General features: G+C 61.2%; 77 protein-coding genes (1 of these 77 cut by a window edge). 24 read left to right on the forward strand and 53 right to left on the reverse strand.

What is annotated here, in order from left to right:
• Nucleotides 1-116: 116 nt before the first annotated feature.
• From A5747_RS12590 to A5747_RS12645, 10 genes are all read left to right on the forward strand, one after another.
• Nucleotides 117-1,058: a sulfotransferase family protein gene (locus tag A5747_RS12590; RefSeq protein WP_076124629.1), complete on the forward strand. Its 942-nt coding sequence runs from the start codon at nt 117-119 to the stop codon at nt 1,056-1,058.
• Nucleotides 1,058-1,375 carry a hypothetical protein gene (locus A5747_RS12595; RefSeq protein WP_142245552.1) on the forward strand — a complete coding sequence of 106 codons (318 nt, stop codon included), beginning with the start codon at nt 1,058-1,060 and terminating at the stop codon, nt 1,373-1,375. Before A5747_RS12590 ends, A5747_RS12595 begins: the two co-directional genes overlap by 1 nt.
• On the forward strand, nt 1,372-1,620 hold the full coding sequence (locus A5747_RS12600) for a hypothetical protein (protein WP_142245553.1): 249 nt from the start codon (nt 1,372-1,374) through the stop codon (nt 1,618-1,620). The genes A5747_RS12595 and A5747_RS12600 overlap by 4 nt, the downstream gene beginning before the upstream one ends.
• A 74-nt stretch (nt 1,621-1,694) precedes the next feature.
• Complete coding sequence (locus A5747_RS12605; protein WP_076124637.1) at nt 1,695-2,069, forward strand: Lsr2 family protein; 375 nt, start codon at nt 1,695-1,697, stop codon at nt 2,067-2,069.
• A complete protein-coding gene (locus A5747_RS25075; protein ID WP_158070265.1) occupies nt 2,066-2,227 on the forward strand; it encodes a hypothetical protein in 162 nt (53 codons plus the stop codon). The genes A5747_RS12605 and A5747_RS25075 overlap by 4 nt, the downstream gene beginning before the upstream one ends.
• Nucleotides 2,227-2,517 (forward strand): hypothetical protein, encoded by a 291-nt coding sequence (locus A5747_RS12610; protein ID WP_076124639.1) that lies wholly within the window; start codon nt 2,227-2,229, stop codon nt 2,515-2,517. The genes A5747_RS25075 and A5747_RS12610 overlap by 1 nt, the downstream gene beginning before the upstream one ends.
• Before the next feature lie 341 nt (nt 2,518-2,858).
• Complete coding sequence (locus tag A5747_RS12620) at nt 2,859-3,263, forward strand: DUF732 domain-containing protein (protein WP_076124644.1); 405 nt, start codon at nt 2,859-2,861, stop codon at nt 3,261-3,263.
• A 1,029-nt stretch (nt 3,264-4,292) separates the two neighbouring features.
• On the forward strand, nt 4,293-4,580 hold the full coding sequence (locus A5747_RS12635) for a hypothetical protein (RefSeq protein ID WP_076124652.1): 288 nt from the start codon (nt 4,293-4,295) through the stop codon (nt 4,578-4,580).
• Nucleotides 4,581-4,621: 41 nt separating this feature from the next.
• A complete protein-coding gene (locus A5747_RS12640) occupies nt 4,622-5,110 on the forward strand; it encodes a hypothetical protein (RefSeq protein WP_076124654.1) in 489 nt (162 codons plus the stop codon).
• Nucleotides 5,111-5,267: 157 nt separating this feature from the next.
• A complete protein-coding gene (locus A5747_RS12645) occupies nt 5,268-5,480 on the forward strand; it encodes a hypothetical protein (protein WP_076124656.1) in 213 nt (70 codons plus the stop codon).
• 11 nt (nt 5,481-5,491) lie between these two features.
• On the opposite strand, the gene A5747_RS12650 is transcribed toward A5747_RS12645, so the two are convergent.
• The 32 genes from A5747_RS12650 to A5747_RS12810 all read right to left on the reverse strand — a co-directional run bounded on the left by A5747_RS12650 (nt 5,492) and on the right by A5747_RS12810 (nt 35,834).
• Nucleotides 5,492-5,749, reverse strand: a complete 258-nt coding sequence (locus tag A5747_RS12650; RefSeq protein WP_076124658.1) for a hypothetical protein — start codon at nt 5,747-5,749, stop codon at nt 5,492-5,494.
• Nucleotides 5,740-6,159, reverse strand: a complete 420-nt coding sequence (locus A5747_RS12655) for a hypothetical protein (RefSeq protein ID WP_076124661.1) — start codon at nt 6,157-6,159, stop codon at nt 5,740-5,742. Before A5747_RS12655 ends, A5747_RS12650 begins: the two co-directional genes overlap by 10 nt.
• On the reverse strand, nt 6,156-6,407 hold the full coding sequence (locus A5747_RS12660) for a hypothetical protein (RefSeq protein WP_076124663.1): 252 nt from the start codon (nt 6,405-6,407) through the stop codon (nt 6,156-6,158). Before A5747_RS12660 ends, A5747_RS12655 begins: the two co-directional genes overlap by 4 nt.
• Entirely contained in the window at nt 6,404-6,832 is a 429-nt protein-coding gene (locus A5747_RS12665) for a hypothetical protein (protein ID WP_076124666.1), read from the reverse strand. Before A5747_RS12665 ends, A5747_RS12660 begins: the two co-directional genes overlap by 4 nt.
• A 13-nt stretch (nt 6,833-6,845) precedes the next feature.
• Complete coding sequence (locus A5747_RS12670; RefSeq protein WP_076124668.1) at nt 6,846-7,595, reverse strand: hypothetical protein; 750 nt, start codon at nt 7,593-7,595, stop codon at nt 6,846-6,848.
• Between the two features lie 90 nt (nt 7,596-7,685).
• Nucleotides 7,686-8,561: a cutinase family protein gene (locus tag A5747_RS12675; RefSeq protein WP_076124670.1), complete on the reverse strand. Its 876-nt coding sequence runs from the start codon at nt 8,559-8,561 to the stop codon at nt 7,686-7,688.
• Nucleotides 8,558-8,887, reverse strand: a complete 330-nt coding sequence (locus tag A5747_RS12680) for a hypothetical protein (RefSeq protein WP_076124673.1) — start codon at nt 8,885-8,887, stop codon at nt 8,558-8,560. The genes A5747_RS12675 and A5747_RS12680 overlap by 4 nt, the downstream gene beginning before the upstream one ends.
• A gap of 14 nt (nt 8,888-8,901) precedes the next feature.
• Nucleotides 8,902-10,635 carry a C39 family peptidase gene (locus tag A5747_RS25475; RefSeq protein ID WP_233148032.1) on the reverse strand — a complete coding sequence of 578 codons (1,734 nt, stop codon included), beginning with the start codon at nt 10,633-10,635 and terminating at the stop codon, nt 8,902-8,904.
• The gene (locus tag A5747_RS12695) at nt 10,610-11,560 is read right to left on the reverse strand and encodes a hypothetical protein (protein ID WP_076124675.1); all 951 of its coding nucleotides are present in this window, start codon (nt 11,558-11,560) and stop codon (nt 10,610-10,612) included. The genes A5747_RS25475 and A5747_RS12695 overlap by 26 nt, the downstream gene beginning before the upstream one ends.
• A gap of 12 nt (nt 11,561-11,572) precedes the next feature.
• The gene (locus A5747_RS12700; RefSeq protein WP_076124677.1) at nt 11,573-12,010 is read right to left on the reverse strand and encodes a hypothetical protein; all 438 of its coding nucleotides are present in this window, start codon (nt 12,008-12,010) and stop codon (nt 11,573-11,575) included.
• 32 nt (nt 12,011-12,042) lie between these two features.
• The gene (locus tag A5747_RS12705; protein ID WP_076124679.1) at nt 12,043-12,474 is read right to left on the reverse strand and encodes a hypothetical protein; all 432 of its coding nucleotides are present in this window, start codon (nt 12,472-12,474) and stop codon (nt 12,043-12,045) included.
• Between the two features lie 18 nt (nt 12,475-12,492).
• Nucleotides 12,493-13,389 (reverse strand): hypothetical protein, encoded by an 897-nt coding sequence (locus A5747_RS12710; RefSeq protein WP_076124681.1) that lies wholly within the window; start codon nt 13,387-13,389, stop codon nt 12,493-12,495.
• Nucleotides 13,390-13,562: 173 nt separating this feature from the next.
• Entirely contained in the window at nt 13,563-15,137 is a 1,575-nt protein-coding gene (locus tag A5747_RS12715; protein ID WP_142245555.1) for a hypothetical protein, read from the reverse strand.
• Nucleotides 15,134-15,661, reverse strand: coding sequence for a hypothetical protein (locus tag A5747_RS12720; protein ID WP_083700382.1), 528 nt, complete (start codon nt 15,659-15,661; stop codon nt 15,134-15,136). Before A5747_RS12720 ends, A5747_RS12715 begins: the two co-directional genes overlap by 4 nt.
• Nucleotides 15,662-15,663: 2 nt before the next feature.
• Nucleotides 15,664-17,385 (reverse strand): hypothetical protein, encoded by a 1,722-nt coding sequence (locus A5747_RS12725; protein ID WP_076124685.1) that lies wholly within the window; start codon nt 17,383-17,385, stop codon nt 15,664-15,666.
• Entirely contained in the window at nt 17,382-18,272 is an 891-nt protein-coding gene (locus A5747_RS12730; RefSeq protein ID WP_076124687.1) for a hypothetical protein, read from the reverse strand. Before A5747_RS12730 ends, A5747_RS12725 begins: the two co-directional genes overlap by 4 nt.
• Nucleotides 18,273-18,374: 102 nt before the next feature.
• Nucleotides 18,375-24,113: a transglycosylase family protein gene (locus tag A5747_RS25675; protein ID WP_076124689.1), complete on the reverse strand. Its 5,739-nt coding sequence runs from the start codon at nt 24,111-24,113 to the stop codon at nt 18,375-18,377.
• A 45-nt stretch (nt 24,114-24,158) separates the two neighbouring features.
• Nucleotides 24,159-24,440, reverse strand: a complete 282-nt coding sequence (locus A5747_RS12740; RefSeq protein ID WP_076124691.1) for a hypothetical protein — start codon at nt 24,438-24,440, stop codon at nt 24,159-24,161.
• A 176-nt stretch (nt 24,441-24,616) separates the two neighbouring features.
• Nucleotides 24,617-24,856 carry a hypothetical protein gene (locus A5747_RS12745; protein WP_233148033.1) on the reverse strand — a complete coding sequence of 80 codons (240 nt, stop codon included), beginning with the start codon at nt 24,854-24,856 and terminating at the stop codon, nt 24,617-24,619.
• Between the two features lie 136 nt (nt 24,857-24,992).
• Nucleotides 24,993-25,913, reverse strand: a complete 921-nt coding sequence (locus A5747_RS12750; protein WP_076124696.1) for an Ig-like domain-containing protein — start codon at nt 25,911-25,913, stop codon at nt 24,993-24,995.
• A gap of 42 nt (nt 25,914-25,955) precedes the next feature.
• The gene (locus A5747_RS12755; protein WP_076124699.1) at nt 25,956-26,429 is read right to left on the reverse strand and encodes a hypothetical protein; all 474 of its coding nucleotides are present in this window, start codon (nt 26,427-26,429) and stop codon (nt 25,956-25,958) included.
• On the reverse strand, nt 26,426-26,962 hold the full coding sequence (locus A5747_RS12760; protein ID WP_076124701.1) for a hypothetical protein: 537 nt from the start codon (nt 26,960-26,962) through the stop codon (nt 26,426-26,428). Before A5747_RS12760 ends, A5747_RS12755 begins: the two co-directional genes overlap by 4 nt.
• Nucleotides 26,955-27,299, reverse strand: a complete 345-nt coding sequence (locus A5747_RS12765; RefSeq protein WP_198938181.1) for a hypothetical protein — start codon at nt 27,297-27,299, stop codon at nt 26,955-26,957. The genes A5747_RS12760 and A5747_RS12765 overlap by 8 nt, the downstream gene beginning before the upstream one ends.
• Nucleotides 27,300-27,303: 4 nt before the next feature.
• Complete coding sequence (locus tag A5747_RS12770) at nt 27,304-27,789, reverse strand: hypothetical protein (protein WP_076124707.1); 486 nt, start codon at nt 27,787-27,789, stop codon at nt 27,304-27,306.
• A gap of 2 nt (nt 27,790-27,791) precedes the next feature.
• The gene (locus tag A5747_RS12775) at nt 27,792-28,967 is read right to left on the reverse strand and encodes a P22 phage major capsid protein family protein (protein ID WP_076124709.1); all 1,176 of its coding nucleotides are present in this window, start codon (nt 28,965-28,967) and stop codon (nt 27,792-27,794) included.
• Nucleotides 28,968-29,007: 40 nt separating this feature from the next.
• Nucleotides 29,008-29,580 carry a DUF4355 domain-containing protein gene (locus A5747_RS12780; protein ID WP_158070266.1) on the reverse strand — a complete coding sequence of 191 codons (573 nt, stop codon included), beginning with the start codon at nt 29,578-29,580 and terminating at the stop codon, nt 29,008-29,010.
• 60 nt (nt 29,581-29,640) lie between these two features.
• Nucleotides 29,641-29,898, reverse strand: a complete 258-nt coding sequence (locus tag A5747_RS12785) for a hypothetical protein (RefSeq protein WP_076124713.1) — start codon at nt 29,896-29,898, stop codon at nt 29,641-29,643.
• A gap of 9 nt (nt 29,899-29,907) precedes the next feature.
• Nucleotides 29,908-30,897, reverse strand: a complete 990-nt coding sequence (locus A5747_RS12790; protein WP_076124715.1) for a hypothetical protein — start codon at nt 30,895-30,897, stop codon at nt 29,908-29,910.
• Nucleotides 30,894-32,318 (reverse strand): phage portal protein, encoded by a 1,425-nt coding sequence (locus tag A5747_RS12795; protein ID WP_076124717.1) that lies wholly within the window; start codon nt 32,316-32,318, stop codon nt 30,894-30,896. Before A5747_RS12795 ends, A5747_RS12790 begins: the two co-directional genes overlap by 4 nt.
• Nucleotides 32,318-33,817 (reverse strand): terminase large subunit, encoded by a 1,500-nt coding sequence (locus A5747_RS12800; RefSeq protein ID WP_076124718.1) that lies wholly within the window; start codon nt 33,815-33,817, stop codon nt 32,318-32,320. Before A5747_RS12800 ends, A5747_RS12795 begins: the two co-directional genes overlap by 1 nt.
• 54 nt (nt 33,818-33,871) lie before the next feature.
• On the reverse strand, nt 33,872-34,222 hold the full coding sequence (locus A5747_RS12805) for a hypothetical protein (protein WP_076124720.1): 351 nt from the start codon (nt 34,220-34,222) through the stop codon (nt 33,872-33,874).
• 22 nt (nt 34,223-34,244) lie between these two features.
• Nucleotides 34,245-35,834, reverse strand: coding sequence for a hypothetical protein (locus A5747_RS12810; RefSeq protein ID WP_076124722.1), 1,590 nt, complete (start codon nt 35,832-35,834; stop codon nt 34,245-34,247).
• A gap of 418 nt (nt 35,835-36,252) precedes the next feature.
• Here A5747_RS12810 and A5747_RS12815 point away from each other — a divergent pair, with 418 nt between their 5' ends.
• The 14 genes from A5747_RS12815 to A5747_RS25080 all read left to right on the forward strand — a co-directional run bounded on the left by A5747_RS12815 (nt 36,253) and on the right by A5747_RS25080 (nt 42,003).
• A complete protein-coding gene (locus A5747_RS12815; protein WP_076124724.1) occupies nt 36,253-36,462 on the forward strand; it encodes a hypothetical protein in 210 nt (69 codons plus the stop codon).
• A gap of 124 nt (nt 36,463-36,586) precedes the next feature.
• Nucleotides 36,587-36,835 (forward strand): hypothetical protein, encoded by a 249-nt coding sequence (locus A5747_RS12820; protein ID WP_076124726.1) that lies wholly within the window; start codon nt 36,587-36,589, stop codon nt 36,833-36,835.
• 144 nt (nt 36,836-36,979) lie between these two features.
• Nucleotides 36,980-37,210 carry a hypothetical protein gene (locus A5747_RS12825; protein WP_076124728.1) on the forward strand — a complete coding sequence of 77 codons (231 nt, stop codon included), beginning with the start codon at nt 36,980-36,982 and terminating at the stop codon, nt 37,208-37,210.
• A 1-nt stretch (nt 37,211) separates the two neighbouring features.
• A complete protein-coding gene (locus A5747_RS25650; protein ID WP_255376715.1) occupies nt 37,212-37,343 on the forward strand; it encodes a hypothetical protein in 132 nt (43 codons plus the stop codon).
• A gap of 346 nt (nt 37,344-37,689) precedes the next feature.
• Complete coding sequence (locus A5747_RS12835) at nt 37,690-37,908, forward strand: hypothetical protein (protein WP_076124733.1); 219 nt, start codon at nt 37,690-37,692, stop codon at nt 37,906-37,908.
• A 258-nt stretch (nt 37,909-38,166) separates the two neighbouring features.
• Complete coding sequence (locus tag A5747_RS12840) at nt 38,167-38,580, forward strand: hypothetical protein (RefSeq protein ID WP_076124735.1); 414 nt, start codon at nt 38,167-38,169, stop codon at nt 38,578-38,580.
• A 59-nt stretch (nt 38,581-38,639) separates the two neighbouring features.
• The gene (locus A5747_RS12845; protein WP_076124737.1) at nt 38,640-39,011 is read left to right on the forward strand and encodes a hypothetical protein; all 372 of its coding nucleotides are present in this window, start codon (nt 38,640-38,642) and stop codon (nt 39,009-39,011) included.
• Nucleotides 39,012-39,024: 13 nt separating this feature from the next.
• On the forward strand, nt 39,025-39,456 hold the full coding sequence (locus A5747_RS12850; RefSeq protein ID WP_076124739.1) for a hypothetical protein: 432 nt from the start codon (nt 39,025-39,027) through the stop codon (nt 39,454-39,456).
• On the forward strand, nt 39,453-40,103 hold the full coding sequence (locus tag A5747_RS12855) for a hypothetical protein (RefSeq protein WP_142245557.1): 651 nt from the start codon (nt 39,453-39,455) through the stop codon (nt 40,101-40,103). Before A5747_RS12850 ends, A5747_RS12855 begins: the two co-directional genes overlap by 4 nt.
• Entirely contained in the window at nt 40,103-40,417 is a 315-nt protein-coding gene (locus A5747_RS24835; RefSeq protein WP_142245558.1) for a hypothetical protein, read from the forward strand. Before A5747_RS12855 ends, A5747_RS24835 begins: the two co-directional genes overlap by 1 nt.
• Before the next feature lie 186 nt (nt 40,418-40,603).
• On the forward strand, nt 40,604-40,867 hold the full coding sequence (locus A5747_RS24840; RefSeq protein ID WP_142245559.1) for a hypothetical protein: 264 nt from the start codon (nt 40,604-40,606) through the stop codon (nt 40,865-40,867).
• Nucleotides 40,864-41,091, forward strand: a complete 228-nt coding sequence (locus A5747_RS12860) for a hypothetical protein (protein WP_076124743.1) — start codon at nt 40,864-40,866, stop codon at nt 41,089-41,091. Before A5747_RS24840 ends, A5747_RS12860 begins: the two co-directional genes overlap by 4 nt.
• A gap of 36 nt (nt 41,092-41,127) precedes the next feature.
• Nucleotides 41,128-41,361: a hypothetical protein gene (locus tag A5747_RS12865; RefSeq protein ID WP_076124745.1), complete on the forward strand. Its 234-nt coding sequence runs from the start codon at nt 41,128-41,130 to the stop codon at nt 41,359-41,361.
• A gap of 474 nt (nt 41,362-41,835) precedes the next feature.
• Entirely contained in the window at nt 41,836-42,003 is a 168-nt protein-coding gene (locus A5747_RS25080; RefSeq protein WP_158070267.1) for a hypothetical protein, read from the forward strand.
• 674 nt (nt 42,004-42,677) lie between these two features.
• Here the strand turns inward: A5747_RS25080 and A5747_RS25085 are convergent.
• From A5747_RS25085 to A5747_RS12960, 21 genes are all read right to left on the reverse strand, one after another.
• A complete protein-coding gene (locus A5747_RS25085; RefSeq protein ID WP_158070268.1) occupies nt 42,678-42,851 on the reverse strand; it encodes a hypothetical protein in 174 nt (57 codons plus the stop codon).
• Nucleotides 42,844-43,029 (reverse strand): hypothetical protein, encoded by a 186-nt coding sequence (locus A5747_RS12870; protein WP_142245560.1) that lies wholly within the window; start codon nt 43,027-43,029, stop codon nt 42,844-42,846. Before A5747_RS12870 ends, A5747_RS25085 begins: the two co-directional genes overlap by 8 nt.
• A gap of 767 nt (nt 43,030-43,796) precedes the next feature.
• Nucleotides 43,797-44,042, reverse strand: a complete 246-nt coding sequence (locus A5747_RS12875) for a hypothetical protein (protein WP_233148034.1) — start codon at nt 44,040-44,042, stop codon at nt 43,797-43,799.
• 79 nt (nt 44,043-44,121) lie between these two features.
• Nucleotides 44,122-44,385, reverse strand: a complete 264-nt coding sequence (locus A5747_RS12880; RefSeq protein WP_142245561.1) for a hypothetical protein — start codon at nt 44,383-44,385, stop codon at nt 44,122-44,124.
• Complete coding sequence (locus A5747_RS25270) at nt 44,382-44,645, reverse strand: hypothetical protein (protein WP_198938182.1); 264 nt, start codon at nt 44,643-44,645, stop codon at nt 44,382-44,384. Before A5747_RS25270 ends, A5747_RS12880 begins: the two co-directional genes overlap by 4 nt.
• A gap of 74 nt (nt 44,646-44,719) precedes the next feature.
• Entirely contained in the window at nt 44,720-45,076 is a 357-nt protein-coding gene (locus A5747_RS25090) for a hypothetical protein (protein ID WP_158070269.1), read from the reverse strand.
• On the reverse strand, nt 45,077-45,325 hold the full coding sequence (locus A5747_RS12890; RefSeq protein WP_076124754.1) for a hypothetical protein: 249 nt from the start codon (nt 45,323-45,325) through the stop codon (nt 45,077-45,079).
• On the reverse strand, nt 45,325-45,588 hold the full coding sequence (locus tag A5747_RS12895; RefSeq protein WP_076124756.1) for a hypothetical protein: 264 nt from the start codon (nt 45,586-45,588) through the stop codon (nt 45,325-45,327). Before A5747_RS12895 ends, A5747_RS12890 begins: the two co-directional genes overlap by 1 nt.
• Before the next feature lie 121 nt (nt 45,589-45,709).
• On the reverse strand, nt 45,710-46,048 hold the full coding sequence (locus A5747_RS12900) for a hypothetical protein (protein ID WP_142245562.1): 339 nt from the start codon (nt 46,046-46,048) through the stop codon (nt 45,710-45,712).
• Complete coding sequence (locus A5747_RS12905) at nt 46,048-46,842, reverse strand: hypothetical protein (RefSeq protein ID WP_076124760.1); 795 nt, start codon at nt 46,840-46,842, stop codon at nt 46,048-46,050. Before A5747_RS12905 ends, A5747_RS12900 begins: the two co-directional genes overlap by 1 nt.
• Before the next feature lie 12 nt (nt 46,843-46,854).
• Nucleotides 46,855-47,373: a DUF6378 domain-containing protein gene (locus tag A5747_RS25275; protein WP_076124762.1), complete on the reverse strand. Its 519-nt coding sequence runs from the start codon at nt 47,371-47,373 to the stop codon at nt 46,855-46,857.
• Nucleotides 47,370-47,852, reverse strand: coding sequence for a hypothetical protein (locus tag A5747_RS12915; RefSeq protein WP_076124764.1), 483 nt, complete (start codon nt 47,850-47,852; stop codon nt 47,370-47,372). Before A5747_RS12915 ends, A5747_RS25275 begins: the two co-directional genes overlap by 4 nt.
• Before the next feature lie 21 nt (nt 47,853-47,873).
• Nucleotides 47,874-48,101 carry a hypothetical protein gene (locus A5747_RS12920; RefSeq protein WP_083700385.1) on the reverse strand — a complete coding sequence of 76 codons (228 nt, stop codon included), beginning with the start codon at nt 48,099-48,101 and terminating at the stop codon, nt 47,874-47,876.
• 1,532 nt (nt 48,102-49,633) lie between these two features.
• Nucleotides 49,634-50,002, reverse strand: coding sequence for a hypothetical protein (locus A5747_RS12925; protein WP_076124766.1), 369 nt, complete (start codon nt 50,000-50,002; stop codon nt 49,634-49,636).
• A 62-nt stretch (nt 50,003-50,064) separates the two neighbouring features.
• Entirely contained in the window at nt 50,065-50,265 is a 201-nt protein-coding gene (locus A5747_RS12930; RefSeq protein WP_076124768.1) for a hypothetical protein, read from the reverse strand.
• A gap of 12 nt (nt 50,266-50,277) precedes the next feature.
• On the reverse strand, nt 50,278-50,640 hold the full coding sequence (locus tag A5747_RS12935) for a hypothetical protein (protein WP_142245564.1): 363 nt from the start codon (nt 50,638-50,640) through the stop codon (nt 50,278-50,280).
• A 31-nt stretch (nt 50,641-50,671) separates the two neighbouring features.
• A complete protein-coding gene (locus tag A5747_RS12940; RefSeq protein ID WP_083700388.1) occupies nt 50,672-51,004 on the reverse strand; it encodes a hypothetical protein in 333 nt (110 codons plus the stop codon).
• On the reverse strand, nt 51,001-51,273 hold the full coding sequence (locus A5747_RS12945) for a hypothetical protein (protein WP_142245565.1): 273 nt from the start codon (nt 51,271-51,273) through the stop codon (nt 51,001-51,003). Before A5747_RS12945 ends, A5747_RS12940 begins: the two co-directional genes overlap by 4 nt.
• Nucleotides 51,260-51,955 carry a ClpP family protease gene (locus A5747_RS12950; protein ID WP_076124772.1) on the reverse strand — a complete coding sequence of 232 codons (696 nt, stop codon included), beginning with the start codon at nt 51,953-51,955 and terminating at the stop codon, nt 51,260-51,262. Before A5747_RS12950 ends, A5747_RS12945 begins: the two co-directional genes overlap by 14 nt.
• A complete protein-coding gene (locus A5747_RS12955) occupies nt 51,952-52,185 on the reverse strand; it encodes a hypothetical protein (protein ID WP_076124775.1) in 234 nt (77 codons plus the stop codon). Before A5747_RS12955 ends, A5747_RS12950 begins: the two co-directional genes overlap by 4 nt.
• A gap of 706 nt (nt 52,186-52,891) precedes the next feature.
• Nucleotides 52,892-53,455, reverse strand: partial view of an RNA ligase family protein gene (locus A5747_RS12960; protein WP_076124777.1) — the final stretch only. The gene runs 759 nt beyond the window's last position; only the last 564 of its 1,323 coding nucleotides appear in the window; the start codon falls outside the window, past its right edge — the gene reads right to left on this strand; it ends in the stop codon at nt 52,892-52,894.

Consider the following 53,455-nt stretch of genomic DNA (forward strand, 5'->3'; position numbering starts at 1 on the left):
GTTCCGGAAAATGCGGTTAGGGCATACCTAACAAATGCGCTGTTTTGCCTAGATAGAGGATTGCATTGCTGCGACAATGTACTGCATTTCCTGCACATTCGATTGGAGATGATTGCATGACGACGAGCCGCCCCACCCTCCTGTTCGTACTTGGCATGAACAGGTCCGGGACCTCGGCTCTTGCGCGGGTCCTGTCGCTGTGCGGCGGGACACTTCCCGCCAAGCTGGTCGGCGCGATGCCAGACAATCCCCGCGGCCATTGGGAATCGCGGGAGGTGAACTACCTCAACGAGACACTCCTGCGCCGCTACGGCAGCACCATGTTTGACCCGACGCTGCGCCTCCAGGAGGAGCTGACAGGCGAGGCGAGGGCCGACTGTATCGCCGAGGTCCGGAAGCTCCTTTCCACCTTGCCGGCCGCGCCTGTGGTGGTGATCAAGGACCCGAGAATCACTGTTCTCTCAGATGCATGGTTCGGGGCGGCACTCCTGGCCGGCTTCAACGTGGCCACCGTGATAGCGGTGCGCCACCCGCAGGAAGTTGTCGCCTCGGTCGTCGCCAGCGGTGGACTGTCCCCAGAGTTGTCGAGCGCCTTGTGGTTGAAATTCAACCTGGTGGCCGAGCAGAAGACCCGCGGCATTCCCCGGGTGTTTGTCGACTACGCGAATCTGCTCAATGACTGGCGCCAGGAGGTCGGGCGGATCTCCGCCGCGTTGTCCATTGATCTTCATGACCGCAACGGGGATGCCGTCGACGAGTTTCTCACCCGCGATCTTCACCGCCAACGCTCGACCGGCGCCATCATGGAGCCGTTCGGTACAGGGTGGGTTTCCAACACCTACAGCACTCTCAGTGCGGCAGCGTGCGACTACCCCTGGTCCGAGGCCGTACTAGACCGCGTTTTCGACGCATACCGAACTAGCGAGTCGGGATTCCGGACGGTATTCGAGGACTTTCACCGCTTTCAAAAGCTCAACCGACTGGTCCGACCATCCCTGTTCAAGCTGTTCTTCGAGGTCGCCGCAATTACTCACCGGCGCCGCGGGACGTGGGCGTGATGATGGACGAACTGGATGAACTCGAACTGCGGGTCGGCGAGAAGTGGGCCGCTGCCGCCGCGGCACGCATACCGCAGGACTTTGACCTGAGTCACTGGTCGGAAGTATTCGATCTGACCGACTTGCCGCCGGCGACGCCATTACCACCCGACTGGCCGCAGTTCCCGCGCGAACAGTGGCTCCGCTACCCGGTCAAACGACAACTGACGCTCGTTCTGTGCGAGAACCTACTGGATCGCAACGATGAATTGACCGATGAGCAGTGGATGTTGCTCTGCCTGATGATGCAGTACGGCGGTAAGGTGAGGATCGCATGACAGAACTGGGAATGACGCCGCACTTCACCATCCGAGTGTGGGGCAGCCTTGGTGCTGACCATGATCTGTTCCACGATTTACTCGGCGAACCGCGCGGACGTATGCCAGTGGCGGAGATCGAGGTCGACACCACTCAACCCTTCAACCTGACGATTGATTGTCACCGCGGCCTGGACTTCATTCCGCAGAAGATGCTCACCGCTGCTCCAGTACAACCAACTCTGTGGCACCAATGTGATGAGTAGGCATTGACAATGCACTGCATTGTCCGTCATGATTGCATCCGTTATTCCAATGACAACTCCGAGAGGAACACAGAGTGGCAACAGAAGTAATTCACCGACTGGTCGATGACCTGGACGGCACTGCCGCGGAGGGGACGGTTGACTTCTCCTACAAGGGCACGGCCTACCAGATCGACCTGTCCACGGCGAACGACAAGAAGTTCGACAAGGCCATGGAGCAATGGATCTCCAAAGCCCGCAAGAAGGGCAGGGCGGCGACACGTCACCGCACCCGGGTCCGCTCCCCCCAGGCCAAGGCCGACAACGACGCCATCCGGGCGTGGGCCAAGAAGCAGGGACTACAAGTGTCCGACCGCGGCAAGATCCCGAAAGACGTGGTCGACAAATTCGAGACCGAGCACACCGACTCCGAGAAGGAGAAGTTGTTCTCCGAGGCCGGCGCGTCATGATCGTCGCAACCGGACTGGAGGTGACCACCGAGGGCAACTTCGTGGTCATGAACATCCAGGGCGAGGGCGGTCCCTATTCGATCGGGGTTACGCCGGCGGCGGCCTATCAGTTGCAGGTGGCGTTGTCGATGAGGGCACGCGAGATCACCTCCCGCTGATGTGGTTCCTCCTGCTGATCGTTTCCTGCGCCGCGGTGCTCTATTGGAAAGCGACCGTACTGGCCCTCAGCGTCTATCTGGCGTACAAACTCGCGCCGCTGGAGTGGAGGGCCTGGAAACGCAAAATGGCCGCCCAGCGCGAAGCTGAGCGGCAAAGAGTACGGCGATTGGAGCGCAATGCGGATCGAGAGCACTGGTGGGTGCAGCAGGGGAATGTGAAGGGCATTTACGGCGACTTCCCGCCACCGAGGGAATGCAGAGGATTGGGCATATGGCTGACGGAGAAGTGACGGAGAGGCTGGGGCTTCAATGCCCCTACCCCCGGTGCTGGTTCGCGGTCAGTTCCGATCCAGTACGTGCGCACCAGGCGCTGCTTGGTCACCTAATGAGGGGTGACCGCAGACATGCGATCGACTACGACGGCGACGCAAAAGGGGTCGGACCGCAACTTAATGAAATCGTCCGACTCCTATCCCCGTATCTCGACCGGTGGGGCCACAGTGAGGTGGGCGACCTAGCGCGCGACATCTACCGCGTCATTAACGGCGACAACTGAATAACCACTTCAAGACCCGAGGGGCCGGATTGGACCCCAGACCCCTCGGGCTGCCCCACGGAAAGGAGCACCATCATGATACGTGCCGTGCTAGCGCTGCTGGCCTTCATGGTCGCCGGCGTGTTCGAGGCCCCCATCGTCGAGGCCGGCCCCCAGGTCAGCGATCGGCAGTTCTGCCAGGCCGTCGAACAAGAGATGGACAGGCATCAGGAGACCGCCGGCATCCGGGTCAGTGATTGCACGCTGGTCTCCGACGCCGGCAAGGGCTCGTGCAACTACCTGGCCAGTTCGCAGGACTTCATCAAGACAGTCGAGGGGTTGATGCAGACCTGGAACTGGACCAAGACCATCGCGGCCATCGTGGCGGTCGACGCGGTGGGGGTGTACTGCCCGGAGAACGGGCGCTACCTCCCCCAAAGCAAACAAGCCCCGCCGCCTCCCTCGGGGAACGTAGGGATGACGACGGGGCTTGTGGTCTGATGGGCCACGCACGGGAGGCGCTGGCGCTCGCGCTGGCCGGGGTGTGGCATGTCGTGACCGGTCCGCTGCGCCGCTACGGCGCCGATCGCCCATACACGTGGGACGGCGATCCGAAACCGGCGAGATCGGGCCAGCGTGTTTTGGCGTACAGCAGGACGGTCACTCTAATGCAATGTATGTTTTGACCAATACGCACGGAAACCGCTGGTACCTGACGTGGAACGGCACTGTATTGGATGCTTGCGTGGCACCCAACCAGGCCGTCGCGGCACTGATGTTCGCGCCATACCTGCCCGGGAGGGGGCGGTGGGAGGCGGTCAGTGCGGTGCAGTACCGGTACCGGACATGACGACACAGTAAGGAGTTATCGGTGGAATTCGGACACATTCCCTGCGGGTGCGGGTGTGGTCGCCGCGCGGATGAACACTTGTGCCCGTGCGGTTGTGGTCACAACTACGACGACGCCGTACGCAACATTATGGGTGGCGTGATGGCGCTCAACTGGTACCAGGCCAGCAGCATCATTGACGAACGTGCCCATGTCCCGTGCAAATGGTCATAGCGCCTAGTTATCGGCAGAGGAGACACATGGTAGAGACGCTGAAAGAGCGAACCTGGCGGGAGCGCCAGGAAGCTAAGGCTATCGCGGAGGCGGCACTACGCGACCTCACAGTGGCTCAAGAGGCGGTCCGAGAGGCGCGCCAGCGGTACTGGGACGCCCTGGACGCACAACGGCGCGCAGTGCAGGCCAACGTGGACGCCTGGCACCCACCCACGACGTAAGAACCCGTTATCAGACAAGGAGTTATCGGTGAATGATCACATGTGGATGTTTCTCATGCTGCTACCGCTGGTTGGCGTGCCATTCATGCTCACAGTGAAATGAAACGGCTTCTCTGGCGCTACGGCTGGTTCCGCCGCCTGATGACGCCGACCTACCAGTGCCCCGAATGCCGCCGCTCATATCACTTCTGCGACTGCTTCGGTGGCCGCGAGATGCCCTGACTTCAGACGAAGGGATTATCAGACATGGACGCACCACAGCGTTACCAGAAGCAGCCCGTCGTGGTCGAGGCGATCCAATGGACCGGAGAGAATAACCCCGCCGTGATCGAGTTCTGCGGGACCAAGACCGATGACGAGGGCAACGAGTACCTGCGGTTTGTGCCGCTGGCCTACCCCGAGCCGAAGCTGTGGGTGGACGCCAACGCCTGCTGGGTGCCAATCACGCCGGGCGAGTGGATCATCCGCGACAAGCTGGGCTTCTACCCATGCAACCCGTTCGTTTTCGCCGAAACCTACCAAGCGGCGAGCTGACTTCAGGCCCACTTATCAGACACTCAGTTGACAGGAACACCATGAGCACCTTGGAACGCATCGTCACCGTTCGGCCCGCCTACGACTGCATCGGGGTCCGGCCCTGCGTCCACGGCTCGGAGAACTGCAAGCCGGGGACGGGTGGGTCGCACGGCCGGCACAACGCTGAGATGCACATGACGGTGCGTGGCCCCGACGCCGAGGTCACGCTGGTGATTTCGACCGGCTGGGATCTGCCCACCGTGCCCGCGCATCACCGCCTTGCACGGAATGGTGAATACCCGCGTGGGGCGTTCGTGGAGTTTCACACCGCGCGGCCCTGCTACGAAGATCAGGACCGCCGTGAACCCCAACCAGGGGATACCTGCTACGGGTGGCCGGGATGCTACGTCAACAGCGGATACACGATGGCCGACGAGCCAACCCGACTTCTCGTGGAGAGGGGATCGGATGCGGTCTGGGCGTGGCTGGAAAACCAGTATGCCGAGGCCCAGATGGACGTGGCCAAGGTCAACGCCAGCTTGACATGATCGGACCCTTATCGGTGGGAAGGATTATCACCATGTACGAGCACTTCGGCTGCTGCGACGGCTGCGGGCAGATTTCTATCACCTGCCTGATGGTCGAAGTCGCCTCCTGTGTGCGGCGCCGACTCTGCGCTCAGTGCCGACAGTTCGGACCCCCGCGATGACTGAGCCGTTGGGTTTCGTGGTCCTCGCCCGCAGACCCGGCCAAGCAGACGAACCGGTGAGTGACGTGTTTACCGGGGACAAAGCCTTGGAGCGGGCACAGAACGCGCAGAAATATGGCGCCGGGCGTTGGGCGCAACCGACACTGGACAATGACCCGGTGAAATATGTCATCGGGCAGATCTTCGCTTACCCCATAGGGTCGGCGTGAATCTTCGGTAACTACGCCGCCTCGTCGAGCAGCTCGGCCAGGCGGCTAATGTGGTCGTAGCGGAATCCGCTCCAGGACCAGCCGGCGCCATCGCCGAGGTCCACCACCACCACCGGGTAGGCCAGATGGCCCTCCGACTGGAAACGGGCGACTGTCTCCACGTCGGCGACCACAGTGTCGAACGGGATCTTCTTCTGGCTGAGTCGCAACTTGGTGGAGTTGCAGTACGTGCAGGGTTCGTCAGGAACGTAGACAGTGACTACTGCCAAATCTTGATGTCCTCGTTTTCGAGTTGGTGATCACGCATCCACTTGTCGCGGAACTCCAGGAAAGTGACGTGGCGCTCCAGGACGAGCCCATGCTCGCGGGCCAGGAGTTCGTTACGCACATGCCAGTCGTGGTCCATGAGCGTGTAGGCGAAGTAGCACTCGTCGCGGTAGCGCAGGGCGCGTACCTGTGAGTCGAGGTATTCCACCCGCCGGCGCAAGTCGGTACTCTCTGCCTGGGAGATCGTCCTACGAGCCCGCCAGATTTTTCCCAGCGGGCCGAGGGCGTCGGCCACGGCGTCGAACGTCAAGGCCAGGGTCCGCACCACGTAGTAGATGCCGATCAGAACGGCGATGGTCAGGGTCAGGGTGGGCCAGTGCTCAGTGAGTAGGCGAGCCCACTCTCCCGTCATGATGCGTTGGGGGTCCAGTAGGTGACGATCCCTGTGGCGACCACCGACACGACGGACACGATGCCCTCAACCTGCGGGGGCAGGGGCAGCTTGTCCAGGGCGGCGAGTACACCAAGGCTGGCGCCGGCAACGGCGACGATCGCCTTGCGGGCAGAGCGGATGGTGTTGGCGACCGGCGCCGGCAGGAAGCCTACCGCGGCGTCCAGCACCTTCGGCCCGAACTTCAGGGCCTCAGTGAGAAAACTCATTCCTCTGTCTTTTCCTCTTCTTGAGTTTCGGATGTGGCGTCGACGGGGGGCTCGGCCGGCGACTCATTGCGCGGCTTGCGACCCCGAGCGGGGCGCTCCTCGTCCTTGCTGTGGCCGGGTAGGATCTTGGTCACCTCATCGACGATCGCCATGGCGTGAGCCGGCTCGCCGTGCACGTAGGACCGCGCCGCGGGATGCGGGGTGCCCACTGCCCGGCGGAATGCGTCCACCGTGCGGTAGGACTCGCCGTTGGCGACAACCTTGACGACAATGCGGCGGATCTTGCCGCGGTCGGCGGCGTGCTTGGCCCAGGCATAGTTGCGGGAGAACTTCCGGTCCTTCCGGCCCCCCACATTGGAGACGAGGGTGACTACGTCACCGTCAAAGTCGTCTCCGACATAATCGGTATCTTCGCTAAACTCCATAATTCTCTCTAGGTCAGGCGGCCATGCCGTTCAGGTCGGTAATGAGCGCCGGCTTGTCGAATCCTTCCGGCGACTTTCCGTCCTTCAGGAACTCCGGACTGAAAATGGCGTAGGCCTCGTCGCAGAACTTTGCCAGGAACTTGGGCGTGATCAACTGAAGCCTCCCCCAGGTGACGCACACCAGATATCCATTGATGCGACCGATGATCGGCACATAGTGGCCACCAACATTCGGGCTCCAGCCGCGCGGGACATCCCACGGTTGGCCGGCCTTGAATTGGTTCATCGCCGACATCGGCATTTGAATGCCGACACCCACCGCGGAGAACAACCATGCCGCTTGGGCGATGGCGTCCGGATTGGGGTTGATGCGGGCGTATGCCTCGATCTTGTGCAGCGTTCCCTTGGCGTCGGCGATGCCGTACTTCTTGCGGAAGTCCAGCGCCTTGATGACGTTGGTTCCCCGGTCGGTCGGATTGGGGTCCGGAAGGAACGGGTTGAAGTGGGTACAACTGGCGTACGCGGCGATCACGTTGGCGTCGCTGAAGGTGACGGGCTGGCCGGCCTCGGCGGTCCAGAGCAGGTGCTCGTGGGCGGCGCCGGCGAACACGCAGTCGCCGTACTTGTCGTTGGCGAGCATCCCCCAGAAGGGGACCGTGTTGTGGTGGCCGAACTCTGCTGGCGGCGGCGGAACGTTGGCAACGTAGTCGCACAGGCGCAGGGCGGCAGCTTCAGGAGTGGCGGTCAGTTTGCCGAGCTTCAACTCCGTATCGCCTATCGGCGGGAGTGAGCCGGCAATGCCGGCTGCCGCTCCGATCGCTGCTGCATATCGGAACAGGTCTCGTCGTTTCAACTAGACCTGCGCCAGAATCCATTCGACCATCGCGGGCACGAATGGGCCGTAGAGCCAGTGAGGCGCCTGGACACCCTGTGCGGCGAAGGTGAGACCATTCACGATGGCCTGCACCAATGCGACGGTGTTGGCGAGCGGGTGCTCAAACTCCTGAGCGATACCCTTGGCGATGGCCATGATGCCGGTCGAGAGTTTGCCGCTCTGGATGAAGTCGTAGATCCTGGTCTCGATCTGGCCGACCAGTGGCTCGTTGTGCCAGGGGTCATCCCCGACCGGCGCCGCGGCGTACAGGTCGCCGTCCAATGCGCAACTCAATAACCAGTCGGGCGTTTGATCCGGCTTGAGGCAACCCGGGCCGGCGATACCACCGGTGGTGTAGCCATCCAGCTTCTTCGGCATGGGGAGGCCGGCGACCTTGTTCCCATTGGCGATGCCCGGAGACCTCTTCGGGTCACCGAAATTGACGACGCCCTTCAGATCTGACAGGCGGTCATTCAGCGGACCCTTCGGGTCGAAGTAGCACTCGACAAGGCAGATGCCGGTTGCGATAGCGCCCTGTGAATAGCCCGAGAGGACGTGCTTCGTGCCCTTGGGACGAGCGAGCACCTGGGCAACGATGCCGCCGGTGTCGTCCGAACTGTAGGTACCCGGCTTGCGGTAGACCGCGCCGCGGGCGCTCTTGTCCATACCCATCACCGCGGCGTCGTAGCCGATCGGTTGCCAGTCGAAGACGTTCGCGAGTTCTGGACCCCAGAAGGAGGCCATCACGTTGTTCCACGGGTCGGTCAGTGCACGGCCAATATCACCGGAGAAGCCCGGGCCATAAGGGTCCGGGACTCCGGTGCCATTGACGCTGATAAACAGCGGCCGGCTCATGCGAGGTCCGAAATGTCTACCTTCTGGGCCGCCGCAATGCGACGCAGGATGGCGTTGTTCTGGTCGGTCTGGTAGGCGATGCGGACGATCCAGTCATAGAGGCCGCGCTTGATCGTCTTGCCATCCGGCTTGCCCTCGGACATGGCGCGGAAGCGCAACAGGTCGTGGACAAGGGTGCGGACCCAGCCACGCAAGTCCCAGGCCTTCCACGGAGTAAATCCGTTGTCAGCCTGAGTGGCGCCTTCGTACACGATGATCGTGTCGGCGGGATTCGCCGGGCTGCCGGGGCCGCCCAGCAGGTTGTTGATGTCGTTGGCGTCAGCCATGTAGTGCTTTGCTCCTAATTGCTTGGGGGGCTATACGGGAGACCGAGCTTCTGCCCGATCTCGGCAATGGCCTCGATGGGGGTGCGGCCGTTGAGCATGTCCCAGCGCAAAAGCAACTGGTCCCATACCTGACTGGTTTGGGTGGCCATGTCTGCCGGCTTGGGAATGGCGGGCGGATTCGACACGGGTACCTCCGGGGTGGGTTTCGGTTGGGGTGCGTCAGCCACTCCGAGCGCGACAGCGAGTGCATCGGGGCTGTAGCCGTCCGCGGAGTTCATGTCGCAATTGCCGAATGGACTGGCGCCCTCTGGAAGGCCGCCGCCGTAACCACCGCCATCGGTGTACTGGTGGGCGAACTTGCCCGGGAAGTCCGGGTTCGATCCATACGAGGCGACGATCAGTTGGTCTTCACGACGGTTGGACCACATGCTGTTGAGGTCACCGGTGTTGCCGTATGCGACAACTCGCCGGCCATCTCCCAGCCATGACACCAATGCGTCGTCGGTTGCATTCAGCGCGTCCGAGAAGTCGCCAGGAGGATTGCCGCCGCGTTCGGCGTCGATCATCGAGACCATCTTTGGATGCGGGCCGCCTACGCCCTGGACCACTCGGCGGTGCGTGTCAACGCAGGTCTGCCAATTGGTGTGCCAGTAGAAGTAGACGAAGAAGCCCTTCAGCTTGCGGAAGACACCCTGGTCGTCAACCCAGCCCTCATCGCACGCCTTGACGCACCAGGCGTAGTTCTGTGCGAACTTCTGGTCCCGGTAATCGCCGTCATTCGAGCGAATGGCAATCCACTCGTACTTGTAGGAATCGTCGACCGGGACTTGGTGTTCTGACACATCGGCCCAGAGCGTGTCCTGTGGCGCTGCCGGCGCAGGTTCTGGAGCGGGCGGCGGCGCCGGCTGTGGGGCCGGCGCGACATTGGCGTAGCAGTAGCCCTTGGGCGGGATGAGTGTGGCCACCTGATCGAACGAGCACCAGTAGCCGAACGGAGTGAATCCGGGGTCGGCAATCCACACTGCGCGCTCGTCAGGGTCGTAGCCCATGCAGGAGACGTAGTGGAATACCGTTCCACCGCCATAACTCGGACTGACCGACCCCTTTACCCCACGCGGGTAATTGGAGGGCGGAGCGACGAAATTAAAGACCAATCCGTAGCCGCCGTCGATCGACTGCGTGATGTGCGCCCAAAGCTGGTCCTTGTCGCTCTGCGTGGGCGGATCATTCGGCATGTAGACCGACTGGTAGTTCGCCTCGGGCAAGTACTGGTTAAGGACCGGGGTGATGTAGGAGATGTCGTTGGTGCCGTCGACCGTGGTGTGCTCATCGGAGATCAGATCGTTCTCCGACTTGATGACGCCGCGGCCATTCAGGACGACCTGAGTGGATGCCGGCCCACAGTCGTAGTACCTCTCCTGGGCGACAATGCTGTGGTCGTATTCGAGCACCCTCTCGCTACCGCCCATGCCGGGGTGATCCGGAACCGGGTTGTCCGACAGGTCGTTGTCGAGCTGCTCGATGATCGGTTCGCCCCGCTGAAGGAACAGCAGGATCGCATTGAGGACCGAGATGGCCGTGGCGATGATTGCCGCCTTGTCGGGCGGGAGAACCTTGACCAGTTCGGCCAGGCCCAATGACGAGATGCTGACAACGGTGCCAGCGATGACTGCCGCCTTATGCCAATAGGGCGTCAGTTTTACCATTAAGTTGTTTCCCCTCTTAGTGAGTGCCAACCAGCACGCCATCCTGGGCACGCCAATAGCTGAATCCGGGTCCGGTGAATGGGTTATTGGGAATGAAGTTGAATCCCGTGTACCGGTACCCAAGGCCGTGTTGAACGGCGATGCCGGATGCGGACATGACCGGCGTAGTGAAGTCGCCGTTGCGATAGACCAGCACCGTGTCCGTGAGCGAGTTGTAGACCACCGTCACGTTCTCGTTGGTGGTGGTGTTCCGGGTCACCGTCTGCACATTGGTGTAGGCGGTGGGGCCGGTGCCCTTGACGATGTGCCATCTGTTGTTGCCGGCGGTTGGGCTCATCTCAAAAGTGACACCGATGTAGGAAGTCATTCCCGAGTCGGAGCACAAAACGATGCCGTTCTGCTCGGCCGCGTTAGGCGTTCCGGACGAACCGAAGACCTTGCAACTGATTGTTACGTCGTCACCATTGAGCGGTGCGTAGAACAATGTCGCTGCCGGGTTTGGTAGCGCCACCAGGGACTTGTTATTCAAATCGCCGGCGTTCGGCAGGAGCTTGAGTGTGCCATTGATCCGAATCCAGCGCGGTCCGACATCCGTGCGTTGGAAGTCGTCCTGGAATAGCAGTGCCGTGTCGGAGATATCCGTGGGCGGCGCATCCGGGAATCGCGGCTCCTTGCGGATCGCGGTCCCATAGGACAGCGCTATCGGGTCGTAGCCGGCGAACTTGACGGTGAACTCGAATGCCGCGCCATGCGGGATATCATCAACGTTCGCCGCTGGCTCATTGAAGACGAAATCCTTGCCGTCCGGAACGGCGGTGAGTGTGGCGATGACCAACCCGACCGAGTCATAGAAGGTGAGCTTCGCTTGGGCGCCGGCCGGCCAATCGGTGTCGTCGTGAAATGTTGCCTGGAAACCCATGCCCTTTGTCAGAACAAGGGTGTCCATCTTCGGGTTGATCCCGATCAAGATGGCCTCCTCTTAGGCGACGACGACAGTGCCGAAGCCGGCCGCATCCCAGGAGACGGTGAACGTGCCGGCCGAGACGGCGATGTCAGCACCGAAATCGACGTAGCCGATCAGCGGGCGCGCGGAATCGCCGGAAGGGGTGGTGTCATAGATGACCGCATACCGGGCGGTGAATGTCGCACTCGTCCACTGCGCGTCGTCACCGTCAATGGTGATGGTGTTGGTCGTCGCGTTGTATGTGATCTGAATCGATGTCATGCTCACGCCACCGGCGGTATATCCGGTACCGGTGATCTCATTGGTGACATCCGACTTGTAGCGGTGCGTGTCCTGGTTAGGCGAGTAGGCCGAGGTGCACAACATGACCTTGATCGTGTCGGCGTCGAGGTCGACTTCCTTGTTGAGCACGCTCAGGAAGAACGACGAATAGAATTTAGCTGTTACAGCCACGGATGACTTCCTGTATTAAGTTGTTGAATGCTCTAGGCGAGCGTGAAGACTGGGCTGGGCGAGCCGTCGCTGTCGATCTGGAGGATGTTGCCCGACAATGCCGTTACATCGGCGGGCGTGGAATCCAGGAGACAGAAGAACGCGATATCGCCGCCCACCTTGTAGATCGCGGCGTATCGGGCCACAATGCTGCCACCGCTGGCAACCCACGAGGGGTTGGTGGTGAAGGATGCTGTCACACTGGTGGTGCCAGACATCGTGAATGCCACCGCCTGCCCACCGGTGGTGTAGCCGTTGGCGTTCGCGACCTCGTTGGTGACGCCGGCGTAGGTCGTGCTAGACACGCCCAGGTTGCTCGCAGAAGTGAACAGGGCGACTTTCCATGAGCCGTTTTGCCAGTCGAACGTTCCATTCAGGATTTTCGTTCGCGTGCTATTTGTGGGCGTCCAAGCGCCTGCTGCCATATTTAGTTATGCCTTTGCTTATGAACCACTAAGGACCATGCCTATACCGCCGTACCATTGAATGCCTGCACCGCTAGCCGAGAAGGTGGTCGATGCGCTCGACTCCCTAACCGCTAGCGCGGTATTGGCGGTGTTGATGTTGGAACGTCCCGTTCCGCCCGAAACCGAAGTGAACGCACCACCAGAGCCCGTGGCCGTTCCGAGTAGGGCATCTAGGAGAAGTTGGCCGGCCTGTGTTGTGGATAGGGACTGCGAGACAGTTGAACCAGATCCGGTGATGACGGTCGGCGTGGAAACTGCCGTCACGCCCTTATAGGTGATCACCACGGCACTGATGTTGGCCGCAAATCCACCACTTAAACTTAGGTTTACGGTCTGGGCGCCGCCCGGGATACCGCTGAGACGATAGGCCCGAATTTGACCCACACCCCAGCCAGTCTGACCGCCGGCCAGTTGGCCGGTAGCGATCTGGGTCATGGCCGTACCGCCATAGGTGGGGGCCCCGACCGTGATCGACTCGTCAGTGATGATAAATACGAAAGCGTCAGCGCCGGCGGTGCCAGTATGGTTGGCGGTGGTAGATGTAAAATTGGTAACCGCATCGAAGACGGGTGGGTTAACCGTCGTCAGGGTGACAACCGGTGTACCGCCGGTTAGATGCAGAGTCGCACCCGAAGGCGCCACATTGATGTAGGCCGTATTGGTGACGACTGGTACGCCCCCGATCAGCGCGAGCGTGCTGCCGAACGGCTGAATGAACCGGCCCGCGATGATGGTCGGGGCCTTCATTCCCGCCGAGGAGCCCGGAACAGTGGCCGGCTCTTTGGTGATCAGCCTCGGCGTTGGAATGGCCAGGTTTGCCGCAAGTTGCTGTGCATTAAGCAGGGTGCGGGTCGTCACGGTCGGTGCCGGCATAGCGGCCGATGCTCCGGTCACCAAAGGTTGAACCGCATCATTGTTCAATACCGGCCCGAGCAGGGTTGCACTTGCCGATAACTGCGGAACAATCGCACCAACCGCGTTAGGGCGAACCCATTCCCACTCCCCCGAAGGGAAGTATCGGGGGGAAATCCATCGGCCCACTACTTCTAACCAACTTTCGTAAATGTCATCCAGGCCACTTGGCCGAGCGGATCGCCGGTCAGGTTCACGTTGTTGCTGCTCGCAATCGCGATACTTGGCTGCACCACGTCGCCGGCCTTGAGGGCGAGGGCGAAGTCACCGACGACGTTGGCCACATTTGTCGGGGAGCCGAACGCGGGAGAGCCCTCGATCACATACAGTCCGCCTAGTAGTTCCGTCCCGTTGTCGACGTAGACCGAGGAATACAGGGCAGTGTTAGACGGCGGCGGTGTGCCGAGGAACAGGCTGAACTTCAACATATACATGCCGTCTTTGCTGACGGTGATCTTCGACGTGTGGGTATCCCAGGTCAGGTCATCCGTGCAATAGACAACCGTGTCGAAGTAGTCGCCAGGCACCGGATGGTTACCCACCAGTGCCGTTACGGTTCCGGCGCCGAGGCGCTTAACCTCCATGCCACTACCCACAACACCCGGGGGCGCAAGGTCACGCATAGCCCAGCGGTCGATGAAGGCTGGCGTTGCCTCGCTACTGAATGGACCGGCGTCGGAGAACATGTCCATACCGCCCTTGCGGTAGCCGGCCCCCTTCTTGGCCTGTGCGGCAGTATCCGTGTAGCCGGCGATCGGCACGCGGTTAAGGAACACCTCAATCGCGTTGGCGTCTGTCTCGGTGCCGCATTGCAGCTCTAGCAGTGATCCGACCGGCGGATTACCCGGCAGGGGGAAAGTGTCCCAGACATGCTTGGTGCCATTGACGACACAACCGATCTCGACCTGGTAGGTATAGAGGCGCGCGTAGATGTAAGAGCTGCCGTTGTCACCCACCCGGCCGCGCAACTGGTTGCCAGCGACAGTGGCGGGAGTGAAACTGGTGTACTCGATCGTCGTATTCAGAATCATCGAGACGATCTGAAGATCAGACTTCGTCTCGTCAGCCCTATATCCGCCGTAAGTGCGGGCCACACTTCCCGAGTCCTGCCAAACGACCAGGCCGTTACTTATGTATGAGGTACCGTCGCCGGCCGTCGTCCAACCAGCCCCCCATCCAGCGGCAGTGTTTGTGAGGAACTCGTCGGCGTGGTTAGCCCCCCCGGGGGGGAGTTGCTCGAATCGCATCGACTCGATCGAGGATTGCAGGTCGACAACCGTGTTCTTCAGGTCGGTGACCTGGCGGGCCGTGTCGGACCAGTTCACCCCAACGGCGCTCTGACCGGAGATGGAGTTGTAGAGGCCGTCTTGGATCTGGCCGAAGCCGTGGAAGATGCCAGCGATGAAGTCGGCAATCGCACCAATTACCTCGACGATGCCGTTCGCGATAGCGCCAATCACGCCGGTAAATCCGGCGAAGAGGGCGTTGATGAGGTCGGCCAGGCCCTGGGTGACCGCGTTGACAAGGCTGACGAGACCGCCGAAAAGGCCGGCGGCACTGGTCACACCGGGGTCGTTAGATACCTGCGTGCCATAGCTGCTGGTGACATTTTCCTGCGTCTTGTCGGGCAGGTTTGAGATGCCGGTATTTGTGCTGCCGTCCTTGGCGAAGTTGGGATCGAGCCCCGCTTCCCCGCTTGGCATAGTCATTCGGTCGGAAACACCTCCATGTGGCGGCTGTGGTTCTTGGCCTGCTCTTGCGCCTCCTGGAGGCGGGCAAATGCCTCTTGCAGGGCCTCGGTTTGTTCCTTCACCGCCTGGCGGTGGTTTTCCGGAGTGACCTGGGTGAGCTTCTTGGCGATCTCGGGGAACTCCTCAACGAGGATTTGCTCCATGACCGGTTTGGCGTCGACCAAGTCCCAGGTCTGGAAGTTGCTATAGGGACCGGTCCCCGGTTTAACCCACTTGGTCTGCAATTCCTCGTGATGCCGGAATCCCAGATCCCAAAGCATCTGCGAGAACGCGGCGAAACAATTCGGGTTGATCATCGGCTGGTTCGGGAACTTCCCCGGGAGGGTCTTGCCCCTCGGGTCAGGAACCCCCGCGGCGAAAGCCCATGCCGCGAACTGCTCCGGATTCTCCATGTCGCATTGGTCTTGAGTAAGAATGATTTCCCCTTGTGAAAAGAAAACCGACCCTTGATGGCCGAAGCCAACAGCGGGGCCGGTGTTCATGACTAACCTGCGATGAGGCTCACGCCAAGGTTGCTCATCGCCTCTTTGAACTTCTTCGCCAGGCGTGCCAGTCGCTCGCCCATTGAAAGGTTGCGGTGTGACTTGCCGGCGCGGATCTCCCAGCTATACGGGACGATGTCGCCCGAGTTGTCCCAAGCCGCGGTCATTTCCTCGACCTGGTTGACAAAGATGATCTGCTCAATGCCTGGTGAGTCGACCGTAGATCCAATACGGTTGCCGACATCGAAGTGCACGCCGGGGATCGCCCAAAAGTCGTGCAAGGCCATGAGGTGATCGGTCTCTGATTTGCCGACCAGGAACCCACCGCGCAATGCGGCGAGTGCGGAGAAGGACCAGGCGTTGTTTTCGGCGCCCTGCTGGTACAGCTCCAGGTAGTGAATCCACCCGAGCTGTTGCGCGCGGCCAGTGTTCTTCCATTCCAGCCAGGCCAAGATGGTTCCGACCAGGAATGGCATGATGGCATCGGCCGCGATCTCACCGGCCGAGGAGAATCCCAGCAGGAAGATGTAACCGAGCAGGTTGCCGATCACTTCTATGGTCAATCGGGCAATCGCATCCACGAAGGGGTTATCACCGCCCACGATGACCGAGACGTTCTTGCTTGGCCCCCACGACATGTCGGCGGACTCGATCGGAGTCCACTCGTTATCTCGTATGACGAGCCAGGGGTGCGCGGGGACGGTGCCCAGCCAGCCGTTCGAGTAGTACTCGTCAGGCTGGAATGCCTCGCTATCGAGCGTGGTGTTGAGCGTGTCCTCGACGAAGCCCTGAAGGTAGATGACGATGCTTCGGAAGAAGCCCTCGAAGACGTTGCCGGCCTGTGCTGTGCCCTCTTCGCCGTAGGCGTTGGACATGTCGACTACCTCGAAGACGAGGCAACCGTTCTGCACATTGGGGACGCCGGGCACTTCACCGATTTCGCCGTCACACGTGAGGATGCGGCGGTAGGTGATGGACAACTGCGCGTCGTCCAGAGCGTCGGCCATAACCGAGTCGACCGGGTTCATGCGCGATGCCATGAACGTCCACAGCGAACCGTCCTCGAAGAAGGACGGCGATCGGATCAGACACTGCCAATTCGACCAGTCGAAAATCTGGAACCATTGACTCAAGTCGAATGGGTCATCTGGTACCTGCCAAAGGTTCCCCTCTTTCCTGATTAGGTTGAGGAGAATAAGAGTGGAGATACACCATTTCGCCGGGCCGGCCAGGAGAAATACCCTGGGGAACTGGAAGATTGGAATGGGCAGCAATGGGTTCGGCGGGCAGAGCAGGTATTGCAGGAAGGTGAGATCGTCGTGGAACGTCATCTCGAAGTAGCGGACCCCATCGCGATTGCGGATGTTCCACTTGTCGAGAAGTCCCGACCAACGTTTCTTGCCGCCGTAGAAGTCGACCGTGATAAGGACGTTCTTCTTCCAGGCGTCGTCATTGGGTAGCGCCTTCAAGAACATCGCAATGTAGTGGTCATCGCGAATCTGCAATACGCCCTCGGTGGGGGTGTTGTTCTTGAAGGGGAATGAGCCCTTGATGGTGTCGGTGTAGTCAATCCGGCCAATGCAGACCGCGCCGGCGGGGATGTTGTGGTCGTCCCCGCGGCCGTCGTTGATCCACATTCGGATCAGTGGGAAGGATTTGCGCAGCGATTCGTATCGAGCGCGGGTCTCGCCGCAGATGCGCTCGATGTCGTCGAGCTTCATCATGACGGCACTCGCACCACGTGCGGACGCGACCAAGGCCGGCTAAACCACTTCGGAACGGTAAGGCGTGCCGCGGCGCCGAATGGCGCATTGGAGACGGTCACCGGAATGTTGCCCGACTTGCCGGGCATCAGCGGGTAAAGAAGGTCTTGACCCTTCCACCGGTGCTGGACCGGGTTGTCATTGGCCGCGACGATCGTCTGGACTCGCGGGTCGGAGTCGACGACGACGTTCTCGCCCTCCACCAATTCGGGGAGGTAAACGGTACGGCCCAGGTCGGTCTGCCCGCGGGAGTACATGTCGTTGCCCCACGAGAAGTCGGGCAGCTTCCACAAGGCCTGGTCGGTGAGCGTCCACCTCAGCCAAACGGGAATGTCACCGTTGTTCTGGACGAAAGGCTTCCAGGTGAAATCAGTGTTGACCGTGGTGAGGTCGAACTGGTCTGGCTTCTCGACCCAGTACGGGAACTCCGCGGCGGTAGTCATCACCACCGGGTTGTCCGCGGTGATGTGCGGGTCCTTGTCGTAGTAAGGCTTGGGTGCCTCTAGGAGGCGAAGGCCGATCGATCGTGTGCCATCGGAGGTGGTGACAGAGAGGGTTGCTTCCTCGTCGTAGTCCCATGCCCATCGCCACTGGGAGTCGATCGTCGCCCACGTGTCCGGGTCGTCGTCGTAGATCTGGACGGCGAAAACCATCTCGCGGCGCTGTACGCGCTTGCCGGCGTACTGCTGGCCGAAAGGTCCGGGAACCCAGAGGGTCTTAACCGGGGCGTCGATGAAGTTTTGGATGTTGGGCGAAATGGTGATGCCCTGTTGGCCTGCGCCCGGGCCGGCCAGGCACCAATAGGACCCGTCACGGCCGGTAAGCTCGATTTTGACGTAATCCGTCAATGTTCAGTTGTCCTGTATTGAGTTATGCCTGAAATGCCGCGCACAGCCCCCGAAACGGTGCGGAATTGCACCGAATCGAGGTCTGTGCCTGAGATTTCCTACTTAATTCGGCAGCGTCGACATGTACGGCGCCATCTGCTGCGCTTCCCTGCGCTGCTGTCCTTGGTAGAACTGCTCGTAGGAGGCGGTGTGAATGTCGCCGTAGTTGTTGACCACTCGCGGTCCCGCCAGTGACGGGTCCTGCTGCTGCGGGAGCAGCGGGGAGCCGTACGCGCCGGCGGTCGTGCCCGGGGTGATGTTGCCCACCCCAAGACTGGAGAGGACGTTCATCGCCGCGGCCACGTCCTTGCCGATGATCTGGAAACCAGACGAGATCGCCATACTGGCCGCACCGGAAGCAGCGCCACCGCCAGGGACCATGCCCAAGCCGGTGCCGGCCGCGGTGGCAGCCAGTTCGCCGGCGTGAGCCCAGCCCTCCTTGATGGCTTGATCAAGCCAGGGGGCGTTGTGGTTCTGCTCGGCGTTCGACGGACCCTTCGCCGGGATTGACCGCGGGTCAGGTGTCGACTGCGCTCCGGTTGGGGGCGCAGCCCCCGGCGTCGGGGAAGTGACCGTGACCGGAGGACCGGCCGTGGGAGCAGGTGGCGGCTGCGGCGGGGTGAGACCGCCGAAGTTGTCGTTGATACTCCCCACGCCTGGCGAGGACGCCTTGAGCGGACCGGGTGCCTGGATCTGCTGAGCCTGGGCATCCCCCGCGCTCGGACGCTGCAACTGCTGCGCCTGAGTAAGCGTGGGGTCCGGAAGGTCGTTCTTCAGGTTGGCGTTCTGGTCCATCGGACCGTTGCTCTGAATCGCTTGTGCGCCCAGAGCGTCCTGGAGCCGGCGTCGCCGTGCCTCGGGATCGTCGGGCTGTCCGCCCTCTGCGAAGCCGGGAAGCATCGACGGATCGATCACACCCTTGTTGAGGGCGTGATAGAAGTCCGGTCCGTACTTCTTCACCGACGCGGCCTTGCTGATGAACTCGCCATCAGAGACGCGGGCGATGATCGAGTCGGACGTGCCCGTACCTGGACCGGACAGGAGTCCGCCGGTGGCAGCCTTGACGAAGGTGTGCGGCCACGCTCCAGGGCCTTGACCGGCCAGCACCTTCTCGGCGATGGCGATCTGCTGATCCTTGGACGCCAGATCCGCTCGCGGTGCGAACTGCGTGCCACCGAACTGCTCCCATGTCGACTGCTTGAACTGCAAGCCGCCGTAGAAGCCGTTGCCGGTGTTGATCGACCAGTTTCCACCCGATTCGCCCTGGGCGATTTGATCCCAGTTGGCGTGCCAGCCCGAGGGGGCCGCGGTGGGCGCCGGCCCCTTGTACGGGTGACCGGGGCCGTAGGTGTTGTTGTCGAACTGCGTCGGCGGCCCCAAAGGGGCGCCGGGCGCCGGCGGTGGCGCGGACGGTATCGGCGGAGTCGGCGTGACCCCACCGGGGGACGCGAGAGGAAGGTGCCATTGCAGGGGGAAGTCCTGCGCGCCCTTCGCTGTGCCGCCGTACTGGGTGGTGTTACTGGCACCGCCCGATTCGACATGCACGCCGTTCGGCAGTGTGACGGCCATGTGAGAGTTCGGACCCCCACCGCCGCGGTACACGCCGATGTTGAGCGCACCGTCCTGATAGCCAGGCTGGAAGCCGAGCGCTGCGAAGTCGCTCTCCGTGGTGAAGTAGCGAGCGTCGAGTGACTTGCCGGTGGCTGCGGCGTAGATGCCCGAGGCGATGCCTGAGCAGTCGAATCCGCGGCCGGGCTGCCCGAAGCCGCCATAGTCGTATGGCTGCCCCTTGGCATGCTCCTGGGCGTACTGAATCGCCGCGGCAGCGCTGCCCGTGAAGGAACTGGGCGCGGCACCGGGACCATTAGCACCCGGCAGGTTGTTGACCAGGTCCGGGTTGAACACGTCGTTTCGCGCCGGCTGGTTGCCCAGGATGTTGGCCACGTTCGGGTCGGCCTGGCCGAGGAACTGGTTCAGAATCCCGCCAGAGCCACCGAAGGCCTGCTGGATGAAGCCGAGGATCGGCTGCGGGTTGAGCCCGAAGAATCCGAAAATGGCGCCCAGGATGATCTGACCCAGGTTGGCGAGGATGTTGGCCGGGTTGAAGACCTGGCCGAGTCCGCCAAGCAGACCCGGGACGCCGGGCGCTGGGGGCCGGGGTACCGACGCTCCCGGAGGAACCGGGGGCGGGGCACCTGGCGACGGAACATGCGCGTTGTTGGACAGCGCCGGCGGCCGGGTAACCGGAACCGGCGGCTTGTTCGGGCTAGAGCCCGGCTGCGGTGACAGCGGCTGCGTGACGCCGGGACCGGCCGCAGGCCCGCCAGGGCCGGGCTGGAAAGGCCCACCCGTGTTGGCGTGGTCGGGCAGCGGTCCGACACCCTGGATCTGCGGAGCCTTCGGGGAAGGCGTGAGACCCGTGCCGGGCTGCACCGGTGTGACCCCTGGCGGAACCGGGAACGGTCCGATGCTGTTGGTCGACTGCGGCGCCCCGACGTTGGGGTTCGGTCCGGTCGGGTACGTCGGCGTTCCGGGGATGAACGGGTTGCCCGGGATCGTGGAGTCCCGAGGTCCAGTAACCCCGGGGATCGTCGGCCCGTTGTATCCAGGCAGGTTCGGGTTCGGCTGCGTCGGCGGAGCCAGCGGGAAGTGGACCTGACCACCTTCGTCGAAGCCCGGCAACATGCTCGGGTCGATCGTTCCGCTGTTGAGCGCGTGGTAGAAGTCAGGCCCGTACTTGCGCACCGAGGCGGCGTTGGAGATGAACTCCCCATTCGACACCCGGGCCAGGTTCATGTCATCGGTCGAGCCGCCCCAGCCCCAGATCTGCCCACCATGGGCGAAGCCGGGCACCTTCGAGAGGTACTGGTCGGCGGCATCCTTCGGGATAGTGACCGTGACACGGCCGCCTGAGTCCGTCTGAACGTCCCAGCCGTTCGCCCTCCAGGAGTCCGGGATGGGATTGGGCGGACTGTTCAGGGTGATGTAACCGCTACCCGAAGAGTCGCGGCGCGGGTGCGGGTCGGGGCCGTACTGCGCGAACGGGTTGTTCGGATTGAGCTGCCAGCCCTTCGGCGCACCGGAGGCGATGTCGGAGGACCCGGCGTTGGCCCGGGCCTCGTCCCCCAACCGCTTGGAGGTGTCGCGCGTGGCGATTGCCACACTGCTCGACGCACCGCCAATATTGGCGAAGTCGGTTAGGTCGGGCACCTCCAGGCCACCCAGCTTGTCGCTCTTGGCCTGATCGGCGGAGATATTGCCACCGCCGGTGATGTGGAACAGGCCGCGCAGAAGCTCGTTGGCGACACCCCCGCCAAATGGCAGGTTGTCCACCGGAGTCTTCATAGCCTGCTGAACCTTGGCGACCGATGCCGGATCGGCGTTGGCGGCCTTGGCCAGCGTGCGCGAGTCGATACCCGCAGCGTCCCAGAAGGGTTTGCTGCGCTTGTAGGCGTCGGATGCCTCGATCTTGGCCTGGACCTGCGCGTCGAGCTGGTCGAGGATCTGGTCCTTCTTGCCCTGCTGCGTCGGGTCGGCGGCAGCGGATACCACGTCGGACGGGTTGAGGCCCAGTCCGCGAGCGTCCGAGTTGATGTCAACCTTCTTGCCGCTTGGCAGTTTGTAGGCCTGAAAGTCCTTCGCCGTGTCCGCGATTGTTTGCGGAGTGGCGTTGCCGGTGACCTTGTCGATGGTCTGCGCGAGGGATTCCAGCTTCTGCTGCTGCTCGGCCGCGGCGTCGCGCGCCTTACGGTGCGCCTCCCCCAGTTTGTCGAGACCCTCCAGCGCGCCGGCAATAGCCAGCGTCCAGCCCGCACTCCTGATGAAGCCGGCCAACGAGCCCATGGCCCCCTTGAGGCCCTTCTCGCCGAACTCAGTCTTGACGGCGCTTACCTTCGCGCCCAGTGTGGCGAGGACGTTCTGAGTCGCCAGGATGACCGGATGGAAGGCCCACCAGCCAAGGAACCCAGTGACGATCGCCTGAATGAGGGGATTCTGCGAAGACAGAAGCGTGCTGATCGCGTGCAGGATCGGAAGAACGGCAGTGCCGATCTCACCGCCGGCCCGAACGACGTTGGCGAACAGACCGGGAATGTTCTTGAGGATCGGCTCCCACTGGCGAACGTGCTGAAGCACGTCCTGGAAGAACGACTTGACGCCAGCACTTCCATCGGCCGACGTGAGGAACTGGTGGATGTGGTCCGTACCGGACTTCAGTAGCTCCAGCAGACCCTTGCCGCCGGCGGCGGTGAAGATATCCGAGAGGTCCTTGAGGATCTTGCCGACGTTGACGAACGTCGAGCCGAGGTCACTCGCGGCCTTGATACCGTCATCGATCCATTTTTGGAGTCGGCCGTCCGAGTCCGCCTTCGCAATGAAGTTGTCAAACCGGGTGGCCAGGTCCACGAACCCCTTAGCCAGCTTGGGCAGGGAGTTCGAGCCGGTCGCGGCCAGTTGAAGGAACCCTTGAATCAGGGGGTTGATCGCCCCCGAGACAAGCTGCTGGGCCTGGGCCGAGTTCCCGAAGATCTGATCCAGCAGGGACTTACTGCCCTTGCTGGTGAGCGAGGCAATCGCGGATTTGACATTCCCGTTCAGCGCGTCCGCGATGCGGTTGAATCCGCCCTGGACGGTCGGCAGGAGGGTGGCGAGCCTCTTGACCTCGTCGCCGAGGCCCGCGAACAGGTGGGTCTGTACCCCCTGCTTGAAGGCGTCCCACTGCTGCCGCATGGCCTGGATCTGGTTGACGAACCCCTGCGCCTCGGGCGCCAGCTTGGACATCGCCTTGGAGAACGTGTCCTGACCCATCGTGTTGTTGAGCTGCTCGATCGCCTTCTGCAAGCGGTCGGTGGCAGAGACAACCTGATCCGAGCCCTGGATACCCTTGGCCTGGGCCTCGGCGTAGTCCTGGGCGATGCGGGAGCCCTTGCGGCGAGCGTCATTGAGAGCGTTCTCCGCCCTCATGCGGTTGAGGGTGTCCTCCTGCTGCTCCAGGCCGGTCTTGCCCCACTTCTTGGCCTCTTCGAGGCGGGCCTTGTCGAGGTTGAGGGCGGCCTCGGCTTCATCGAGGGGGGCGTCGCGCATCTGCGCGTACAGGTCTTCAAGGTTGCGCTTGGCTTCCTTGTAGGCCCGGTTGACGCCGCGCTGGGCCTCGTCGACCGTGCGGAGCCCGTTGGCGTACTTCTGCGCCGCGGTGACGGCGTTGTCCTGCTCCTTGGTGGCCGCCTGAAGGGCCGCCTTGACACCGGAGATGCCGGTGGCGAAGGTACCCAGGACGGACAGGGCGCCCCCAATAGCACCGGGGATCAGGAGTGCCGATTGGGAGAGCTGAACGATCGAGGTATTCAGCGACAGGATGCCAGCCAGAGCGGCCGGCAGGCCCACGAGGGCGATGCGGATCAAAATACCCTGGGTCGCCTGTGACGAAAGGCCACTCAGCTCTTTGTCAATGTTGTTGAGCTTCTTGCGAGCATTGTCGACCTCGTCGGTCTTGACGCGAATCTTTACCTCGTTCGCGCCGATAGCCCTTTGGAGGGCCTCGATCTCGGCAGTGCTCTTGGCGAGCGAGGACTTATCCAGCGTGACGCCGAGCTGGACCTTGGCCTTGTCCTTGTCAAGGGCCTTGAGGCCTTCAATCTCGGCGGCAACGCCAGCGAGTGCCTTCTTGTCGAGGACCGGCTTGACGGTGACCTCGGGGCGGTACTTCTCCAGCTCGGGCTCTAGCTTGGCCTTGAGCGTCTTGATGAAGCCGTCCGTGCTCGGAACGAGCAATACGCCTGCCTGTGCGGCAATGTATTCGGACACTACACCTCGCTATTCAATTATGTTGTGTGCCAATCTATTTCGGCACTAAAGTCCTCGACGTTCAGCATTCCTACGCCGTGATGCTTCGATCGCGTCATCCCGTTTCGATTCGGATTGCTGCTTGCGCATCACAACGGCGGGAATCTTCGGCCGCGGGTAGAACCGGACCTTCTTGGCATCGTGGGCACGGCTGGCGATCAACTGGTCGCCCAAGTCGGTGAGCCTGTCAATGAGGTCGCTCCAACCGAACAGGGGCGGTGGTCCGGGCTTGGCCCACTCAGATTCGGGGATCTTGAGCATCAGCTTGATCGCTTCGGGGTCCTCCATGTAGGAGGCCCAGATGTAAGATCCCTTGACCTTGAGGAAGGTCTGATAGAACCGGATGAGTTGATCCCAGTTGCGGCCGGGAATGTCGAGGAAGTAGTCGAGTGCGTTGATCCCCTTGTCGGCGAGGTCCCACTCGATTGCGTCCCAGAACCTGTTAACCAGGCTCCGGACGTAGGCTATTTTCCCGAGTCGGGGTCGCCAAAGAAGTGTGCGTTGTAGCGCTCCATGAACTTGTTCCAGACGAACAGCGATGTGTTGTCGAACAGTTCCATCGCGGCGTCGTAGTGCTCGCCGAAGATCACGCGCTGGGCTTCCTCTTCGGTGATGCCGGTCCGCTGGAGTTCGCTAACCTGCTTCTTGGTGGGGCAGTCCAAGACGATATCCGCGGTCACACGCAGCGGCTCGGGCACCCTCACGGTTGCAATGAGTTCTGAGAACAAGTCCTCGAACTCGGCCTTATCTGCCGATTGTGATTTCCGGGTGGTAATCGTTTTCTCCCAATAGGTAGGTGGAGAGGGGGCCGAAGCCCCCTCCTCCATTCCTCAGTTGTTGTTAGCTGACCGTGGCTGTAACGGTGTCGGTCAGCTCGGTGCCACCAAGCGGCGTGTAGTGCGCCGTGATGACAGCCGAACCGGCAGCAACACCGGTGATCAGGCCGCCGGCCGAAACCGTCGCCTTCGTCGGGTCCGCGGACGTGAAGGTGCAGTCCGGGGTGTAGTTGACCCCGTTGTCGCCCTCGACCAGCAGTTGCTGGGTGTGGCTCGCACCGGTGGCAGCGGTCAGGGTCGCGGTCGACGGAGTCGCCGAGATGGCCGTAACCGGAGCAACGAAGCCGGTCTTGTGGACCAGGTCGCGCCAGCCGGGGCCGGCGAAGCCCTGTGCAACCGAGTAGCCCGTGGTGCCGTCCTTGAACGCCTTCAGCGTCGGGTGGTACTCGATCACGCCGTCGTCGTTGAGCTGCTGGTTGTCGATGTCGCTCAGCTTCACCTTGGGCAGCAACCAGTACGGCCAGATCTCCCGGTCGTTACGGTCGTCGAGGCCCAGGATGATCGCCCGGTAGTAGACGTTCTTCGGCACCGGAGGCGCTTCCAGAACCACACCACCGAAGTCGGACGGAACGACGCCAGAGAAGTCCGCGGCCCAGAACAGTTCCAGCACGTTGCGCTGGTTCTGGTACATCGCGAAGTCGAACGAAGTCGTACGCTTCGAGATGATGGTGCGGATGGGCTCGGGCTCGCCGTACGCCTCGATGTCGGTCGAGTCGATCTTGTTGGTGAGCGTGACGCCGGCCTTCTTCTCGAAGTGGCCAACCGACACGTATTCGGCCGGAACGTCCAGCCCACCGTCAGTTGCCGACTCCAGGGTCAGAACCGGGTCAACAGAGTACGGCGCCAGAAGCACCGCGCAGTTGATTGCAGCGATCGTCAGGTCCGCAAAAACGTCCTTGATCGTTACGAAATCACGAGAAGTCATGTCTTGTGAAGTTGTCCTTATTGAATTGTGGTAGCGCGGACCTTATAGACCGCTGATGATTTGGTCGTATCGCGTCCTGTTGCGAAGACCGACACGGATTCGGAATGTGGCTGGCACGACCCGCGTATCTATCTGCTGCTCATGGGTGAGCAATTCGGGTCCGGATACCTCTTCCGCGCAATGTATCTGGGCGGTGTATCCGTCGTTCATCTTGAACTTGAGGCCCTCAATGGGAAGAAGTACCGCACGAATCACCGACATCGCCTTGTTGGACAATGTGCGGTCCGTCGTGATGACGGTGGCCTGGATAAGGCACTCGTCATAGTTCTTCTCGTAGTCGACGTGGCCGCCGGGTAGGCGGATGAACGTCAACAGCGGTTCCGGGTCTGACTGGTCTAGCCAGTCGTCGTCTTCCCAAATGCCCATCTTGGTTCCCGGAAAGACTTTGCCGAAGAGATCGATCATGAGTTGTTCGATATCGACGAAGTTGTCCTTGAACCAGTCGGGAATGATCATGCAGACATCTCCCTAACTACGGTTTGCAGATCCCTTGCCCCGGGGTGTACGCGCGTGCGGCTGCCCCGTTGTCGCGAGAGCAATGCGTTGGCGTGTTTGCGCGCTAGCGCCCTCTCCGATGGGGATGCCGCCCGGTCCTGTGAAAGCCGGATGAGGCTGTCCAGGCGCCGCGATTGTGCCGGTGACAGCTCCTGGGCCGGCGTGACACTGTGCGTGCCAAACTCGTGGAAGACCCCGTAGTAGAACTCCTTGCCGGGGTTCGGGTTACGGGGGCTATTCCAGGTGCTGACAGGCAGGAGCCCACCCACCAGGATCACGCCGACAAGGCGTGGCTGGCCCTTGATCACTCTGCGGAGTTCGACGAAGGACTGTGCCGACGCGGCGAGCCGTCCGGTCTTCTTTCGCACCTTGGCCTTGTAGAGGTTTGCACCCCTTGCGGCATGAGCGTTCAGAAGGTTCCGGAGGTTTCCGGTCTTTCCGGTGAGAATGGCATCGAGCGCCGGATTGGGCCGCGGCGCATCGATGTTAACCATTCGTGGAAACCACCTGGAAAAGCGTGTAGCCGAAGTCGCGTCCGGTAATCGGACTGTCCTGGTCCCACATGGAGTGGCCCACGACGGCGTATTCCTGACCGTTGGACCGCAGAATGCGGTCACGCGGCTTCACGTCGCTGCCCCGTTTAACCCAGAGCTGCGCAGTGACTGTGGCCGATTCCTTGTGGTCCAAATCGAACCGGTATCGACCAGTGCCCCGTGCGCCATATCCCCAACCGAAGAACCCCTCAACTGTGTGAGTGGTGTTCACCCGGTTGGACATGGTGTCGGTCTTGCCACGCTGGACGGTGAGAGTTTCGGTCTTCTTAGCCCTCAACTCGTCACCACCCGTAGTAGAACTGTCCGCGTTCGGGCAGCGGCGGAATCGGGTGGAACTGGTCCACCCACTCGGGCAGGTACGGATTGTCCGTGTACCACCAGTCGTCGTAGAAGGATTGCTCCCCCCGCGTCGAGCCGATGGTGAACAGGCCGCTCTTGGTCCTGAACCGCCGCAGGATCTGCTGCTCACCCTTGGTGAACAGGTCATCCGGATTGTCGACATAGGTGACCCCGAAGGGACCCATGTTCTCGCTTTGGACGTTTTCTTCCTGATCCAGACGTTCCAGAAGCCGCTTGGTGGCCAACATGACCACGGCTTGGACATCCTGGGGAACGTCGGCGGGGGCGGCCGGCCATACCCGGCCGGCCACCGCCCTTGCCAACGCAGAGACATTCACCAGAGCGGATTGCGCCTGGGTAAGGTCATCACCAGCGAAGGTCCGTTTCATGAACGCCTGGAGATCCGTAATGGTCGCCAGGGTTGTCATGACTAGCTGACCGTGATCGCTACCGTGTCGGTGAGGTTGGCACCCGTCTGCGGGTCCACGTAGGTCGCCGTGATGGTCGTCGAACCAGAGGCGACGCCCGTGACCAGGCCGGTGCTCGCACCAACGGTCGCCTTGGTGGCGTCCGAGCTGGAGTAGGTGCAAGACGAGGTGCGGTTCACACCGTTACTGTCCTTGACCGTGATCTGCTTGGTGTGGTTGACACCGGCAGAAGCGGTCACCGTAGCGGCGGACGGCAGGGCGGTGATGCCCGTGACGCCCAGCTTCAGCTTGGTCGCACGGATGAAGCGGTCACCCATGGCCGGTTCGGTGACGATCTTGTGACCCACGTAGGTGTCGATCAGGGACCGGTCGGTCAGGTTGACGTAGTCGTAGTCCGAGATCCAGCGCAGGGCGAAGCCCAGGCTCGACATGCTCGCGCCAGCGACCACCGAAGCGGGCTTGACGGGGGCAACGTTGGACAGAACGAACGCGGTCTTGTGGAACAGAACCGCCTCGTCGGTGGCCAGCGCGTTGGAGCGGATGACCTGCAAGCCGGCGATGTCCATGACGGTCGCGCGACGCAGGGCCTCGTTGCTGGCGTCACCGCTGTACTCGAAGTGACGGAGCTGCTTGTCCTTCAGCAGAACGCTCTCGAACGTCGAGCCGACAACCAGGGTGCGGTTGGCGTCCGGAATGTTCTCGTCGTTCAGGTACTGCCGGGCGTCCACGATCGACGGGAAGGTGTCATCCGCGTCGGTGTAGAAGGTTTCCTCGTAGGGGGCCGCGTTGAACAGGTTCTGGACGGTGTAGTCCTCCAGACCGTAAGCAACGGCGTCAGCCTGCGGAACGAGCACCTGCTGGGTGAAGGACGCGATGTCCAACGTCAACTGCTCGTCGGTCAGGTTGACCGCGGAGTAAACGACGTTGTCCAGCGTCACCGGCAGGACGTACTCGATCAGGTCGTCCGCGGTGACGTTTCGGGCGGCGCCGGTACCACGGAAGGTACGCTCGCGCGACGCCAGAATGGCCGGGATGCGAACGTTGATGGTGTCGTTTGACGACCCACCGAAGTTAGCGATCGGGTTGGTCCAGATCAACTGCGGCAGGACGATCTTGCGCCGAAGCTGCGTCAGGCCGATTTCGGCCAGAAGCGACGGCTTCTGAAACACGTGTGCCATGTTTAGTTGTGTTTGTCCTATTTAGTTGTGCGTGATGGATTTAACTGGTGAAAGAGGGATCAAACGACCGAATTACATCTGCGGCGGACATTTCCGTACCGCCATCATCGCCACTCGGGGTGACCTTGATCGTCCCATCCCGGGGTGGCTTCTTCTCGTTCTTCGGAAGCGCTTCCAAGAGAACGTCGATATCGGCGAGGATCTCTTCCTCTGATTCACCGCGGACACGATCCCAGAACTTGCGAGGGAGTTCCTTCTCGTCCGCCAGAGAGGCGACGAGCTTCTCGCGCTCGAATCCCTTGATCATGTTCTCCCGCTCCGCTAATGCGGCGGTCAGTTCTTGCAACTTTCTGTCGCGCTTTTCGTCCTCGGACAGCTTCTCGCTCTCAAACTGGTGGACAATGCCCTCCAGTTCGGCGATGCGTGCCGTGGCCTTCTTTTCCGCGGCCTTCTCGGCGCGTGAAATCCGCCCTTTGATAGCGGCGTCGAACTCAGCCTGCGATGTGATCGGTTTGAACGACTCACTTGCATCGGACTCCACGTGGTTGCCCGATTCCTCTGTGGCGGTTTCGGCCGCCGGCGCAGACTCAGTAGTGCCAGTTTCTTCTGACAAGGTGTATTTCCTTTGACCTGCCGTTATGCGTGGCAGTTAACGCTTCCTGGCTTGTGCCAGTTACTTGTGGTTCTTGCCCTCGGCGTCCCGCACCTGCTTTGCATGGGTGGCGGGCCAGATACCCAGGGCGTCGTGGTGGCGTTCGGCGCAGTACCCTTCCGGGTCTTTCACCTTGCCTTCGAGATGGGTGACGCAGCGGGCAAAGTCGCCGGGGGTTCCCCAGCCGATCTGGGCTGCGCCCTCGCCATGACTCCAGTACCAACGAAGCCTGTCGGTCGCCTTGCGATCCGCGGGCGTTACGTTCTTCCCTGCGGTCAAGGCGTCCTCCTAGCTAGCATTTAGCTTCGCGATCGTGTCGTCATAGAACTGAACTTGTGGGGAGTCCTCCCCGAACCCGAGATTGATAAGGCGCTCTCGGTTGGCGCGCACGTTGCCCAAGTCGACGACTGGGGCGTCTTCGTAGGGCGGGGGCGGGACGTAGCCACGGCGGAAAGCCTTGACGGCGTCCTTCCCGCTCGAATTGGCAGTGAGTTTGTCCCACTGAGCCTTGAAGTATTTGGCTCGCTCGTCCATCGAGTCCTCCGTGCGGAAGACTGGACGTAGCGAGCACTTGCAGTGGTCGTGCACCGCGGCGATGTTGTTGCCAAAGTGCTTACTGACCTCGATGAACGAGTCCTGCTTGTAGACGGCGCCCCGTGAGGCGAGCATTGCGCAGAAATAGCACGGATTGGAGTCCGTGAACCGCGCGTATCCGATCACCCTGCGTTCACGCCGGCTGGACAGTTCCGATTCCGGAACCACCTCGGCGAGCTGTGTGGACTGCCGAACGGCCTCGCGACCGCCCTCAGTAGCCTCTTTCACGCCGGCGCCGGTGGATGTCGTCTTGGCGTTGGCCATCGTCTGCCGCTCGATGCCGGCGGTCATCTCTTCGTTGTTGAGCGCCAGTACCCGGGTCGCGTGTTTGATCGCGGCCGGCCCCGTTACGGTCATCGACGCCCGGACTGAATCTGCCGGGAACGGGATGTATGGCGTGGGGATTTGACCCGCGGTGGGGTCAATTGCCCACAGCGAGTGCTGGACGAACCGAGTTCCGAGAGTGACTGACTTGGTGAACTGCTTTTCGAGTTCCAGCATCGCTGCGTGCAACCACGGTGGCGTGCTGCCGTTGAGGTCAGCGAACTTCAGGATCGGAAACAGGATGCCGAGGCCGGCCGCGGTTTGGGCGGCCAGTGCCTCTTGGTCCATTTGGTGTTGGAAGGCCAGCCAGAGCGCCAAGTCCTGCAATGGTTGCGGCTGGCTCTGCTGGGGCTGGGTCATGCCGTCTGTACCGCCCGGTTACCGGGCTGCCGGTTCGGCTGGGGCGCGTTGGCACCCTCGCCGGCGGGGACAGGCTGGTTAACGCCCCAGTACTTGAGTTCCTTGTCCGTTGGATCGTCGGACTCGAAGTACTCATCCCACTCGGCGGCTTCCTCCTGCGTGGTGATCTTGCGCCACAGCGCGCGGGCGGGAGCACCCAGCAGGGCGTGGGCCTTACCCCAGGCATCGACGAGCTGGCCGAGGGAGCGCACGTCGGCGTCGATCCACGTCACGGAGGCGTGGTAGTCGTTGGCCGCGGCCTCATCACCCTCGATCCTGGCGCCGAGGCGCAGGAGCGTGTTGTGGCCGTCGCCGAATGTGACCTGGCGGGCTGCGATCTTGTTGCGGGTGTTGGCTCGCATCTGCTCCAGGGCGTCCGGACCGACGTTGGAGGCGCCGCCGCTCCAGTTCGGGGGGAGCTGGGCGGAGTCCTCAAGGTCGCTGAGGTCGCGCTCGTAGGCCTGGATGATGTCGCCCATGGGGGTCGCGTCCAGGGTTCCGAAGCGGCTTTCGACGCTCGTGCTGACCAGGGTTTCGGACTGGGAGAGCTGCTGGAGGAATTTATCCTGGCTCACGTCGGAGTCGGTGTTGTCCAGGCCGGTGGCCCAGCGCACGCGCCAACTGTTGAAGTGCTGAATCAGCAGGCGGTCAAATTTGGTCTTGTCCAGGCAGGAGGCGACGGAGATGAGGTCTTCGACCTCGCCCTTGATAATCCCGTCGAGGTCGATCGTGTTGACGTAGCGCACGATCGGCGTCACGCCGATGTTGTGCTCGGTCGTCGTAATGGGCGCGTTCTCGGGGAACATGCCGAGCTTCGACATGGGGATGTCGTAGTACTCGTGGTCGTTATAGAAGCGGACCGTCGATCCGTTGGGCAAGATCTCCAGCGCGTACACCGGGTAGTCGTCGGCGACCTGGTCCTCGTAGAGGCCGAAGCAGCGCATCGGAGACAGGCCTCGAAGAACCGCCTTGGCGCCCTCCTCTTCGCCGGGCAGTGCGCGGCCGAAGGCGAAGCCGTACCGCAGTGCGGCGCGGTGGATGGACATTTGGCGTGCGTGCATCCGGTTGGCGTTCCAGGTCTCCCACGGGCCGGCGACGTTTCCTGTCGAGCCCTGGGTGCGGTAACCGTCGACCAATAGCGTCTGGGTGAAGGCCTCGACCACCAGGGCGAGCCAGGGGGTCTTGGCGAGGTTCATCAGCGCCCGCTTCTCCTTGCTCGCGTGAGCGGGGACAAGGAACTCGGGCTTGTTGATGTTGCGCGACCAGGCGTGGATGTATTCCAGCCGCTGTCGCTGCTTCTCGAAGTGCTCCCACACGACATCGTTCAGGTACTGCCTGACGTTGGAGGCGTTGATGTCGGCCGGGATCTCAATGCTGGCCATCAGGAGACCCCACCGATCAGTAGGCGCCCCGGCTTTTTGGTGTTCAGGGTTTCTTCAACTCCTTCAAGAGTCAGAGCGCGGTTCGCATAGGAACACGCCACAATCCCGGTGATGTCGATGGAGGTGGACTTGCGTAGCCAGCCCCAGCCCCCGACAAAGTCGGGATTGCCGATGTTGTATTTGGAGGCACCCGCGAGGCCGGCCAGAAGTGCCGGATCGTCGATGTGGGTGACCTGCGCCCCGTAGATGTCGTCCTCGAACTGCATCGTCGCGTGCGCAACGTCGGTGGTGCCGAAGTACTTGACCTTGTAACCGATCTGCTCCAGCTCGGGTCCAAAGACGCCGGCCTGTCCGCCAAGTTGCACGACGGCGACCTTGGGCGGGTTGGAGGAGGTGATCAGTTTCTGGGCGGTCGGGATAATCCAGTTGGTCCCCGAGTCCGCGGCGACAACCTCGACGTGCCGGCGGCCATCGGGCCACCATTCGGCAATCGCAATCGAGCCCCGCTGGCGGTCCGGTGACACGTCCACGCAGATTGCGCGGTTGAGTCCGTCATCCGGCGCCATGTCGACCGTGCAGTTCTTCCACGCATTCAAGTCGATGATCGCGCTCATGGCCGGGTCGTCCCACATGCCAAGGTGCTCGCGGGCGAACTCCTTGATGCCGAGCTTGTGCTCGTACTCTTCCCGCAGGAAGTCGACCGGGCAGATGCCACGGACACCCAGTGACGGGTTGGCCCGCTTCCAGTTCTCGAAGTCGTGCGGGTCTGACCCCTCTTCGCAGGACCATTCGGCGAACATGAGGCTCGCTTCCGGGTCCGGATTGGCGTGCAGCAGCTTCCCGCGCTCGCGGATACGGATCAGGACTTCGGAGCCCTCGGTGCCGGCCGACGTGGTGTACCACGTTTGCGGATTGATCGAGGCCTGCTGAAGCGATGACAGGGAGCCCATCATCACGTCCTCAAGGGCGAAAGCCTCGTCGAGGACCATCAGATCAATCTTCGTTCGACCACGCTTAGCGTTCTTCCCGCGGGCCACGTAGTGGATGAATCCGGCCTTCTTGTTGCCCTTGGTCGGGTCGTGGCGAATCGACATCTCTGCGGCGCCCGTTTTGTGGGGCGTAATGCACTCGTCTTCAAGCTCCTCGCAGTTGCCAATGAAGGTGGTCAACTCGCGAAAAGCGTCGCGTGCAGTGTCGAACTCGTGGGCGGAGTGCATGATGCGCTCGCCGAGCAGGAATAGGCCGGCCAATTGGCGGGCATAGACGCAAACGTTCTTGCCGTTCTGCCGCGGCGCGATCAGAAGAACCGATTTGGCGCACCAGCGGGTGTCGACGTTCTGCCCCATCGACTTGCGAACGATCATTTCCTCCCACGGGAGGAGTTCGAGACCGCAAATGCCAGCTAGGTCGATCGCGTCGTCGCCGAGAGTGGTGAAGTATGCAGGGTAGTGTTCGAGGCGCGGGGTCTGATATCCAATCAGACCGTCCATGGCACCCATGGCGCGTCAGGCTCGATGGTAAGGAAGCCGACCTCTGTGTATTCGTCGGGCCATTCACTGTCCTGCGGCACGCTTCTCCCTCTTTTCCCGCTGCTCGGCCAGGCGATCGGCCACTGAGACCTTCTCGCCGGCAGTTGGCAGCTCCTTGAAGCCCATCCGGGTCAAGATGGCGGACAACGCGGCCAACTGCTGACGCTGCTCAGGGATCAGGGGATTGATGATCTCTGTTCCCTGCTTGTTCACGTCAGTGAGGCCGCGACGCGGGATCTCTTTGTCTATTTCGTCCAAGCGGTCGGCAATCCGGCAGGCATTCAGGAGGAGAGTCTTGTGCGGGACCGAAAGTTCCCGGTCTTTACTGACCTCATCCCATAATGCTTGGCCGGCTTCCCCGAGGCCGTCCGTCAATGGAACCTCCTGGTTTGTCGGGCTACTTCGTCAGTTGAACGACGAAATAGCTGGAATGATCGAAGGTGTAGACCCGCAGCACGTCAACCTCATTCGGCAAGGTGGTCAACGACAGCGGAACAGGAACGGCATAGGCATTTTCGGGCAGCGTTACCGTCCCGGGCGCTCCAGAGCCGGGCTGAATGAGCAGAAGGTCGTAGACCGCGTGACCAGTAAGGCCAGTGTTCTCAAAGGTGAGCGTGTTGTTGCCGTTGGCGAGCTGAGTGATAAAGGCATTGCCGCTCTCCAGGTGGACCGTGCCGTTATCAACGAAACCGGCGCCACCGGACATCGCGCCGCCATAGGAGAGGGTCTGCGGTGAGACCATCCGCCCGAATGTGGCGTCGATATTCCTGAACCCGGCGAAGCTGAACCAGCCATGCTGTGTGCCGGCGGTCCAGTCGCTAAAGCCGGTGACACGGAAGAAGTTGATGATGCCGCTGGCCCAGATGAAGGCGCCTGCGCCGAGGTTCAGCGTGACGTGCCCCGGAGTAGCACTTTCCGCCATGCCACCGTTCTCGATTCCAATGAACAATTGGCAGGTTTCAATCCGCGCCGTGTCCGAATCGGTGGCGCCAACGGTGAGGGCCACGCCCGTATTGGTATCGGAGGCCGTCAAGGTCTCATTGCGGGTGCCGAAGCCGCCACTGGCGTGGCAGTTGTAGCAGTTTCCGCGGATGGTCAAAGACGAATGGGTCATGATGCCGTTGCGGATGACAACGCCGTTCTGGTTGGCGTATGCCTTGATCGTGAACGACCAGTCACTATAGGAGAAACTGGGGTCTCCAGTCACGCTGTGCTCGAAGACCACCGCGGTGTCGCAGTTGTCGATCGTGGCGGCGCATTGGGCGCGCTCGCTGAGCTGCTTGGTGTTCTCCAGTCGGATTCCCACGCAGCCCGCCGCGGCAAAGTCGCAAATCCACACATCGCGGATACGCATGTTGTAAAGGTCGCCGGCATGGATACCGGTGCTGTTGGCGCCGGCGGAGAAGCCCATGATCTTCAGGCCCGAGATGAGGCCGGTCTTTGAGGGCGGGAAGATCGTATCCGGATCGTAGAGTCGAATGCAGTCGCCCGTCCCTACCCAGTCAAGTGTCGTCTGCTCGATGCCCTGCCCCTTGAGGGCCTGGTTTCCGGCGAGGGTAATCGTTTGGGAGAGGGTGTACTTACCGATGCCGAATTGCAGAATGCCCGGGCTCGACCCCATCGCGTCCAGCGCCGCCGCTACCGCGGCGTCCGAATGCACGGTCCCCGTGGCGTCGGCGCCAAAGCTGTCCACGTGGTATATCCGGGCCTCCTCGCCCTCACCGACCTCCACGGCGCCGTCGTGCGACCAGTAGAGAGCGCGGGCGACCTTGCGGACCTCGAAAATGACCTGCTGTCCGCGGCTCGACAATGTCACCGGAGCAGCGCTGCCGTCCAGGAAGGCGTCACCCGGCGCCGGCGAAATAGACACGGCATTGGCGGAGCCGTCCACCTTGCGAACCACTACGGTGTCGCCCGGGCGGACGCTCGACAAGTTCGGCAGTGCCGGCGAAAGGGGGCCGGCCGATGCGTCGTACGGATTGACCAAGCCAGCGAATGGCGGGGTGGATGTCGAGCGGACTGAAGTAGTACCTAAACGGTCAACCTGAGCTGTCAAGGGGGGACCTCTTTCGGGTCATTGGGGGCTGAATTGACAGCCGATTTCCCGGGAAAATCTGGTGGAGAGAGAGCGGGCGCTGTGCGGATCGAGGCGGGCGCGCTGGGCGCGGAGGGGTACCCGCCAGGGGTGGTGACCATCTACCTGCACGGATGGTCGCAATGGCCTCTCATTTGCCCGCTGGCGCACGTTCAGGCGTTGCCCTTGTCATCGGTCATGCCCATCCCTATTCGTCGCTGTGTGTGCATGGGCAGAGCGTTGTGCGGTAGGTACTGATTGCATGATGTGTTGAAAGAATTTCTTGCGTATGAGTTGACACATACCCATGCATGGGCGTAGTGTCCTATGCATGAGCACCAAGAGCGCGCGAGACCTACGAGCTGGCGACGTGGTACAGGTCAATGCACAGACCGCATGGCGTATCACCGAGATCACCCGTCTCACCGACAAGGCGATCAGCTACAACGCAACGTATGTGCAATGCGACTGGTCGCCAGCACGGATCGGCACTACGGTCACGTACAGGCATCGACTCGGTACACAGGTGGTCGTGCGATGACCGCCACTATCCGCGAGATCAAGCCCCAAGAGTTTGTGATCCGCTATGACGGGCACACACTGAGGCAGCACTACTTCACACGCCCGGCCGCTGAGTATGCGGCAGCACAGTTAGGGGTTATGCGATGAACGTTTCACACACCATCACGATTACAGATGACCGCGACGGTTGCACCTACACCCGCGACTACATCAACTCGGCCGACTGGTCGCACGACGTACACGACATGCTGGGCATTGTTCTGCCGGGCGTTGTCCCCCACTTCGCAGACCTCCGTAATTCCTACGGTGGCGGCGAGGCTAGCGGGCCGCTATTCGACGCTGATGGCGTTATCGTGGGCCGCTACGAATCCAAAGACTTGGGCACCAAGTAACCACAACCACGGAGGGGTAACACCATGTCACAGCAAGCCACCCGGTTACGTCGCAAGTACACGCGGGCACAGATACGGACGGATCTTAATGCGCGGGAGTATGCGCGGGAGGTTTACTACTACCAGAGGAAGGCGGTTTAGCCCATGGACCCGAATGCAACGCTCGAAATGATCCGCGAACAACTCAAGGCCTTCTATGCGGAGCGCGATGCGGAGTTCGACGCTATCGCACTGGCCGACATGGTGGCAGCGCTAGATGACTGGTTGTCGCGCGGCGGTTTCCTGCCGGACGCATGGAAGGGTCAAACCTACTCGCGGCCAGATATCGTTAACGGTACCGGCTGGACACGCGGTGCGCGCTTTAGGCAGGTCTGACATGTCCTACCTCGCCCGCTACTCAGTAGCCATCTTCGCCATTGCGTCGGCATTGTTCGGCCTCGGCATGGGTGCGAGCGGCATAGACCAGCTCGCGCAGTATCAACACCAGCATCCCGAAATATCAATCTGAGCACTACCCCCACGGAATAGGGAGTTAGAACCATGGCACGGCAGCACACTACCGGCAGTATTTGCGTTGACTGCCTCATGTTGACGGCTAACGGTGAAATGCCGCCCGACCTTACCGAGTCGCAGTGTCACAATTACGTACGAGCAATCGAGTCGCATCCCAACTACGGGGCAGAGATGACGCTAGGTCACCTGCACGATAGCCCTGACGCTCAGTGCTGGCACGCTGGCGAAGAATGCGGGGATGACTGCGAGTGTGAGCGGACTACGTTTAGCTCACGCGAGTGCGACGTGTGCGGCTCAGACTTGGCCGGCGAACGCCACGACGTGACATTTTGGTGGGACGAATGACCGCCATGTCCGAGCTAGCCACAGAGCTAGACCTTAACTGGATCGAGACCCATGATGGTTACGAACACATCAGCGGTGAATACGTCATGCTGTGGTGGAACAGTAACCGGGAGAATGTGAGCCTTTACCGCATGGTGAGGGGTGAGCTGCGATTGCTTGACAGCGGCAGCGTGTCGGACGCGCTCGCGGTGGTGCGATGGGAGTCGGGACGGTGATTGAACGCGGTAGGACGGTTCATGTTCGTAACACGCGGCCGAGCGGGTGGGTCGGCACTGTCCGGTCACTGACCGGGACGACGTACACGATTGTCGCGCCGAATGGCGCGCGGAAGTTTGTCGACTACACGAGGCAGGAGGTTACAGCGCTGTGACGAAGTTTCTGGTGTCGCTGATGATTGGGTGCGTCATTGCCATCGCGGCATTGCCAAGTGATCAAGAGCTGGCCAGTGTGCCGGCCTATTCGGAGGAGCAACCATGACCGATCAGACGCTTAACGACCAGATGGAATTCGGCCGTGTTATCCAAGTCCACGCGGACGGTACCGTTACCCACCCGAAGGGCGTTTACGGCCCCGAAGTTGTCTATGTAGAGCTGGACAGTGACGGGCAGATGATCGGCAGTGACAGCCGCGACGGAACCGATGTGCTCGTGGACAGGTGGGACGGCTGGGAGTACATGCAGGGCTATACCGGACAGTATCTGAGTACTAGCCGAAGTTTCATCATGCATGCGTCCGAATATATCGGCGGACGAATGGAGCGCGACATACTGGCGCGGCCGGGCTATTACGTCGCGGTGGTCGTTGACGGCCTGCCGCCTACGGAGGAGTTCAACCCTAACGAGGATTACAACGTAGGCTGGGCTGTCGCATATCAGCGTATGCCTTGACACATACGCACCTATCTACTACCATCAGAGATACCAACACCACGGAAGGGTGACAGACAATGAGTGAACGAGACCGCGAAATACTCGCAAAGCACGTTGAGGGCACGGCCAACACCATTCGCCAGTATGTAGACATACTGGAAGGCGAATCATCGCCAGCCGGCCGAGAGGCTATTTACGCGCTGGCGCACGATGAGGGCGTAGACCCCGACGACTTCGACTACACGGAGTCATTGCAGGAATGGCCGCTCGAAATCGTTGACGAGCGCGGCCGAGAGTTCGCCGTGGTCCTGTCAACAGGCGGTCCGCATGTCGAGGTAGTGGCGGACGGTCTGTCTAGCCCGCGCCTTGAGGGCTATTGGGGCGGTGAGCGGGTTACCCGTTACGGCGACTACCTGAGCACGTTTCTCGACTACTTTATTGAGCGCTAGGGAGGTTTTAACGATGAATATCAGAGAGTACGTCGAAGCTAAGGGCTGGCACGTCGAGGTATTAGAAGATCACGGCTTACAGGATCGCGACCCGTTCAACTACGTTGACGCTCCGCCGGCGAAATGGCAGCACTACAGCTACCGGGTGCGTGTCCACAACGGCAACGGTCAGCATTTCGACAGCCCATGGGCGCAAGGCACCGCGATTACGGCCAGCCCTACCGAGCAGGTCGCCGAGATTGTCGATAGCCTACTTAGCGACGTATGGTCGTACCAGCAGGCGCGCGACTTTGAAGATTGGGCGCTGGACTTCGGATACGACACAGACTCGCGCAAGGCCGAGAAGCTGTACCGGCAGATAGCGGCAATGGAACCGGGCGTCGTGGCACTGTTTGGCGATCAAGACGAGTTTGAACGTGTCGCTACCGAAGTAGAGAGGCTGTGACCATGCACGAACTTGACTCGCAAACGATCGACACACCGGCCGGCGAATACCGCGTGACGTGGTATCACGACGAGGACGCCAACCAGCCAGAGGACGAAGGGTTTAACCTCTTGGTCCACGGCTGGGAACGTTACGGCGCGGATAGCCGGATTGACATTGAATACGGCGGAGGGCATCTAGCCGGCGAGGTTATGTCGGTACTCCTCACCAGCGGAACGAATCGCGAGGACTCGTGGCCGTGGGAGCTGCGTAGTGGCGCGGCATTAGTCCGCTATCTACGGCTGAAGGACCGCAAGGGTGTCACGCTGGTTGACCTCGACTATCGTCCCGTAGAGCCGTCTAGCGACCGCTGGCAGCGTGTCTACGGCGTCGCGTGGTCGCCGGATGACGCGACCGATCCTGACGAGTACGTGAAAAACCGTCTAGCCGAATGGCGTGCATGGGCCGAGGGCGATTGCTTCGGGTGGGTAGTGACCGACCCGACCGGTAGGGAGATTGAGTATGGGTCCGTTTGGGGTTATTACGGCTTTTGGGACGGCGGTCGCGAATGGTCGCTGGAAGATGCCAAGGGCGAAGCCATAGCGGACGCCGAAAGCAGGATCGAGCAGGCTAACCGTGTTGGTGCCGGGATAGTGGGGTTAGTGTGATGGCCCACGAGTTTAAGCCCTACGCCGATAACCCTGACTACTGCGTAGCGGAACTGCCAGATAGTGGTGACACGTGCAATCGGCCGCGCGAAGATCACACCGTGCACTGGACCGTAACAGATTTCAAGGGCAATAGCGTCCAGTTTGACGGTGGGCGCGACTTACACATCGCCCTGGACATAGCCTATGGTCAATACCGAGTGTCGCTTTACGGCAACGCTGAGCATTGGGAAATTGTTAATAGTGCCGGTGACCGATACCCGCGCGAGTCTGAATATGACTGGCAGGTTAATGAGTACGGGTATGAGCGATGACTGAGCTATGGGAGATTCTGTTTCCGGGGCACAGTTGTCACGTCGGGGCTGTCTATTTGCCATGCGGCGCGCCAGATGGCGATGTAATCCGCGCGGCCAAAGATCGATACGGCCGAAGGGCTCTTGCCTACCGCCGTAGCGGTGACGAGACATGGACGACGATTGAGCACGAGAGGATTTACTAGCATGGTCAAGATCTACAAGACTCTAACCCCGCGCCAGTATGTGCGCGAGTATGGCGCACGAGTGCCCATCGGAATCCAGACAGTGAAGGTGCCCGTTTTCAATGTACGTCTAGCCAAGCATGGCAGAACGCACAAGCAGGACGGCGACCGCGATGGCGATTACACCGTATGCGGGCTGCCGATTACTCCTGACGCGGTAGCGGGCAGGGAAGTTACGTGCCAGGGATGCATCCGCGGGCTGCGCGCTTGGATCGATCAGCCATGACCGTAGACCTTAAAGCCATCCGCACTACCGCCGGCCTCACCCCGACAGAGATGGCCGCGCAATTGGGGCTCAGCCCTCGCAGCGGGCGCATAACCGTCTCGTTGATGGAGGGCCGGGACGATTGGCTACTGTCGTCGCTGTCCGCCTACTTCAAGGCGTGCGGGGCGGTAGCGGAGTTGGTTGTGACGGTAGAAGGTGACGAGTTTAGGTTTACCGTCGCGTAGGGACGGTTTGATTACCCACGGAAGGGAGTAAGTAACATGGGAAACCCGGCAATGTACAGCGGTATGCTGGCCGAACTGCTAGACAACGTGCTAGGCGAATTTGAGGAGACAACGGCCAACCTGGGAGAAGAAGCGTCAATCGAGGATTACGCGGCCGATGTTGTCAGCATGCTAAACCGTTACTACCTAGAACCGGACCCGCTCGCGGACCGGAATGAGAGCTACAAACCACCAACGTTCATTGTGGACGTGATGGGTGACGACGCATGACCACCGGAATCGTCCTCCTGGCGACGTTCTCGCCAATCTGGATACAACTATTGGTCAATGGCGCAAAGTGGCCCAGCGGGCGAATCACGGTCGTTAAGCGGCGCGGGGAGATTTGGATAGGGCGCGTGGGATTCTTCTATCACAAGCTGTACGGCGTCGAGACTCCGCGATTCTCGCTATACGGTCCATCGCCGAAGTTCAAACGGGAGCTTGAACGGATTAGGATGGGGCGATGAGTATGCGTTCCGTAGGCCGTAAGGCTATGTTCTGCGTACTCGCGGCGCTAGTGTTCCTGTCGGCGCCCGACGCTAAGGCTGACCCGAGCTGTCACCCTGGCGCGTGGAACAACACGTGCGGGACATGGCCCGGGCAATTACAGCCAACATGGGAAGTACCGCCCTACGGCGGATGGGGCTACGGGCCGCGGTCACCGATCGCGTGCAATCCGATTGACCTCACCTGCCAGCCGTACACATGATCTGGCTTATCGTCGGCCTCGTCGGGGTCGGGCTGATCATCCTTGGCCATGTTGCCGAAGGGTGGCAGGTTGAACCTGTGGACGACGACCAGCCGGAACCGGACGAGACGCCAACCGAAGTGCTCGACTGGAATGGCGACCCGATAGTGGACTTGGATCTGTAAGGAGGGTATGAAAGTGAGTCACGTTACCTGGACGGAGGACACCCCGAGGGGGGTTGTGCAGGTTACATGGAACGGTGTCACATACATGGTGGACGGGGTAGTTGTGCCGCCAGAACGCTACACTGTGGCCATTGCGACGGGGAATTGGTGATGAGGATGCGCAGCGGCCGGCGCAGAAGGGGCAGCGCGGGCCAGGGGGCGAAGGGCGTGCTGGCCGGCATAGCGGTTGTGCTAGCCCTGTCAGCGGGTACACATGCCTGTGACGAGCAGAGAGCGATACACCAGGAGGTCCGTAGTGTCGAACGATAGTGTCTACGTAGCGCACATCGTAGCTATTAACGGCATTGGCTACATGAGTGCCCACCGCTCATTCCAAACGGCAGAGCAGGCACTCGTAGACAAGGCGATTGATTGGGGGTTCAATAGCCACGGCGAACGACTTGAGGTTGTAGACGACCTGGACGACAACCCCTACGTCCGCAGTTACGGCGTCAGCCATCTTCCGATCGAAGCGTAGGGCTACATCATGCAGGTTGACTATTGGCCGTACGCGGTGGCGTCGCTATTCGTCATACTGCTGATCGGAATGAAGAAGTTCGGATAGGAGGCACTATGTTGCACTACCTGCTGGTGATGGTCCGCCGGGGACTGTTTCAACAGCCCCGCAAGCATGGCTAAACGTCGCGCTGTACGGAGATGACACCGCGCGAGGAGCCACTATCGGCACCCCACAAGCAGACGGGGCTGTCCGCCGGCCAGTCGGGCACGGCGTCAACCAGGCTGCGCAGATCGGCCAGCGTCCAGTTCTCGCGGACAACCTCGTGAATGTCGCGGGTGGTGTCAGCCATTTGATCCCTTCAACTTCTTGATCGGTAGCCAGTCGCTCACACAACACGACACCGCGATAGCGCCGGGGTAGGCGGCTGCGGTCTCGTGGGCGAGCACTTCGGAAGCGACGCGCACGACGCGGTTCAGGTCGGGGTATTGCACGCCGTACCAGGTTCGGACGGTCGGGAGAATCTGCACGTCAAAGTCCTTCACAATCGCCAGACCTGCCCGCACGAGCAGTGAACCAGATAGAGCCACATCGTCTTGTCGAGGTGTTGGCGGTGTCGACACACGCTGCGGTGCCACCACATGAGGAGTTCGATCATTCGTCATCCTCGAAGTAATGGGTGCCACGACCGCAACCGCAATCACCATTGTCAGCGATTGGGAAGTTGCACTCGGTGCAGTAGAAGGGGCTCATTCGGCCCACGCTGCGTCGTGAACGTTGTCAACGATCAGACAGAACCATTCCGGATCTGTTGCACGGCCTGCGACGACAATCCACACCGAGTCGTCCCGGCAGTAGTCGTCGACCGTAACCGGCAGGCCGAGCAGTGAGCGATAGACACTATCGCGCGGACCCATCGTCAAGGGGCCTCGGATTAGGTCAGATGATGCACTCGCCGGCGTGTTCACATCGCCACCATTCGCATTTGTCGTCGTTGCAAATGTTGATCGGCTTGGTGTCGATCAATTCGAGAAGGTCAGCGTCGTCAACGTCCACGCGGATCACCTTCCAGATAGAAACCGTGCTCTGCCATGTGCTCAACCAGGCGGCCCTCTGCCGCGGCGCGGTTGATATCCTCCTGGCCCCACCGGGGTCCAAGGAACACATCCCTACCGGGGATTAGGGCGGGGCCGAGGTCATTCACCGCAGAACCAATCCCATGCCGACTCGGCTAAATCGCCCAACGATGATTCGCAAAACCAATTCCATGATGATTCGGCCAGCCCCACGCGGTCACTCACGATCCCACCAACACTCGCCGGGCGATACGCTCCACATTGAAGTTGGACACGTTGCCGGCCAGGGTCGAGGTGGGAACGTCCACGTCGCTTTCGGTCCACTGGCCGTTCTTGGCGCGCTTACCGCGACGCTCAGTGCGAACGGTCTGCTTGTTGGCCAGGAGCGACCCGAGAATCTGTTGGTCGATGAGGTTGGCTTTCGCAACCGGCTTGGGGGTCATCGGCGGCGCTTCCGGTAGGGGCATTCGGGGAGTTTCGTCTTGTTGCCGAACACATCTTCGGCCGGCATGTAGCCGATCGTCTTGTTGCAATGCGGACACTTGTTCATGCGAAATCGTCCTCCTCGTCTTCGCCCTCTTCTTCGGACATGAACTGGTGGAACATTTCCAGATAGGTTGGCGACAAGGTGAAAGCGCGAGCCCACTCGATCAGCTCAAGCGCCTTGCCCATCTCGATATCTTCGCCGTCGCCCCCGTAGCTGAAGTCGTCCTTATGGATCACCCCATCGGCGTCCATGTATTCGACAACCCTGATGACGTTGAGGATCACCGCCGACTTTGGGACAAGTTTCGTAAGGTCATCTCTCATTGGAACCAGTCCTTGCTCGTGCGGGGTTGCTGCTTGTCGTTGCCGGCGCCGCGGCTGATGTTGCACCGCAGGTGAGTGGCTTCCAGGTTGCGCGGATCGGTTAGAAGAGGCGACCCGGGCGGGAGCTTGTCGACGGGAATCTTGTGGTCGGCGGAGGCGGACCAGGGGTTCGGCTTGCGGCCGTGCGACTTGTCGCAGTCAGGTCCGCAAATGGTCGGAATCTCGTGGGCGGTGTCGACGGTGTATGCGGAGGTGTCCACGCGCCGGCAGATCGGGCGGAGCTTCTTGTCGATGGCCTGACCACAGCGGGCGCAAATCGAAGAACCGTTGATGACTATTCGGCGCGAGCGGAGGTAATCCTTCTCGCTGACGCCGCTATACTTTCCGCCGGCCTTGCGTCTGAGGTTTCCGGGCAAGCGACCTCTTTCAAGTTCAACGGCTCCGCAAGCATCAACTGCACAAAGTGCTGGCGCAGAACTTTGGCCACCAGCGAGAGCGCGCCATCGTCGTAGGCGTGGGTCAGCTCTCCCGAATAGACGGTGGGCCTGCGCTTCGTGGTACCGCACTGAAATTCACCGATGGTCCAGTCGTACGTGTACTCCCCGGCGTCGGTCATGGGCTCGTCGCGACGGACGATAGCCACCTCGCCGATTTGGGTGGAGTTCACCATCAGCGGGAACCAGAGGGCCATTTACCTACCGAACGGAAACGGAATCAGGCTCTTGATGCCACTCACCACAGAAGACACGATGGAGGTAACCGATCCGGTGACCGTCTGTCCGAGCGTGGTGATCACGTCATCGGCGCTCGCACTGATGTCCTTGCTCAGCGTGTCAATGGTGTGACTGGCGGCCTCGTCGATACGGCCGGAAACCTCATCCGCCACCACATGGGCGAACTTTGCGAGGCGGGCGTCGAACCACGCATTGAACTTGTCCACTACTCCCCCTTGAGGAATGCCAACACCGGCAGAGGCTTGCGGTCGAACTTCCCGCGTGCCATGCGGGTCGGCGAGAATCCACCCGTCCGCGGCCGGCGGAATGTGCGACGCCGGCGGCTGCGCAAATGCTGGCCCCACTGGCTGATGAAGCGACGACGGGCGGCACGATTCGGGATCGGCGTCCAAACGTCGTCGTCGGAGGGCTCGTATTCGATAAGGGCGTTCAGGCGGTCGCTATCGCTCTTGACTTCGGCGACAGTCACAGGGACTGCCCACCGCTCGGTATCCCCGGCTCGACAACCACAATCATCGGAGGGGGCTCGATTGTCACGTCTTGGCCGTATTGTTCGCGGAGTGGCCTGTCCTGGCGGTCCTTGTATTCCTTCACCTGTTCCCCGGTTTCCTAAGTCCCATGTCCCTCGCCCACGAGCGTTTGGGCTTCCCGGGCTTAGGTTGTCCATACAGATTTGCCATCGTGGGCGCTTCCGTCATAGTGATGCGCAATTCCCACCGCGGGAAGCGATTCTCCCAGCGGAGGTGGTCGTACTTGCCATTGAGGGGGCGGTACTCCTGCTCAAGCTCGACGTTGTTGATGACGAATGACGTACCGCGAGCCTTGATAATCGAGGCATAGCCGTGGTGCTCCAGGTTGATGTAATCCCGAAGATCGCCGCAGGGCATGGCGTCGAGCATTTCCTGACAGGCGCGAGTTACGACGGGCATCAGACCGGCCGCAGCTCGGTTGTGTAGAGCATGCGCCTACCCTTGTTCCACTTGCCGCATGGGCAGAGATAACGCGGGTACTTGTACGAGGTTGTGTACTGGTAACCCCTGCGCTGCATCTCCGACTCGGGACGGCTGCACTGCGTGCAACGGATCTCGCCATCGCCGGCGGTGTCCTCGTACAGGGCGAAGTTCTCACCAATCCACGGCAGATCGTTCTCGAACAAATCCTCGGTGATCTTCACGTCGTGGATGTTGTACTGCTTCATGGTCCGCTGTGCGGCGCGGCGGGTGGCCCGATTGCCGTAACGGATGTCGTCCCAGAGATCCGTGCCGCCGTGCTTGACCTTCTCGTCATGCAAGACGTGCCGGGCCGACCAGTTCAGGGACTGGCTCATCAGGCCGCGGGAGAAGTTCTTCTTGGAGATCTTCTTCAGGTCGATGCTGCGGTAGGGTGCCGGCCGGCGCCCCCAGAGGCGGCGGAACTCGGCCTGGAACCATTGCAGATCGAACACGTCGCCATTGAACGTAACGACGAAGTCAGCCTCGTCGAGCAGATCGAACGCCACTTGGAGCATGGCCTCGTACTGTTCGGGGATGACGTGGTAGTTTTCGTCTTCGTCCCAGGCGGCCTTGAAGATCGTCTTATCCTCGCCGCGCCACTTTGCGGCGAAGCAGAGAATGCGCGTCGGGACCAGGATTCGGTCCTCGTGAATGTAGTTGGAGAAGCGGTCGAAGACGCCGGCGATACCTCGCTGAGTCTCGATATCGACGGTGAGTATTTTCGCGGTCAAACCGCTGTCCCCCTATTCCGGGATGATCTCGGTGAACGGCCCCGACTCGTCGTACTCGGTAAGGCACTCCCCGGCAAGGGTGCTGCCCCACCGCCAGTGGCCGTCAACATACGTCCAGGTATCACCGTCCGCGTCGATTACCTTGACATCGGTCGGAACCTCAAGCATCGACCCCCAAACGCGCGGCTTGCGTTCGCCGGCGTCGTAGAGAAGGGCGAACTTGATATTTCCGGTGTCAAAATTCACACTAGTGAAGTCGAACTTCTTCGGCTCTGTCGCGATCTCCCCGCCAAGGGCGAGGTAGCCGGCGCCGTCGACCCAACTGTCCACATGGTCCGGAGAGGTGAGTAGTCGGGCGACCTTGACCTGGTTCATGCAGAGGGCAACCTGCTCGGGTGTGACCGTGGTGCCCAAGATCGGCTCCCACAGCTTTCCGATGCGGGTGAAATTGTCCCGCATGTTGCCGTACGCCTCTTCACGGTCACCGCAAATGAGCGATGCCGCGGTGGTCAGAATCTCGTCCTTCTTCATGCGTATTCCCCGCAGCCGTTGTGATGGGTGAAGTAGCGCCAGTGGACCCAGCCCTTCGGGCACCAGAAGCCCCACTCGCGGAGCTTGGGTCCGGTAATGATCAGGGTCCAGACCGGCTTTTCGCGGCCGGCGACATCGGGCAGGAGTTGTATCCGGTGAGTCCAATCGGCGGACCGATAGGCAATAGACCAGCGACTGCGCCACCGCAGACCGGTCACGCCAGAAGGGGCGGCCGGGTCGTCTACTGGAACGTGCTCCAGATACTCGCCCTTCAGGATCCAACTGAAGAACCACCAAGGGTGGTCATGCAACGCCCGGTCCTCGTCGGAGCGGAGGAACTTGTGAAGGTAAATTTTCAGGAGGCGGTTATGCGGGAGCACGAACCAGCGCAGCAGGTAAGGATCGTCTGCCTCGCCAATTACATCATGCGGCTCGAACCGCAACCACTTCCGAAACCAATGATGGTTTTCGTTTGCCACAAGTTCCCCTTTGTGGACGGATTAAGAGAAGATCGCTTTCCAGAGGCGCTTACCGATCGGATCGGCCCACCACGGGAGCGAGTTGAGGAGGTGCAATGCAACCCCTGCAATGACCACCCGGGTCAGGATTGGGTGGGTCAATAGCCATTCGTCGACAACGACGGAAAGTAGTTGGTCCTCTTCGCACGAGAACTCGTAGGCGATGATGCCCGCGGCCATGATTGCCCAGGCCTGCTTGCCGGTGATCACGAGACCAGCCAAGGGCGCGGGGCTCCGAAGATCAGCTCCCAAAACTCAGGTTCCGGGAGGGCCGTGTCGTCCTTGCGGGAAGCCATGCATACGCGACGGTCCCTGGTCTTGTCGGGCCACTGCCGGCGCCAGTGCGAGCCCCCCATCCACGATGGGCGTCCAGCTCCGCAGTCGGGGCAGGTTTCGGCGAACATCGGTACTCCCTGGATCGGGGGTTGCAAGTTGAGGCCGGCCCGTGGCGCGCGAACAGGGGCCGGCCGGGGCGCTTCGACCCGCGGGGAGCGCCCAGCCTGGAAGTTGGAAGGAGCCTTTTGGTAACCCGGTGACTCACGCAGGGTGGCGGCCACTCGACAGCCTCTCTGGGGCTGTTCGCCTGCACTCATCCGGGACCGCGGAGTTAAAGGGATAACCCACCACTAGCCGCGGGGTTCGGCGTTTTGTCAGGCGGAGCCGTTCCAAATCAACCGCCCGTGGAGATGTTCGGTGCTGCCCCGAAGTCTTGCCTGGTGCCGCGTGCGGCTTTCGTCAGACAATCGAACCTGGTCGCATCCCCTAGTTTGGAACCGGGCTGAGAATACACCCGTCCACAGTGACCTTTACCGGATTATTGGTTCCCGGCTTTTCCACGTCATTCCTGAACGTAGTCACCACGCCCGGTCGGTTACGCCGACCACTCGTTACACCGAAAGCTACTCCGCGACGTTTGTTTCACACTGGATTCGCGGGTCCAGCGCTGCACTACTTGTCTACGAACCACCGTCGCCTTGCGGGCTCGTGATGGCCCTGGTTCCGTAACGGCCAGGGATTAGAGGCGCTTTTGCTCCTCGGCGGGGGAAGAACTTTGGCTTGTTTCTGTTCTCAAAACAGGAAATGGTGAAATATAAGCAATTTCGTTCTAACTAGAGACGTGCTTCCCCATGAAGGTCCGCACCCTTTTGAGGTACAGAATGCTTCACGCCTCTCGTGCTTCAGGCTGGCGACCTGTTTCGCACTCTACTCAGCCGTTCCCGAGCCGTCGCCCGTTACTAAGCGTTTTCATGGAACCCGCCCTTGCCCGCCAAGGCTTGGACTGAGACCCCCTCCGCACCACAAGGAGCTTGACCGATAGCCGTTTCTTCCCGCACGTACGGGTTGGTGGTCCCACTGGTTCACAGCCCTGGACCCTGGCGTATCTCGCCCCCTGGCAGCCCCCGAAGGAACTGCTCAAGGATTGGATTGCATGGGGTACCCTCTCGGGCGGCAAGGTTGTCAGCCTCGCCTTTCAGCATCTTGCGATGCCTTATCCGCCATGCCGGAAATGTGCCCGTTCAGTCGGTGGGCTAACCGATGCAATCCTCACTATATGAACCGAAATCCTCGAATAGTGAACATTGCATACGTTTACAGCTCGTTTGAGGCCTGTCCCTGCCTCACCCCGTGAGCCACGCGGGGGCCGTCCGTTCTGGACACCCTTCAGGACAATCAGGTGCTCTCTCGGTCACGGCAACCGCCACGTTTTCTCTGCGCAACGGCGAAACGTGGAAACCGGGTCTTTAGGTCTGCATCAGTTCGGTGAGCGATTCCCGCTCGCGCCTGACGCGCTCATACTCTTGCTCAACATCCCTCGGCAGTGTTGGCCCCTGCGCGATGACGGGACGGCCCGACCAGACGAGGTTGTCTTTGTGGGGGTCCTTGCCGGCGCGGAACTTGACACGGTATCCGCGGCACATGGGATGGCCGTAGTAGGCGCGGGCCACAAGGTCGTGGACCATGCAGGTGGATTTACCGATGTCGACCTGGAGTGAGCCATTGGCAGCACGGCGCAGTTTCTTGAACCGGCGCCGGCGCTCGTCCCATATCCGGCCGTCTGGCGTTGCCCGGTAGCCGGCATAGCCGGGGATGGCGGCTAACTGCTCATCCATATTCGATTTTGGGTAGCAAGTCTCTACCTTCTAGTTAAGCATGCTTGAGCATTCTCACGGTTTCACTCGGAGTCGCCTATCGGCACCACCGCCGGGTAGCTCGTGTCCTCGTCCACATACCACTCGCCGGCGTCATAGTCGGCGTGGGCAAAGTCGTTCTGCGGCGCCTCCTCCAATGCCTGGAATATGGCGTCGTCCTCGGAATCGGCCTCAACCTCGACGACAGTTGAACCGACGAACTGGATACATACGCGGTACTTCATTCGCGACCCTTTTCAGTAACGGGACCATGGAACCTCAAACGGTTCCGTGTCCACCCCTTTGGACGCCCACACGAACACCTGCGTCCGATATAGCCAGCCGGTGTGAACCTCAATGCGCCCCCAGTCGGTTAGCACCGCGGCAACGCGCGTTGGCTCGCGTAACCCTTGCCAGGCCTTGCGGGTGACCGTGAACCGCTCCTCGTGCCAGCCGTCCTTGTCGGACCATCTGATTACAAAAACGTAATCGGTGGGCCAGTCGGCGGGCATACCAGGGACTTTGACCTCGACCTGCCTCACCTCAACTTGGCGAATCGGTGGCCTTTTCACCACGATTTCCGATAGGTCGGCGTCATCCGGCAGGAAACAGGGCTCCATCTGCTCATACAAATTACAGCGCCACACAGTCCTACCTCCCCGCCCGATAGGCCAGGACATCGCCCAGCCGGAATAGCGTCCTGCCGTCTTGCTTGTGCTTTGGGATCAAATCCGGATGCCGGCGTGCCCAGTCGTGAACATTCCAGGGCTGGAGTCCGAACTCTTCGGCGATCTCTTTCGCCGACATCAGTCGGTTTACGTCAACCGGCGTTTCCGAACAGACCCAGCCCTGGCCCCAGTCCCGCATGTTGTCGTCGACAATCCCGCAGACCGAGGCATCGCACAGCATCAGGTTCTCGCGGTAGAAGTCAATGATTCGACGTAGGCGGTCCTGGGCGCTGTCCTGCGGCCAGGGCCAAGTCAAGCCGCCAACACCCGCTGAAACAGCTCGATTACCTCATCCTCGGTGCGGTTGGGCTCACGCTCCCATTCCAGGACGGGCTCACCCAGCTCGTCGGACAGGACGTTGAGGGCCTCGATATAGCCGTCGAACGCCTCCAGATTGGTCCATGCCAGCGTGGTCTCAGTGAGGGAGTCGTGGATGCACCACCCCACAGCGTAGGGGTCGACGATCCACGGCGGGCTCCAGCCGTCCTCCAGAAGGAGCTGGAGCGCCAACCTAACCGATCTCATCGACGAATCCGATCTCCAGCGCCTCCGTGGCGCTCAGCCACCAATCCTTACGGGTCCAGCGCGTCCGGAACTCGTCGGCGGTGATCCTGCCGCCCGAGCGGGCCACGAAGATGTCGGCCACGCCGGCGCGGACCATCTGAATCCACTCCAGAGTGTCCTCGATCTCCCCTACCTTGCCGCGGGCGCCAGAGGCCGGCTCGTGCACGAGAAGATGGGCATGGCGGCCGATCACGCGCCAATCGGCGGCCTGGAGCAGGATCGCGGCCATGCTGGCGGCGTAACCCCGAACCGTCATGGTAACGAAGTGGCTACCACCGCCGCGGGTCGAGTAGTTGTGGATCTCGTCGAACAAGTGCATCCCCTCCACCGTCGAACCGCCCGGGGAGTTGATGGTGATGTTCATCGGGCAGAACGGGTGCAGGCGGTCCCAAGCCTGGAGAGTGGTCAGGGCCTGGTAGACGTTGTCGATCCTCACCTCCCCGTAGAAGAGGTGATGGAATTGCAGGTAGTCCTGCGTCGTGGCCAGATCCTCGGCGCGGCGACGCTCCGCCAAATAGATCTCCCGGATATCGGCGTCAGCCCTCTTCTCGCGGAGCTGCTCCCGGTAGAGGTCGGCCTCGGCCTCCAGATTGGCGATCAGCGCGGCCTCGTGGGCGGGGCTGACGGCGAGCTTGTCGTTCACTGGTCTCCTAGCAGTTCGAGAATCTTGTTCGCGAGTTCACGGGCGTCCTCGTCGAGAAGCGTGAACAACGCCTCGTCACCGGCGGGGCCGGCCTGGCGGATACGGGTCACGACAACGTCCGAGTTGAGCAATTCGACATATGGACTACCGCCGGGGAAAAACGCCCTTGCATCGACGTGCTCGACCGTGCAGCGGCCGAAGTCGTAGCGAGTGCTCGTGGTGGCGCTCATGCTGCACTCTCCTGAAGGGCGGTTACATCTGCGAGGGTCAGACCGGTTTCGTATTTCCATTGGCGGTACTCGCGCAACTCCGCCGCCATCTTTCGTCGGTCCATCGTTACATGACACTTCCTACACATCGGCATGTAGAACTCGGGATAGAGCGAATACCGCATTAGTGAGCCAGAGCCCGACCCCTTACCAGGCCCCAATATCTCGGCCGGATCAGTCCCGTCATAAGCCCAGTCCTTAGCGTTTTCCCCGCACTCAATGCACCGGTAGCGGCTTGCAGGTCCCCATAATGTCCGAACCCTGACGTGCGCGGCGGTGAAGTCGCAAGGACTGGCCAGCGTATTGCGAATGGGCGCGTCAACGGAAAGCGACGTATCTCCGCGTGCGCGAGACCAATGCAATCGGCAATATCCGTGCGCCTTATGCTTTCGATCGCACCCCTCGATCCGGCATCCGCGATCAGGATCAAAGATCCTAAGCGGGCCGTCGATATCACACCCCTGGCGGAAGCGTTCGTAGTGGCCACGGCAGTAGCCCCTGACCGTGGACAGGCGGTCACACCCCTTGGCTGTGCACAGCTCGGGATAGTCGGGAACGCGATGTCGCTGGTTCATATCAGCTCCGCGGCGCGCCCGCTGGTAATGAGCACTGCAATAGCCGAGCGATCGGACCTTGCGGTCGCACCAGTCCACTTTACAGATACTTGTCACGCGACCGATTCCATGTCCAGCTCGCCCCTGTCGAGCAGCTTCGTTTCGTGTTCGAGGAATACTTGTGACTTGGCCTTTAGCAAGACCGGAACCAGGCCCTCCTGACGAATTACCACTCCCTCGTCGACCGTCTTGGGGTCGGATAGGGGAAGCACATCAGGATTGACCTCACCGTACAACTCGGCATAACTCCGGTCCATGAACGAGTCGACAATGTCGTCCGTGGTGTCACCGGTGGTGTCGTATTCCGGATCGAAGTCATGGATGAAACGGAACAATTCCGGTGTCCACTTCAGCCCGCGCTCCTGGCAAAACTGCTTAACGCCATCCCACGAGAGGTCGCTTAGGTGACCCTGTCGGTTGATGTGAGCGACGCGATAAACGTATAGTTCCGCTTCGTTCCGAGCCAAGTGATACGTGTAACCCCTTTGAAGAGGAGCACCGTCAGGCGTCCAGCCGATAAGCTCGCCATAGACAATGAATCCTTCCGGGATTAGGTTGGCAACCCTCTTGCCGTATTCGGTCCAGAGGTCGAATTTGTAGAAATGCTCCTGGTTCGG

The sequence above is a fragment of the Mycobacterium sp. IS-836 genome, from assembly GCF_001954275.1.
GTDB lineage: Bacteria > Actinomycetota > Actinomycetes > Mycobacteriales > Mycobacteriaceae > Mycobacterium.

Coding starts and splice junctions, on each gene's coding strand:
- A5747_RS12590 (WP_076124629.1), top strand. CDS start 117: ATGACGACGAGCCGCCCCACCCTCCTGTTCGTACTTGGCATGAACAGG.
- A5747_RS12595 (WP_142245552.1), top strand. CDS start 1,058: ATGATGGACGAACTGGATGAACTCGAACTGCGGGTCGGCGAGAAGTGG.
- A5747_RS12600 (WP_142245553.1), top strand. CDS start 1,372: ATGACAGAACTGGGAATGACGCCGCACTTCACCATCCGAGTGTGGGGC.
- A5747_RS25075 (WP_158070265.1), top strand. CDS start 2,066: ATGATCGTCGCAACCGGACTGGAGGTGACCACCGAGGGCAACTTCGTG.
- A5747_RS12610 (WP_076124639.1), top strand. CDS start 2,227: ATGTGGTTCCTCCTGCTGATCGTTTCCTGCGCCGCGGTGCTCTATTGG.
- A5747_RS12620 (WP_076124644.1), top strand. CDS start 2,859: ATGATACGTGCCGTGCTAGCGCTGCTGGCCTTCATGGTCGCCGGCGTG.
- A5747_RS12635 (WP_076124652.1), top strand. CDS start 4,293: ATGGACGCACCACAGCGTTACCAGAAGCAGCCCGTCGTGGTCGAGGCG.
- A5747_RS12640 (WP_076124654.1), top strand. CDS start 4,622: ATGAGCACCTTGGAACGCATCGTCACCGTTCGGCCCGCCTACGACTGC.
- A5747_RS12645 (WP_076124656.1), top strand. CDS start 5,268: ATGACTGAGCCGTTGGGTTTCGTGGTCCTCGCCCGCAGACCCGGCCAA.
- A5747_RS12655 (WP_076124661.1), bottom strand. CDS start 6,159: ATGACGGGAGAGTGGGCTCGCCTACTCACTGAGCACTGGCCCACCCTG.
- A5747_RS12660 (WP_076124663.1), bottom strand. CDS start 6,407: ATGAGTTTTCTCACTGAGGCCCTGAAGTTCGGGCCGAAGGTGCTGGAC.
- A5747_RS12665 (WP_076124666.1), bottom strand. CDS start 6,832: ATGGAGTTTAGCGAAGATACCGATTATGTCGGAGACGACTTTGACGGT.
- A5747_RS12675 (WP_076124670.1), bottom strand. CDS start 8,561: ATGAGCCGGCCGCTGTTTATCAGCGTCAATGGCACCGGAGTCCCGGAC.
- A5747_RS12680 (WP_076124673.1), bottom strand. CDS start 8,887: ATGGCTGACGCCAACGACATCAACAACCTGCTGGGCGGCCCCGGCAGC.
- A5747_RS25475 (WP_233148032.1), bottom strand. CDS start 10,635: ATGGCGTGCTGGTTGGCACTCACTAAGAGGGGAAACAACTTAATGGTA.
- A5747_RS12705 (WP_076124679.1), bottom strand. CDS start 12,474: ATGGCAGCAGGCGCTTGGACGCCCACAAATAGCACGCGAACGAAAATC.
- A5747_RS12710 (WP_076124681.1), bottom strand. CDS start 13,389: ATGCCGGCACCGACCGTGACGACCCGCACCCTGCTTAATGCACAGCAA.
- A5747_RS12715 (WP_142245555.1), bottom strand. CDS start 15,137: ATGACTATGCCAAGCGGGGAAGCGGGGCTCGATCCCAACTTCGCCAAG.
- A5747_RS12720 (WP_083700382.1), bottom strand. CDS start 15,661: ATGAACACCGGCCCCGCTGTTGGCTTCGGCCATCAAGGGTCGGTTTTC.
- A5747_RS12725 (WP_076124685.1), bottom strand. CDS start 17,385: ATGATGAAGCTCGACGACATCGAGCGCATCTGCGGCGAGACCCGCGCT.
- A5747_RS12740 (WP_076124691.1), bottom strand. CDS start 24,440: ATGGAGGACCCCGAAGCGATCAAGCTGATGCTCAAGATCCCCGAATCT.
- A5747_RS12750 (WP_076124696.1), bottom strand. CDS start 25,913: ATGACTTCTCGTGATTTCGTAACGATCAAGGACGTTTTTGCGGACCTG.
- A5747_RS12755 (WP_076124699.1), bottom strand. CDS start 26,429: ATGATCATTCCCGACTGGTTCAAGGACAACTTCGTCGATATCGAACAA.
- A5747_RS12760 (WP_076124701.1), bottom strand. CDS start 26,962: ATGGTTAACATCGATGCGCCGCGGCCCAATCCGGCGCTCGATGCCATT.
- A5747_RS12770 (WP_076124707.1), bottom strand. CDS start 27,789: ATGACAACCCTGGCGACCATTACGGATCTCCAGGCGTTCATGAAACGG.
- A5747_RS12775 (WP_076124709.1), bottom strand. CDS start 28,967: ATGGCACACGTGTTTCAGAAGCCGTCGCTTCTGGCCGAAATCGGCCTG.
- A5747_RS12790 (WP_076124715.1), bottom strand. CDS start 30,897: ATGACCCAGCCCCAGCAGAGCCAGCCGCAACCATTGCAGGACTTGGCG.
- A5747_RS12795 (WP_076124717.1), bottom strand. CDS start 32,318: ATGGCCAGCATTGAGATCCCGGCCGACATCAACGCCTCCAACGTCAGG.
- A5747_RS12800 (WP_076124718.1), bottom strand. CDS start 33,817: ATGGGTGCCATGGACGGTCTGATTGGATATCAGACCCCGCGCCTCGAA.
- A5747_RS12815 (WP_076124724.1), top strand. CDS start 36,253: ATGAGCACCAAGAGCGCGCGAGACCTACGAGCTGGCGACGTGGTACAG.
- A5747_RS12820 (WP_076124726.1), top strand. CDS start 36,587: ATGAACGTTTCACACACCATCACGATTACAGATGACCGCGACGGTTGC.
- A5747_RS12825 (WP_076124728.1), top strand. CDS start 36,980: ATGGACCCGAATGCAACGCTCGAAATGATCCGCGAACAACTCAAGGCC.
- A5747_RS25650 (WP_255376715.1), top strand. CDS start 37,212: ATGTCCTACCTCGCCCGCTACTCAGTAGCCATCTTCGCCATTGCGTCG.
- A5747_RS12835 (WP_076124733.1), top strand. CDS start 37,690: ATGACCGCCATGTCCGAGCTAGCCACAGAGCTAGACCTTAACTGGATC.
- A5747_RS12840 (WP_076124735.1), top strand. CDS start 38,167: ATGACCGATCAGACGCTTAACGACCAGATGGAATTCGGCCGTGTTATC.
- A5747_RS12845 (WP_076124737.1), top strand. CDS start 38,640: ATGAGTGAACGAGACCGCGAAATACTCGCAAAGCACGTTGAGGGCACG.
- A5747_RS12850 (WP_076124739.1), top strand. CDS start 39,025: ATGAATATCAGAGAGTACGTCGAAGCTAAGGGCTGGCACGTCGAGGTA.
- A5747_RS24835 (WP_142245558.1), top strand. CDS start 40,103: ATGGCCCACGAGTTTAAGCCCTACGCCGATAACCCTGACTACTGCGTA.
- A5747_RS24840 (WP_142245559.1), top strand. CDS start 40,604: ATGGTCAAGATCTACAAGACTCTAACCCCGCGCCAGTATGTGCGCGAG.
- A5747_RS12860 (WP_076124743.1), top strand. CDS start 40,864: ATGACCGTAGACCTTAAAGCCATCCGCACTACCGCCGGCCTCACCCCG.
- A5747_RS12865 (WP_076124745.1), top strand. CDS start 41,128: ATGGGAAACCCGGCAATGTACAGCGGTATGCTGGCCGAACTGCTAGAC.
- A5747_RS25080 (WP_158070267.1), top strand. CDS start 41,836: ATGATCTGGCTTATCGTCGGCCTCGTCGGGGTCGGGCTGATCATCCTT.
- A5747_RS25085 (WP_158070268.1), bottom strand. CDS start 42,851: ATGGCTGACACCACCCGCGACATTCACGAGGTTGTCCGCGAGAACTGG.
- A5747_RS12875 (WP_233148034.1), bottom strand. CDS start 44,042: ATGCCCCTACCGGAAGCGCCGCCGATGACCCCCAAGCCGGTTGCGAAA.
- A5747_RS12880 (WP_142245561.1), bottom strand. CDS start 44,385: ATGAGAGATGACCTTACGAAACTTGTCCCAAAGTCGGCGGTGATCCTC.
- A5747_RS25090 (WP_158070269.1), bottom strand. CDS start 45,076: ATGGCCCTCTGGTTCCCGCTGATGGTGAACTCCACCCAAATCGGCGAG.
- A5747_RS12900 (WP_142245562.1), bottom strand. CDS start 46,048: ATGCCCGTCGTAACTCGCGCCTGTCAGGAAATGCTCGACGCCATGCCC.
- A5747_RS25275 (WP_076124762.1), bottom strand. CDS start 47,373: ATGAAGAAGGACGAGATTCTGACCACCGCGGCATCGCTCATTTGCGGT.
- A5747_RS12925 (WP_076124766.1), bottom strand. CDS start 50,002: ATGGATGAGCAGTTAGCCGCCATCCCCGGCTATGCCGGCTACCGGGCA.
- A5747_RS12930 (WP_076124768.1), bottom strand. CDS start 50,265: ATGAAGTACCGCGTATGTATCCAGTTCGTCGGTTCAACTGTCGTCGAG.
- A5747_RS12935 (WP_142245564.1), bottom strand. CDS start 50,640: ATGGAGCCCTGTTTCCTGCCGGATGACGCCGACCTATCGGAAATCGTG.
- A5747_RS12945 (WP_142245565.1), bottom strand. CDS start 51,273: ATGAGATCGGTTAGGTTGGCGCTCCAGCTCCTTCTGGAGGACGGCTGG.
- A5747_RS12955 (WP_076124775.1), bottom strand. CDS start 52,185: ATGAGCGCCACCACGAGCACTCGCTACGACTTCGGCCGCTGCACGGTC.